This is a genomic window from Bacillus sp. 196mf (assembly GCF_003217275.1).
Classification (GTDB): domain Bacteria; phylum Bacillota; class Bacilli; order Bacillales; family Bacillaceae_G; genus Bacillus_A; species Bacillus_A thuringiensis_S.
Map to the genome: position 1 here is coordinate 1 of NZ_QJTG01000033.1, position 47,215 is coordinate 47,215.

Consider the following 47,215-nt stretch of genomic DNA (forward strand, 5'->3'; position numbering starts at 1 on the left):
ATATAAACGGATACAACGTCAATTTACGTAAGGGACCAGGTAGGGACTATCCTGTCATTCGTCAGTTAAATAAACAAGAAGCGTATATGGTATGGGGTGAAAAGGATGATTGGTTACATCTTGGCGGAGAGCAATGGATTCAATATAATCCAGATTACATCCATTATGAAAAGAAGGGCAGGATAGACGCAGTAAAAGGGAAACGAGTGATATCAAAAGTGAATGATCTCCGTTTTTATGCCAAACCTTCTTGGAAGGGTAAGGATGTAGCGGGTACCGTGGATGCAGGATACGGATTTACAATTGAGGAGAAAATAATAGTGGAGGGTTCACCGCAGTATAAGGTTCATAATTCGAAAGGCCAAGTGTTTTATATGACTGCTAGTGAAGTGTGTGTGACGGTAAGGTGAAAATCTAGCTTGCTTATCGATAAAAACGTTGTTTCTTATAACAGTTTACATCATCAACAAATATTAAAACTTTTCTAACGATATATATTGAATATTGTATATCAGGATGATATTATGTGTATGTCACCTTTGGAACTATATAAACAAATCTAGTTTATATAGTTCTGGGGGATGAATTGTTTTACAGGAAAAGGAGAGTGATTTGTAGATGAAATTGAAGTTTAGTAAACATTTGAAAAAAGTTACAGCGCTTAGTGTAGGGTTATTCGCTCTAGGTACATCTATTTCTAGTACTTACGCAGCTGAAGTGAAGGATATTAATGGCTTTACTATAAAAGAGGGATATCTTTATGGAATCAGTCATGCCAATAAAAATCATGCTTGGATGGGATACGATTCTTATGATTCTCGAGATGGTTCTGATTTTTATGATGATCTTGGAAGAGGTAGAAAGGAAAAGCCAGGGTTAGCGTACAAAATTAAGTCGACTAATGTTTCAGCTACAAAAACAGGAAAACCAATTGATAATCAACGCTATTATTATTTAGAGGAATATAGTCAAAATGACAAGGGAGAGTATAATCCGACAGGTCGATGGCTCTATAATGATATGCCCGGCGCAATTAACCCGGTCCGAACATACTTTTTAAGGAGTAAAAGCCCCCTTAAAGGAGGTCCAGCAAATGAATTGAAAATTTCAAATCGAAATGATTCATATGTAGCTCTTGGACATAACAATGAGTTTGATGGTGGCACGGGATTATATACAGCTGGTGAAACAGATGATCGCCCAGAAAACCTGTATGTGAGAGACTTGGCTCCGCCTATATCAGAACCAGGTCGTCGCGATCGAGCACAACGATTTATTTTAGAATCTGTACAGAATGGTTTTGTAAAAAAATCGGGTCAATTACAAAAAAATGGAAGGGACGAACAACGTTGGGAAGAAAAATTGCATGTTGTTCCTGGGAAAACATATACCCTTAAATTTAAGCGATCGGCAGGAATCTCAGTCTACCTTTATAATTTAGAACGTGGTAGAACTTTTGGACCGCTAAGAGCTGAAGAGCGTACAGTGCAATTCGTAGCAGTTGAAAATGAAGTGACAATTGGAGCTGTAGGAACATCTAGTGAGCGAGGAGATTTTGAGATAGAAGTACAGGATTAAAGGGAAAACGAAACTTGTCTTCTCTACATGGTGTAGAACAAAGGTATTTTTACATAGGAAGGCGTTTCATTCATATATCTTAATAGGAATGAAACGCTTTTTTGTTACGCAAAACCTAAATAGAAAAGAGTATATGTGAGCAAAAGGATCAGTTGATGCTTTAGTTCTTTGAGGATACCTGGAGATAATTAGATAATATCGTTGCACGTATTTGGTTGAATATTTTTTGGGAATAAATACAAGTAGATAGGATGGTGTATTCTTGCTACACTTTCAATATCATTTATTGAAACTAAATAAAACTAATATGTTTATTTATTAACGTGATGAAAAAGACATAAAAAACAAGGAGAGAGGAACATGAAAAAATTTATACCGAAAGTTTTGACGACGGCGGCGTTAATTGGTTTGATTGGAGCGCCGATTGTGGGGAGTCCGTTAACGGCTCATGCGGGTGTACATGATGGAGTAAATGAACAAGCAAAAGCAAAAGAAAAGAAAGAGAAAGAGAAAGAAGAAAAAGAAAAGAGAGAGAAAGAAGAAAAAGAAAAGAGAGAGAAAGAAGAAAAAGAAAAGAGAGAGAAAGAAGAAAAAGAAAAGAAAGATGAAACTCCTGAGGATAAAAAAATAAGGGAATTGGAGAAAGAGAAGGATGATGCAATAAATCTCCAAAAGCAATTAGAAGAAAATGAAAACGTTGAAGGTGCGCGAGCTGCTGAGAAAGAAGCAGAGGAGTATCAATCAGAGATTGATAAAATAAAAGAAGCGCAGAAGAAGGTAGAGAATGAAAAAATAATTGATTTTAGTATAGATAAATTTTCGGCGGATGCCTGGGGAAAAGAAGAGTATAAAAAGTGGCAAAAGGGGTTAACTAAAGATCAAAAGAAAGCTGTTATAGATTATACAGGAAATTATTATGGTCTAATAAATAAATATCTTCGACAAAGCTTTGTTTCGCCAGAAGATAAGAAACAAGTAGATGAAAATAAAAAAGATATAGAAAAAATGGTGAAGTTGATAGATGGTGCTTTGAAGAAGAGCAAGACATCAGAAATTATAAATGTGTATCGGCGACTTGGGAGTGATGCGTTTGGATTTAAAGGTGAAGAGTTTGTAAATGGAAATCAACTTCAACGTGAAAAGGTTCAAGAGTTACTTAATAAAGTATTACAAAAAACTGTAAAAGAAGATGGATATATGAGTACATCGTTAGCCCAAGATTCTTCTGACAATCATATAAAATCTTATCCAATTCTTTTAAAATTAAAGATACCTAAAGGTACAAGTGCTGCATATGTGGGTGGGATATCAAAAATGAAAAGTGAGGAAACTGAACTGTTGGTTGCTAGAGGATATTCATATAAAATAACAGATGGGGAAATTATTACACAGGGGGAAAGAGAATATTTACAATTAGAAGGTGTTTTATTACCTAAATCATAAAATACCTGCTTTGTTTGCGATTTGTTAATGATATATTATTTAATTTTAAGGATGGAGTTTTAGGTTTTGTTGAATTGTATAGAGGTAATTTCTATATAAATTTAATTCTTTTTTGAAATGGTTTTATAAATATTTTCAAGTTCAGAATATAATATCTATCCGTGGTACTAGTTGAGTTTCTGTTGTTTCAAAATACCAAAAATGAGTATGTTTCTTCATTGTGAATAGCGCAGAATAGTAGTTTCAATCGGTTTGTTACCTGATATGAAATTGATTTTTGTATAAATTCAAGTGCTTTTATGACATATTTGTTGAACTTACCCTAGTTGTAAACTTAATGGTAGTTAAAATACAAGTTGTGAAAATATGTTAAATATTTCAAGGGTGATATTAAGATGTCGAAGATATAAGCAGTAGGATTTGTATAGAACAGCATTATATTGACCCACTAACTAGAGGGGCGATTCTCAACAAGAATCCCCTCTTTTTTCTTGTATTTGAGCTTGGTAAAAATTCATGTATTATGCTCTGGATAATTATAGATACTTCAATTAGGGTTTTATTCTCAAAAAAAATTTGTGAAAGTATGAATCTCCAAAAAGTACACAACCTATAACTAAAACAAAATGGGAGAACATACAATGAAAAAAGCTATAGCTCATCAAAATCATAGTAATCCTCAAAAAGCAGCATTCATAATTGAAAAAATGTATACAACTCAAGGGTAGTCCCCAGAAGAAATCGCGAAATTGACAGGCCTGACAATTACAGAAGTGTTAATTCAATTAAAGTTAGTTTAGTTATATTTGCGATACTATTCACTTCCACATTTACTCTCCTAACCTCTACGAAAGTCTGTAGCACCACAGACATCTTTAATATAACCCCATCTCATCAGTTTTTTCTGCAGGTATTTTATCAAATATACCTGATAGAAGCGACTTGCTTATTGAACTTGTGGAGGGTATGGTGGAACGGTCTTCTTCTAGCCAATTATAAAATATACCACCATCAGTGCATACAGTTGTCTTACGTTTTTCAAGAATATGCCTCTCTTTAAAATTATCGATGTAATCATAGACCATCTTTTTGAACGTTCTTGTAAAATAACCAATCGGATTGTTCATCAATGTACCGTTATGCTCAAATTTCTGTGTTTTAGCATACAAAGCAACAGAAGCATTCGCAAGAAGGTTGTGAAATACATCAGTATCCGCTAGTAAATTAAATTTCTTAGCAGCCTTCTTCGCAATGTTTCTGGCATTTTGGAATGATTCATTAATAACTTTTGAATCAAATGCAGTAGCTAATTTCATACGCATAGATTGCGGTACACGGTAATCGACGAAATCTTTATCATTTACATGAGATTGAATATCGTCCGCTTTACGTATATGTATATCTTTTATATTTTGTTTTAAAGAAATAGTATTTGTTTTCTTGGTCGGACACTTTTCAGTCATTTCGGTAGGGGTCTTGTCGGACACTTCTTCCACAATTGGTTGAATAATAATCGCATTGGCAGTTTGACGCATATCTTTTTTCCGTTTCATTGCTATTTGATTCACTATTCCTAAATCCACAAGTTTTTTCATGAGACGTTGTACAGTTTTATATGAAACTCCTATCATGTCAGCAATTGAATTTTTGCATAAGAAACTAACGCCTGCATATTTGCAACTGTGGCGTTTTAAAATATCCAATAATGTAAGCAGCTTAGCTTGTACATCGGCACGTGTAACAGACGTTCGAATGACGTCTCTATATGTTCTAACTACTTTGTTTACTTCTTCTACATCAGTAAATGTGGATAAGTTGTGATAGGATTCTTTTTGAGCTATGACATCAATACGTTTCTTCATAATAGTAGGCTCCTTTGTCTAAACAAAAAAGCAACAGAATGCCAAATGTAAGCAAACTGTTGCTAGGAGCCCTTACGTACTGTAAAATAGTGCGTGAGGGTACAGCAAGTGTTTGCCTAGTTGGTGTAGGCGGACGGTTAATAAGGTGGTGGAACACCTTATTAACACGCTGTGCTCTTTTATTTTTTTAGTTTTTATTTCGATTTTTTCGGTAACAGATTTGGTCACAAATAACCAGAAATATGTTGCTATTTATAAAATTGGATATAGTACGAAATTGCGTAATATAGCTGTTTTATGCGGTTTTAAGAAAATAAGGTTTTGTAAGTTATTTATGACGGGATTAAAACCAGATATTCTTGAACCGATGGTAGATTTAATTAAAGAAGTTGAGCCTGGATATAGCGGTATTTTTGCGGTATCAGAAGTGGAAGCGGCCATGCGTGATACTCGTACGAAGAAAACGAAAACAGTATGTACATTTTGTGGTGTAGGTTGTTCGTTTGAAGTGTGGACGAAGGGGCGTAAAATCCTTAAAGTACAGCCATCTTCAGATGCACCAGTTAACGCAATTTCCACTTGTGTAAAAGGGAAATTTGGTTGGGATTTCGTAAATTCTAAAGAACGAATTACAAAACCTTTAATTCGTAAAAATGGAACGTTTGTTGAATCTACATGGGAAGAAGCACTGAATGTAGTTGCAAATAAATTAGGTACTATTAAAGAAGAGTACGGTAAAGATTCTATCGGATTTATTTCTTCCTCTAAAATTACAAATGAAGATAATTATGTAATTCAAAAATTAGCTCGACAAGTATTTGGAACGAATAATATTGATAACTGCTCACGTTATTGCCAATCACCAGCAACGGATGGTTTGTTCCGTACAATTGGTATGGGCGGTGATGCAGGAACGATTAAAGATATTGCGCAATCTGGTCTTGTTATTATTGTAGGATGTAATCCGACAGAAGGTCATCCTGTTTTAGCTACACGTATTAAACGTGCACATAAATTACACGGACAAAAGTTAATTGTAGCTGATCTTCGTAAAACAGAAATGGCAGAGCGATCAGATGTCTTTATTAGTCCAAAACAAGGAACAGATCAAGTTTGGTTAATGGCTGTTACAAAATATATGATTGATCGAGGTTGGCATGATCAGGAATTTATTAATGAGAATGTAAACTTCTTTGAAGATTTCAAAGAAAGTCTAGAAGAATATACACTTGCATATGCAGAAGAAGTAACAGGTATTTCAAAAGAAACACTTATTCAAATGGCTGAAATGATTCGTGATGCAGATGGTACATGTATCCTTTGGGGTATGGGGGTAACGCAAAATACAGGTGGTTCTGATACTTCCGCTGCAATTTCAAACTTACTTCTTGCAACAGGGAACTATCGTCGTCCAGGAGCAGGTGCATACCCACTTCGAGGTCACAATAACGTACAAGGTGCTTGTGATATGGGTACTTTACCAGGATGGCTTCCAGGATATCAGCACGTTACTAACGAAATGGAACGTGCGAAATTTGAAACTGCTTACGGAGTGAAAATTGATAGTGAACCAGGTCTTAATAATATTGAAATGCTTCACGCAATTGACGAAGGAAAAATGAAAGCAATGTATCTTGTCGGAGAAGATATGGCTCTTGTAGATTCTAATGCAAATCATGTACATGAAGTGTTGTCGAGCCTTGATTTCTTCGTTGTGCAAGATGTTTTCCTTTCTAAAACTGCTCAATATGCAGATGTTGTATTACCAGCAGCGCCATCTCTTGAGAAAGAAGGTACTTTCACAAATACAGAGCGCCGTGTCCAAAGATTATATCAAGTTCTTCCTACGCTAGGAGATGCGAAACCAGACTGGTGGATCGTCCAGGAGGTTGCGAATAAACTAGGGGCAAACTGGAATTATAGCCACCCAAGTGAAATCTTTGCTGAAATGGCAAGTTTATCACCATTATTCTCGCAAGCGAACTATGGAGTGCTTGAAGGATGGAACAGTTTCCATTGGGGAAGTTTTGATGGAACCAATACACCACTTCTGTTCCAAGATGGATTTAACTTCCCAGATAAAAAAGCTCGTTTTGCGATTGCTGACTGGGTACGTCCAGCTGAATTTCCAGCTGAGTTCGACCTTCACATTAACAACGGTCGTATGCTTGAGCATTTCCATGAAGGGAATATGACAAATAAATCAACAGGTATTCAAACGAAAGTACCTGGTGTTTTCGTTGAAGTCTCTCCAGACCTTGCAAAAGAACGTGGCGTAAAAACAGGTTCGTTAGTTCGTCTTGTCTCTCCTTTTGGAGCATTAAAATTACGTGCACTCGTTACAGATCGTGTAAAAGCGAATGAGTTATATTTACCGATGAACTCTACAGATAACGAAACGGCAATTAATTTCTTAACAGGTCCTGCTGTGGATGTACGTACGAATACACCTGCGTATAAACAAACGAAAGTGCGTATGGAAGTGTTAGAAGTTGATGGCGAAAATCCGATGCCAAAAGCGAACCCACGCAATAAAAAACGTCACCCTCAAGCTGGAATTGAGGTACATCGTAAGTGGGCACGTCCAGGGTATGTGCATTTAACGGATAAGTAGGAGGAGAAAACTATGGCTGCACCTATAAAAATGATTCAAAAACAAGAATTAACTGAGGAAGAAATAAAACAGCAAAAATTAGATGATTTAAAGGAGCTTTTAACAAATAATGAAGAAGCTCTAAATCAGATGTTTAATATAGTAGGGGAATTAAATGACATTGGAATGCTAGAAGCTGCAAATTCTATGCTGAAAGCGAAAGAACCAATTGCAAAGATTGTTCTAGGTCAAGTAACTCGTGAGCCTGTTACAAATTTAATTAATAATATGATGGGTGCTGCAGGTGCGTTAACTGAACTTGACCCAGAACTTACGAAAAAGCTTATAGGTAGTTTATTAGTCGGGCTAGAAGAAGGTAATGAACATCTAGAAAGTAATAAAAAAGTAGGGGTATTCGATCTTATGAAAGTATTGAAAGACCCAGATATTAACCGCGCTATCGGGTTTGGGCTTCATTTCTTAAAAGGAATGGGGAAAGGGTTAAAAGACGAATAAACTTCATGAAGTGAACCTTTCCGCCCAAATATTTGTAGGAAATAGTTTGGGCGGAAGGCTCATTTTGGTAAAATATATAATAAAGTAAAATGAGGCTTTTGGGAGGTATAATTGTATGTCAAAAAAAGTACATGAATTTAATGATATGATCCGAAAACTTCGAAAGGAACTTTTCGGAAAAGGACCAGAACGAATTCATACTGTTTTTGCGGAAAATATGGCTATAGCGACTCTTTATGGAAACTTAACACCTACTGAAAAATTTATTTCAAGTACGATGGACGGTGCGGAAATGGTTCATATGGCTAGAACGAAAATGATTCAAGAAGTGTATGCTGCGAATTCCCGTGAACATTTGGAGGAACTTGTTGGAGCAAAATTAGTGAATTTGTTTTCAGATATGAAAGTAGAAGAAGATATTGCAGTTTCGGTATTTGTTTTCGATAAAAATATAACGTGAGAGAAGGATACTGATCGTGAAACCGATACAGGTAGAAAGAGAAATCTTTCGTTATGAACAAGGGGCGTTTAAGCATATAGAGGACAGCATTGTAACAGAGTTTCCTGTCACCATTAAAATGAACGGACAGGAGTTTGTTACAATGGTTAGTACTCCAGAATATATAGAAGATATGGTAATAGGCTTCTTGGCGTCTGAAGGAATCATTCGGAAGTATGAAGATATTGATAGCATATGGATGCAGGAGAAAGAAGGATTTGTACATGTAACAACGACAAAAGTAAATCCGTATTATGAACAAATGCAAAATAAACGATATATTACGTCTTGTTGTGGTATGAGTAGGCAAGGGTTTGTTTTTGCTAATGATGCACTAAGTGCAAAAAAAATGAAGGGTGTCCATGTACAGGTTGCGGCAGAGGATTGTTTTCGGTTAATGAAAGAAATGCAGCAATCTGCGGATACGTTTCATCATACTGGCGGGGTTCATAATGCAGCTTTATGTGATGTGAATGGTATTATTTTAAGCCGAATGGATATTGGTAGGCATAATGCACTAGACAAAATTTACGGTTATTGTTTAAGAAACGATATTTCTATAAAAGATAAAATCATTGTTTTTAGTGGTCGTATTTCTTCGGAAATATTATTGAAAGTTGCAAAAATCGGTTGTGAAATTATACTATCAAAATCAGCTCCAACTGAGTTAGCTTTGCAACTAGCGGAAGATTTAGGTATTACGACAATAGGGTTTATTCGTAATCACTCCTTAAATGTATATACCCATCCAGAACGTGTTTTAAATATAAAATAAAAGTGAGGCAATGAAGATGAAATCAGTTACATTAGACAAGTTGCAACGTCCGTTAAAGGATTTACGTATTTCAGTTACTGATCGCTGTAATTTTCGCTGCCGATATTGTATGCCAGAAGAAATATTTGGTCCTGATTACTCGTTTTTGTCTAATGATAAAATTTTATCTTTTGATGAAATTGAAAGGATAACACGTATTTTTGTTTCTTTAGGTGTAAGAAAGTTACGAATTACGGGCGGAGAACCGTTACTTCGAAGAGGTCTTCCAAAGCTTATTGAGCGCCTTAATAAAATTGATGGTGTAGAAGATATCGGTTTAACAACCAATGGATCGTTACTTAAAAAGTTTGCTCCTGATTTATATAAGGTGGGACTATCACGTGTAACAGTTAGCTTAGATTCCTTGGAAGAAGATCGGTTTTTCTATTTAAATGGTAATAGGAGCAAAGTGCAAAGGGTTCTGGAAGGAATACAGGCTGCTGCTGAAGTTGGTATGAAAATTAAAATAAATATGGTCGTTCAAAAAGGGAAAAATGAACAAGATATTTTGCAGATGGCGCAATACTTTAAAGAAAATAAGCATATTCTTCGGTTTATTGAGTATATGGATGTTGGGAATTATAATGGCTGGGAGTTAGGTGAAGTTATTTCCAAACAAGAAATAGTAGATACGATTCATCAAGTTATGCCGTTAGAACGGATAGAAGCAAATTATTCTGGTGAAGTGGCTACTAGGTATCGTTATATAGGAAGCGATGAGGAAATAGGTATTATTTCATCAGTAACAGATTCTTTTTGCTCATCATGTACGAGAGCTCGTATTTCTGCAGAAGGAAAATTATATACTTGCTTATTTGCTTCTAAAGGAAATGATTTAAGAGAATTGCTTCGTTCTGAACATACAGATGAGGACATTACAGATGTAGTACGCGATATATGGAATAATAGGGAAGATCGTTATTCAGATGAACGCTTAAATCATACAAATAAGAAAGCAATACCTAAAATTGAAATGTCACATATCGGTGGTTAATATATAAAGCTAGCTTCATAGTGAAAAATGGAAAATTTACAAGAGTTGTGGATTTTCTATTTTATAGTAAAAGTGATGATTGATATCTCTGTAAAAGATGTGCAGAGAAATTAAGCAGCATTCAAAAACCTTTATTTGAGGAGGTTTTTTGAAGCTGCTTTTTTATTTGGAGAAAATGGAGGAATGGGTAATGGCATTTCATAAGCCGGAACAAATTGCTGAGCTTGTCATTGAGGCCGGTGTTCAAAAAGTAAGACAGACATTGCCAGCGATGCTTATTCTCGGTTTTTTAGGAGGAGCGTTTATTGCGATAGGTTTTTTACTTAACATTCGAGTTTTAGGGAATTTACCTGAGCGCTGGGGAAGTCTAGTGAATGTTTTAGGAGGAGCAGTATTTCCTGTTGGACTCATGCTCGTAGTATTAGCAGGAGGAGAATTAATTACGGGAAATATGATGTCACTGTCTATGGCGCTTTATGCAAAGAAAATTACATTGATAAGTGTACTGAATAACTGGGTTTGGATTACTCTCATGAATTTTATTGGGGCAATTTTCGTTGCGTATTGCTTTGGGCATCTTGGCGGATTAACAGAGGGAGAGTATTTAAATAAAACGGTAGCGATAGCGGAAGGGAAGTTACATGAATCATTTGGGAGAACTTTAATTTTAGCAATTGGTTGTAATTGGCTCGTTTGTCTTGCTCTTTGGCTCGCTTACGGGACGAGTGATTTTGTCGGAAAAATCATCGGAATTTGGATTCCAATTATGGCATTTGTAGTGATTGGATTTCAGCAAGTAGTAGCAAATATGTTTGTCATTTCCGCTGTTATTTTTGCTGGTCATCTAACGTGGATGGATTTGGCTAAAAATTTTGTTCCTGTTTTTATCGGAAATGTAATTGGAGGAGCTGGGTTTGTTGGTTTTGCTTACTTTGCTTGTTATCAGAAACAACATTCTAATATGAAATAGAGTTCTTGAGAGGAAGGGTATGTAATGGCTGATCGGTATTCACGACAACAGTTGTTCAAACCAATTGGGAGTAAAGGACAAGAAAAAATTCGAAATAAACATGTGTTAATTGTAGGGGCAGGCGCATTAGGAAGTGCAAGTGCCGAAAGTTTCGTACGTGCAGGTGTTGGCAAGTTGACGATTATTGATCGTGACTACGTTGAATGGAGTAATTTACAAAGGCAACAATTGTACTCTGAACAAGATGCGAGAGAGAAAATGCCGAAAGCAATTGCTGCAAAAAATCGGTTAGAACAAATTAATTCGGAAGTACAAATACATGCTTTCGTAATGGATGCAACTTCAGAAAATATGGAAGGTCTATTAAAAAATGTAGATGTAATCATTGATGCAACAGATAATTTTGATATTCGATTTGTAATAAATGATTTATCACAAAAACATAATATTCCTTGGGTATATGGTTCTTGCGTTGGATCGTATGGTATGAGTTATACAATTATTCCGCAAGAGACACCGTGTTTACATTGTATGCTGAAAAATATTCCTGTTACAGGTGTGACATGTGATACCGCTGGAATTATTAGCCCGACTGTTCAAATCGTCGCAGCATATCAAGTGGCAGAAGCACTCAAAATTTTAGTGGAAGATTTCTCAGCAATTAGAAAAACATTTTTCATGTTTGATATATGGAGTAATCAAAATCATTTTATAAAATTAGGGAAAATAAAAACAGACACTTGTCTCTCATGCGGTTTGAATCGAACTTATCCTTATTTATCATACGAAAATCAAACGAAAGCAGCTGTTTTATGCGGAAGAAATACAGTTCAAATTAGAACAGTAGACAATAGGAAATACAATTTTGATGATATAGAAAAAGTATTACAAAAACTGGGGAAAGTAGATCGGAATCCGTATTTACTATCTTGCCAATTCGATGATTACCGCGTGGTTGTTTTTCGAGATGGTCGTGTTTTTATTCATGGTACAAATGATATTTCGAAAGCGAAACAACTATATTATCGCGTATTCGGTTAATAGAGAGGGTGTCAACAATGGAAAGAAGAGTGCCAATTACGGTTGAAGAAGCTGTTCGTAAAGTGATAGGATTTGCTGATAAAGGCTTAAAGGAGCTATTACCAATTGAATTAGCTTATGGACGTATATTAGCAGAGGATTTAGTAGCTGACCATGATGTACCGTCATTTAATCGTTCGCCGTATGACGGATTTGCTATTCGAGCAGAAGATACTAATTTAGCAAGTTATGAAACGCCAATTGTATTTGAAGTAGTGGGTGAAATTGGTGCAGGATCGCTATTCCATGAGAAAGTAGGTCCGTTTCAAGCAGTTCGAATTATGACGGGAGCACAAATTCCGAATGAGTGTGATGCGGTTGTTATGTTAGAGCTGACTCGTCAATATGAGAAGAATGGCAACAATTATATGGAAGTGAAGCGATCATTCAAAACGGGCGACAATATTTCTTTTCAAGGTGAAGATGCTCGTAAAGGAACGGTTCTTGCAAAGAAAGGATCGTACATTAATCCAGGTATTTCAGCTCTTCTTGCTACATTCGGTTATAGTGAAGTGCCAGTTGCGAGAAAGCCTGTAATTGGACTGTTAGCGACTGGGAGTGAATTGCTTGATGTCGATGATTCATTACAGCCAGGGAAAATCCGAAACAGTAATACGTATATGATATTGTCTCAAATTCGAAGAGCGGGCGGCAGAGTAAAATATTTTGGGAGGTTTAGTGATGATTTTAATACGTGTTTTACAGCTGTGAAAGAAGCGCTTGGCCAAGTAGATATGTTAATTACAACGGGCGGTGTATCTGTAGGAGATTATGATTATTTACCAGCTATTTACGAAAAGTTAGGTGCATCTGTTCTTTTTAATAAAGTTGCAATGCGACCAGGAAGTGTTACGACTGTAGCACAATTAAATGGCAAGTTATTATTTGGTTTATCAGGAAATCCATCAGCTTGTTACGTAGGGTTTGAATTATTCGTAAGACCGTGTATTCGGACGTATATGTTTAGTGAAAAAGTACATTTAAAAAGAGAAAAAGCGTTATTAGGAGAAGATTTTCTAAAACCGAATCCATTTACAAGATTTGTACGAGCAAAATTGCAATATGATGAGGGGAAATTAATCGCTTATCCATCAGGGTTTGATAAATCTAGCTCAGTTTCTTCATTGGCAGAATCAAATGCGTTTATCGTATTGCCGGGCGGGACAAGAGGATATAAAAAAGATATGTTTGTTGATGTTCTATTATTAGAAGATAACGAAGGTAGTGAATGGCCTTGGACATTTCATAAAGTGAGAGGTGGTTCTAATGAGACAAGCGCTATTTGAAATTGTAGATAATCCGATTTTAGTTGAAGAAGTAACGAATAAAGTCGCAAGAAGGGAAGCAGGTGCGATTACAACATTCATTGGTACGGTGAGAGAATTAACAAAAGGAAAACGAACGCTACATTTAGAGTATGAAGCATATAAACCGATGGCAGTAAAACAACTTATGAGAATTGGTGAAGAGATTAGTGAAAGATGGCCGGATGCAAAAGTAGCAATTACGCACCGTGTAGGGCGGCTAGAAATAATGGATATTGCGGTAGTCATTGCAGTTTCATCACCGCATCGTAAAGTAGCTTATGAAGCGAATGAGTACGCGATTGAACGTATAAAACGAATTGTTCCAATTTGGAAAAAAGAATTTTGGGAAGATGGAACGATGTGGATTGGAGATCAACTTGAAAACACACCATATCCAGAAGGAAAACCAAAGAAGGAAGAATGAGAAAATGATTACAATTTTATTATTTGCAAATCTGCGTGAGGAAGTTGGATCGGATCGATTAGTAATTTCAGAAAAGCAAGAAATGACAGTGCAGCAATTAAAAGAATGGCTCAAAGTCAGCTATTGTTTACAATCGCTGGATAAAGTGATGGTGGCTGTTAATGAGGAGTTTGTAATGAATGAAGAGATGATAAAGGCTGGAGATATAGTCGCATTAATCCCGCCCGTTAGCGGCGGGTAATAAGCTTTTTCACCAGATGAAGCGCCAAGAAGATGTTGTATATAAATTAGAATAAGAGAAGGGATGAGTTCCATGCTTACTCAAGAACAAATAATGAATGCATTAAAACATGTAGAGGACCCAGAGTTACACAAAAGTGTTGTAGAATTAAATATGGTTAGAAATGTACAAATGAACGGAACAGAGGTTAAACTTGAAGTAGTACTAACAATCCAAGGTTGTCCGTTAAAAGCAAAAATTCAACAAGATATTGAAGAATCACTTCACGCAATTGGTGCTTCTAAAGTGGATGTAACATTTGGTTCTATGACACAAGAAGAACGTGCAGCTTTAACAGAGAAGTTAAAGAAAAATACTAGAACAGAAACTGGTATGCCGAGTATGCTTCGCCCGGAGTCAGGAGTACGTTTTATTACTGTAACGAGCGGAAAAGGCGGAGTTGGAAAATCAACGGTGACAATTAATCTTGCAACTGCACTAGCTCGTATGGGGAAAAAAGTGGGGATATTAGATGCGGATATATATGGTTTTAGTATTCCAGCTATGATGGAAACGAATACGAAACCAACGATGATTGATCAAACGGCAATTCCAGTCATTAGTCACGGTGTTAAAATCATGTCGATGGGATTTTTTACAGAAGGAAATAACCCAGTTATGTGGCGCGGTCCGATGCTAAATAAATGGATTCAAAATTTCCTTGCGAATACGCACTGGGGAGAATTAGATTATTTATTACTTGATTTACCACCAGGTACAGGAGATGTTGCGATTGATGTTGCAGCGATGATTCCGCAAGCGAAAGAAATAATTGTTACAACTCCGCACAATGTAGCTTCATTCGTTGCTTCAAGAGTCGGTGTAATGGCAAAGCATACGAAACACGAGATTTTAGGTATTGTGGAAAACATGGCTTATTATGAAGAACAAGATGGATCGAAAAATTATCTGTTCGGAAAAGGCGGCGGCGAAATGTTAGCAGAACAATTGCAAACAGAAGTGATTGCGCAAATACCTTTTGCAAAACGAGAAGAAAATAACGGTTCATCTGTATATGATGAAGACTCTCTTGTAGGAGAAGTGTTTACATCGTTAGCGGAGGATATTATTTATAAAGGATAGAGGGGGAAGTTTAGTATGGCGTGTAATATAGATCATTCTATTGAAGATGTAATGAATAAGCTCGAAAGTCAAAAGAATTCTTTACCTGAAGGGATCTTTAAAGAGTTAAAGAGTTTTTTACAAGGTAATCATTCGCAGAAATTATTAAATGATATTTTTCACCTTCTAAAAAAGTATGATTTAGTCAGTGAGGAAGAACGAGAGACGAGAAACGCACAATTATTGCACATTTTGAATTAAGTACTTTTTGGCTTTAGAATTTTTTCAGAAGGGGTGAATGTGATGGATATGAAAAAGATGATTGAAACGATAGAAGTAACTAGAGTGACTGACGAGGAATTATCGATTTCGAATTTACATCCAAAGCTTGTGAAGTTGTATAGTCAAAAAGATAGTACAGAGTATACGAAGCTATTAAAATATATTTTATCATTATCCGTGCAGTTGAAGCTGAATCTCGTATTGAAATATTTTGGTGTGCGTCCGATTGTTGCTGCAGACGAGCGTATGCAATTTCAAGAGATATTTAAATGCTTAGCTAAGAAAGATGAGAATGGGGAATGGTTTCTAAATTTGGTTTCTTTATATGTAGGGCTAATTGTAGTTCTTCATTTTGAGGAGAAAGTGATTGAGAGCAGTTTTTTTGATGATATGGTAGTGGGTGAATGTAATGAAATATAAGATTCTGCTCATAACATTTTTCTATTTAAATGCTTTAATTGCGATTTTAGTTGGTTTTGTAAATATGAAGGTAACTAATTAAGAAAAAGGAATGAAACTAGTTTGATAAAAAGAGTTCTTCAGTTGTTTCCGGCGTTTTTTCGTGTTACCATTAAGCGGATTTTTCATAAGGAGAGAAAGCGATGAAATGGATTTATTTTCTTATTATTAACGTTATAGCTTTTAGCCTTATGGGGCTTGATAAACGAAAAGCAAAGAAGAAACAGTGGAGAACGCCAGAAAGTACGCTGTTTTTATCAGCGGCAGCTGGGGGAGCAGTTGGAGCTTGGATTGGTATGTATATGTTTCATCATAAAACTCATAAAAAGAAATTTGTTTTCGGCATACCGTTACTTGTTGTAATAACGGTATGTTTATTATTCGTTGTATGAGAAATGTCGAAAGAAATGCAGATTGATTATTGGTAAAGTGAGCATGTGAGACCGTATAATGGAGAAAAAATGAGAAGAGGAGAAAAAGGAAGATGGGGAGTCAATCAGCAGAGCAAAAAAAAGGGATACTATATGCGGCTGGTGCTTATACGATGTGGGGAATTCTACCGATTTATTGGAAATGGGTTGAGGAAGTTCCAGCAGATGAAATATTAGCACACCGCATCGTTTGGGCGTTTGTTTTTATGTTACTTGTATTAGGTGTTACGAAGAGGTTTCGCCAGTTTATTGGGGAATTTGTGAATCTTTTTAAACGACCTAAATTATTAATGTCATTAACAATAGCTTCAGTCTTGATTAGCGGAAACTGGTTTGTTTACATATGGGCCGTTAATCATAATCATGTTATTGAAGCGAGTCTTGGCTATTATATTAATCCGCTTATTAGTATTTTACTTGGTACAGTCGTTTTAAAGGAAAAGTTAAACTTTTGGCAATATGTTGCAGTTGGTTTAGCAGGAGTAGGGGTTGTCATTTTAACAGTACGTTTCGGATCTATTCCGTGGGTTTCTCTTTCACTTGCCTTTTCATTTGGATTATACGGATTAACGAAAAAACTATTAAATTATGATGCTACAATTGGACTTACGATGGAAACCATGTTAGTGACGCCGTTTGCGATCATTTATCTTGTTATGACAGGAGCACATGGTTTCGGCTCATTTGGATCTATTTCAATGTTATCAACGTTACTTTTAATAGGAGCAGGTACTGTAACGGCATTACCACTATTTTATTTTGCAAAAGGAGCACAACTTATTCCGCTTTATATGGTGGGATTTTTACAATATATTGCGCCAACAATTAGCTTAATTTTAGGTGTATTTGTATTTGGTGAACATTTCACATCCACACATATGATTGCATTTTTCTGTATATGGGTTGCTTTATTTGTATTCTCGGTAGCGAAGACAAAGTTCTTAGTGCAGAAACAACCGAAATTTATAAAAAATAAATCAGCAAAAGTATCATAATGCGTAGTATTTTCTACGCATTTTTCTTTATACTGATACTATATAGGATTTCCATCATAGCTAGTAGGGAGCTGAGAACGTGGAAACAATTTTACATAATGATCCGCTTATGGCCGCTGTAATTTCATGGTTTTTAGCACAATTAACGAAAGTAGTCTTTAAATTAATCAAAACGGGTGAATTTGATTTTGCAAAGTTTTTTGCTTCAGGTGGGATGCCAAGTTCTCATGCTTCAACAGTGACAGCACTTGCTACAGGAGTTGGGGTAGTAGAAGGTGTGGAAAGCTCGATGTTTGCGGTTGCTACTATTTTTGCCATTATTGTTATGTATGATGCTTCAGGAGTAAGGCTTGCAGTAAGTAAACAAGCAAAAATATTGAATGAGTTTTTTCACGGTAGAGAAACAGAATATAAGAAGTTAAATGAACTTGTTGGGCATACACCGTATGAAGTAGTAGTTGGTGCTTTATTAGGGATTATTGTCGGAGTAGGATATTGTTTATGAGCGGAACATTTTATATGTTCTGCTTTTCTTTGTTTTTATACATATTCAGCTACCTTTTTGAATATCGTTATACGGATTTCGAAAGGGTGGGTGAGTAACTTGTTATTATATGAAAAAGTGCATGAAGAAATAGCGAGAAGAACAACTGCACTTCAAACAATGCAACGGCAAGATGGTACGTGGCAGTTTTGTTTTGAAGGAGCGCCACTAACAGATTGTCATATGATTTTTTTATTAAAATTATTAGGTAGAGATAAAGAGATAGAACCGTTTGTAAAAAGATTAGCATCACTTCAAACAAATGAAGGAACATGGAAATTGTATGAAGATGAAATGGGTGGTAATTTATCTGCTACAATTCAATCTTATGCTGCCTTACTTGCATCGGAAAAATATACAAAAGAAGATGCGAATATGAAGCGAGCGGAAATGTTTATAAATGAGCGCGGGGGGGTAGCGCGTGCTCATTTTATGACGAAGTTTTTATTAGCAATTCATGGAGAATATGAATACCCTTCTCTCTTTCATTTGCCAACACCAATTATGTTTCTGCAGAATGATTCCCCTCTCAGTATTTTTGAACTGAGTAGCTCAGCACGTATTCATTTAATTCCGATGATGTTGTGTTTAAATAAAAGATTTCGAGTAGAGAAAAAGTTATTGCCAAATTTAAATCATATTGCAGGCGGGGGCGGAGGATGGTTTCGGGAGGACCGATCTCCGGTTTTTCAAACATTATTAAGTGACGTGAAGAAAATTATAACGTATCCACTTTCTTTGCATCATAAAGGATATGAGGAAGTAGAACGTTTTATGAAAGAGCGTATTGATGAAAATGGAACATTATATAGTTACGCAACTGCCTCGTTTTATATGATTTATGCTTTACTTGCATTAGGACATTCTATTCAATCACCAATTATTCAGAAGGCTATAACGGGAATCACATCTTATATATGGAAGATGGCGAGAGGGAGCCATTTGCAAAACTCTCCGTCAACTATATGGGATACAGCTTTACTCAGTTATGCTTTGCAAGAAGCTCAAGTTCCGAAAGCAAGTAAAGTGATTCAAAATGCATCAGCGTATTTACTAAGAAAACAGCAAACAAAGAAAGTAGATTGGAGTGTACATGCACCGGATCTCTTCCCAGGTGGTTGGGGCTTTTCGGATGTGAATACGACGATTCCAGATATTGATGATACAACTGCTACGTTAAGAGCATTGGCGCGAAGTAGAGGGAACGAAAATGTAGACAATGCTTGGAAGCGAGCGGTTAATTGGGTTAAAGGATTGCAAAATAATGATGGTGGTTGGGGGGCTTTTGAAAAAGGGGTAACGAGCCGTATATTAGCAAATTTACCAATCGAAAATGCAAGTGATATGATTACAGATCCTTCTACACCAGATATTACAGGAAGAGTGTTAGAATTTTTCGGGACGTATACGCAAAATCAATTGCCCGAGAAACAAAAACAAAGTGCGATAAATTGGTTAATGAATGTACAAGAGGAAAATGGATCGTGGTATGGGAAATGGGGAATTTGTTATATATATGGTACGTGGGCAGTGTTGACGGGTTTACGGTCACTCGGAATACCATCTAGCGATCCATCATTGAAACGAGCAGCTTTATGGCTTGAACATATACAGCATGAAGATGGTGGCTGGGGAGAATCTTGCCAAAGTAGTGTGGAAAAAAGATTTGTTACTTTGCCATTTAGTACACCATCCCAAACAGCATGGGCGTTAGATGCCCTCATTTCTTACTATGATAAAGAAACGCCAGTCGTTCGCAAAGGTATTTCATATTTGCTCTCCAACCCTTATGTAAATGAAAAATATCCTACTGGAACAGGCTTGCCAGGTGGGTTTTATATTCGTTATCATAGTTATGCTCATATATATCCGTTGCTTACTTTGGCTCATTATGCAAAAAAATATAGAAAATAAACCGAGAGATGTCTCTCGGTTTATTTTGTTGGGTAGTAGGTCCCTTTTGAAAAGAATAAGGTTGTGATGTACCTTATTTTTCGGTTGATTGGCGTTTTTGACGTGCATCAGCGGCATTTGCACGTGCGTTTGCTTCTAAGTCATTGTGGTCAGCGAGTTCGCGAGAGAACTCAACATCAATGCCATCAGTTGCTTTGCTTTGTTTGAAATTCTTTTTGTTCATTCGACATAATCTCCTTGCACTTTATGCGACGTTGCAAAGTTAGTTTGACACAAATAGACTTTTTTATACAAAGAGGAATTGAAAAGCAAAAAGCCGAAATATACAGTATAAGTAATAGAAATGGGGGATAGGAATGGAGTTTTTATATGGGAAAACAGCTGTTGTAACAGGAGCTGCACAGGGAATTGGAAAAGAGATTGCAAGGGTTTATGCAAAGCTGGGGGCGAAAGTATTAATTAGCGATGTAAATGAAGAGAAGCTACAAAAAACGACACGTGAGTTATCAGATGAAGGATATGAAGTGTGCTCATATCGATGTGATGTAAGTGATCAAAATGAAGCAAAGTCGTTAATTGAATATGCGGTTCAAAAATTTGGTACATTACATATTTTGGTGAATAATGCTGGAATTACAAGAGACGCAATGTTACATAAAATGGAGAAGTCTGCTTGGGAACAAGTATTACAAGTGAACTTAACTGGAGTTTTTTATTGTATGCAACCAGCGCTTCTTTACATGAGACAACAAGGGTATGGACGCATTATTAATATATCTTCAATTAGTAGAGAAGGAAACATAGGTCAAGCAAATTATGCGGCTACAAAGGCAGGAGTTGTCGGTTTAACGAAAACAGCAGCGAAAGAAGTTGGAAGCTTCGGTATTACTTGTAATGCGATTTGTCCGGGTTTTATGGATACAGATATGACAAAAACGATACCAGATAAAGTGAAAGAAAAGATGGTTGGCGCGATTCCAGTTGGTAGAATTGGAACGCCAGAAGATATTGCGAACGCAGCAGCTTTTTTAGCATCAGAATACGCATCTTATATTACAGGTGAAGTATTAAATGTGAGCGGAGGACTGCAAGTTTAAAGGAATACATAATGAAAAGAACCTGACCAGGTAGGTCAGGTTCTTTCTCATTAATTTAAGTTAAGCCAAACGCTCTTTACTTCTGTATAGTTATTTAATGCGTAAGATCCCATTTCACGGCCAAGACCAGATTGTTTAAATCCTCCAAATGGAGATGCTGCATCAAAGACGTTATAACAGTTTACCCATACTGTACCTGCACGTACTTTACTTGCAACATAGTGTGCTGTTTTAACATTTTCTGTCCACACACCAGCCGCTAAGCCGAATTGTGATTTATTTGCACGTTCAATTACTTCATCAATATCGTTAAACGGTATTGCAGAAATAACTGGACCGAAAATTTCTTCTTTTGCGATCGTCATTTCATCATTTACGTCAGCGAATACTGTAGGAGAAACGAAGTAGCCTTGATCGAATGGATTACTTCCTCCGCATAGTACTTCAGCTCCTTCTTCAATCCCTTTTTCAATGTAGCCCATTACACGTTTTTGTTGTTCTTCAGAAACGAGAGGACCAATTGTTGTTTCAGGGTTAAGACCGACACCTTGATTTAGTTTTTTAGAATAGAGGACGAGATCAGCCATGACATTATCATACATTTTCTTCGGAACAAATAAGCGTGACCCAGCAGAGCATACTTGTCCTTGGTTAAACATAACACCAGAAAGTGCACCAGGAATCGCGCGAGATAAATCAGCATCTGGCAAGATGATATTTGGTGATTTACCGCCTAATTCAAGTGTAACGCGTTTTAATGATTCGGATGCTTGTCGCATAATTTGTTTACCGACAGGAGTAGAACCGGTAAATGCAATTTTATCAACGAGTGGATGATTAACGAGAGCTTGTCCAGCTGATTCACCGAATCCAGGTACGATATTAATAACACCTTTCGGGAATCCAGCTTCTTCAATTAATTCAGCTAAGTATAGAGCAGATAGTGGAGTTTGTTCTGCAGGTTTTAAAACGATTGTACATCCTGTAGCAAGCGCTGCTCCCATTTTCCACATTGCCATAAGAAGCGGGAAGTTCCAAGGGATAATTTGACCAACGACACCAACAGCTTCATGGCGTGTATAGTTAAAGTAATCACCGGAAACAGGAATTGTTTGACCAACGATTTTCGTAGCCCATCCAGCGTAATAGCGCATATGCTCAATTGCAAGTGGTATGTCTGCTGCCATTGTTTCACGGATTGGTTTTCCGTTATCTAATGTTTCGAGCTGTGCAAGCTCTTCTTTATGTTCTTCCATTAGATCAGCTAACTTGTACATGAGACGGCTTCGCTCAGCAGTGCTCATACGAGACCAAGGACCTTCGTCAAAAGCCATACGAGCTGCGACTACAGCTTTATGAATATCTTCGCGACCAGCTTCAGAAACGACGGCAAGTGTTTCACCAGTTGCTGGGTTAGGTGTTTTAAATGTTTTACCGGAAGCGCTTTCAATGAAAGATCCATTCACATATAACTTTTTTGTACCTTGAAGAAACTTTTCTACCTTTTCATGAAGATTTACAGCTAGTTGACTCATTGTATAACCCCCTTGAAAATATAATGTAAACGCAGTACGAGACGGCGCTTATTCCGAAATCAAGGATGTGGAAACTAGATGGAAAGCCTCTAATTAAAATCATAATTAATAAATACTGAAAATTCAAATTTCATTTGTGTTACAATTGTAAAAAATATGTAATGTAAGAGAAGCTTCTATATGATTATAAAAAATCCTGCTTGTTTTTGCTTTCTAGTAGGAAAAACTAGAAGAACAATGGTACAATAATACATCGTGAGAGGAGGGGGAAAAATGAAAGATTATCATGATGATCCACGCTTTCGAATAGCCCATAGAGAAGCGTTAATTGGTCTTGGACTTGCTATTATTAATTTTATAATATGGTACGGATTTGCTTATGGGCTTGGTAGTAAAGATCCGAGTGAATATACATATGTATTAGGTTTTCCCGCATGGTTTTTTTATAGCTGTATCGTTGGATTTATCGTTATGGTTATTTTACTTAGTTTAGTTGTTCGTTTTGTATTTCAAGATATTTCACTCGATGAGGAAGAAAAAAGTGAGGAATAATAGATGAATTGGTATGTAATCATTCCAATGATAATTTCGTTTATCGTTGTATTTTTAATTGGTGTATATGCTTCAAGACGCGTGCAAGCAACAGCACATAATAAATTTTTACAAGAATATTTTCTTGGTGGGCGTGAGTTAGGCGGTTTATTATTAGCGATGACAATGATTGCTACGTACGGTAGTGCAAGTAGCTTTATTGGTGGTCCCGGTATTGCTTACAATATGGGGCTTGGATGGGTACTATTATCTGCGATTCAAGTTGTAACAGGATATATCGTTTTAACGGTTATCGGTAAAAAGTTTGCAATTATTGCTAGGAAGATGGAAGCAATTACTCTTATCGATTATTTAAAAGGAAGATACAATAATAAAGCAGTTGTTATACTCTCTGCGTTATGTATTATTATCTTTTTATTTTCAGCGACAGTAGCCCAGTGGGTCGGCGGTGGACGATTAATCGAGTCACTAACGGGTCTATCGTATACAACAGCACTATTTTTATTTACTTTTTCTGTACTTGTGTACGTATTAATTGGTGGATTTCGTGCAGTCGCGCTATCAGATACATTATTAGGAATCATTATGTTAGTTGGAACGACAATCATTTTAATTGCTACTGTCATTGCTGGTGGTGGAATTGAAAAGATTATGCAGGAACTTGTTCAAATTAATCCAAATTTAATTACACCATTCGGAGCAGATGGCAGTTTAACGAAATCATATGTTACATCATTTTGGATTTTAATTGGAATTGGCGTTGTAGGTTTACCGCAAATTAGTGTGCGTGCCATGTCTTATAAAAATTCAAAAGCTATGCACCAAGCTTTAATAATTGGAACAGTTGTCGTTGGTACAATTATGATTGGTATGCATTTAACAGGTGTATTTGCAAGAGTAGTACTTCCAGGTATAACGGTACCAGATAAAGTAATGCCGCTACTCGCGATGGAAGTGTTGCCACCTTGGTTAGCTGGAGTTTTCTTAGCTGCACCAATGGCGGCGATTATGTCTACAGTAAACTCTTTATTATTACTTGTAAGCTCGTCAATTATTAAAGATATATACGTAAATTACATAAATAAAGATGCAGCAGACAGTACGATAAAAAAAGGAAGTTTGTGGATTACTGGTATTGTAGGGCTACTCGTTTATGCAGCGGCGATTAAACCACCAGATTTTTTAATATGGCTAAATTTATTTTCTTTCGGTGGATTAGAAGCAGCATTCATTTGGCCAATCGTATTAGGGTTATATTGGAGAAAAGGAAATGCTACAGGAGCGCTTGCTTCCATTTTCGTTGGAGTAGGTTCATATATGTGTATTCATCTTTTCTATCCAAATCCGTTCGGTATACATACAGTTGTCTTCCCAATTTGTTTTGCGTTTATCGCTTATGTTATTGGAAGTATGAGTGCTGTAAAAAAAACAGTATAGGTTAGCTGAAGAACGTAGTCCTTATAAGACTGCGTTTTTTCGTATGAATTTGTTCTTTTTTATTCTGTATATCCACGTTTATTCATAAATTAATAACAACTGAGGGGATGGAGTTGAGGTCGATGAAAAAAGTGTTATTTTTAGGAGACCCAGGCATTGATGACTCTTTAGCAATTATGTATGGATTGTTGCATCCTGATATTGATATTGTTGGAGTAGTAACGGGATATGGAAATGTAACACAAGAAAAGGCGACAAGTAATGCCGCATATTTATTACAAATGGCAGGACGGGAAGATATACCTGTTATTAATGGTGCGAAAATTCCTTTATCCGGAGATGTTACAACGTATTATCCAGAAATTCATGGGGCAGACGGTTTAGGGCCAATTAAACCTCCAAAAACTTTTTCGCCAAATATAAAGCCTTTTTGTGCATTTTTTGATCTTCTTGAAAAATATAAAGGGGAATTAATAATAGTCGATGCTGGTAGATCAACAACACTAGCGACGGCATTTATTTTAGAAAAGCCGATGATGAAGTATGTGAAAGAATATTATATAATGGGCGGTGCTTTCTTAATGCCTGGCAATGTAACACCAGTCGCAGAGGCGAATTTTCATGGTGATCCGATTGCGTCGCAATTAGTTATGCAAAATGCTAAAAATGTGACATTAGTACCACTTAACGTTACATCTGAAGCAATTATTACGCCGGAAATGGTAAAATATATTACGAAACACTCTAAAACGAGTTTTAATAAGTTAATCGAGCCGATATTTACGTATTATTATAAAGCTTATAGAAAGTTAAATCCGAAAATAAAAGGAAGCCCAGTACATGACGTCGTTACAATGATGGTTGCGGCAAATCCATCTCTTTTAGACTATGTATATCGTCGTGTCGATGTAGATACAGCTGGAATTGCAAAAGGAGAGAGTATTGCTGATTTTCGGCCTCAACCTGATGCAAAAGCATTAAAAAATTGGGTGCGAATTGGTTGGTCGTTACATTATAAAAAGTTTCTTGAGGATTTTGTGAAATTTATGACGTAGACATAATAGGAGCATACAAGTTAAAATAATGGAGATGGTTATTTAAATGACCATCTCCATTATTTTGTTTTTTAAATGATAAATAGAGAAGAGTTACACAATAGGAGAGGAATTTTACTTGAAAAAAACTATAGTATGCGCAGTAATTGTGGGTATTTTTGTTTTGCTAATATCGGGTAACTTTTTAGTGAAAAAAGTGTGGAGTTCAAATAATGATGATGCACAGTATATTGCATCTTTTATTGAAGAACATAAAGATGAAAAAAATAGTGCGCTTCTAGTAAAGAGAAATGATAAAGTTGTTTATTCTGTAAACCCAAATGTTGTATTGCCAGTTGCAAGTACGATGAAATTAATTGTGGCGCTTGAATATACGAAACAAGTTACTGAAGGGAAAATTGATTCGTCTAGTTTCGTGTCGATTAACGATGTGAATCGCTATTATGTGCCGAATACAGATGGTGGTGCACAAGATAGATGGCAAAAGTATTTGGAGAAGACGGGCAAGATAACTGAAGGAGCGGTTTCTTTAGAAGAAGTGGCAAAAGGAATGGTTAAGTTTAGTTCGAATGCAAATGCTGAATACTTAATGGAATTGTTAGGATTAGACAACATCAATCGAAATTTACAAAGTTTATCACTTCCTGCACATCAACCACTATTTCCAATCGTTTCATCTTTGTATATCCCGGGATATTTGCATAAAGAATTACATGTTCCAAAATATAAAATAGAGAAAAAGTTAAAAGAAATGTCTCAAGAGCAATATCGTGAATATTCGATGATTATTCATGAACGCTTAAAGAAGAAGGGAACATTATTACAGAAGGAAATTCCGCTTTATTTAGAGGAACGTTACGACAAAATTTGGTCAGATAGATTACCAGCAGCTTCTGCAAATGATTATATGGTATTACTTCAAAAGGCAAACCATAAAGGTGGCTTGACAGAAGCTGAAGAAAAAGTGTGGGCAAATATCGTTGAAACAGACATGAGTGCCAAGAAATACCGTAAAACATTTAGACATGCTGGGCAAAAGAATGGTTACACACCATGGACGGTTACAAAAGCAGTTTACGCTATGGATAAACATGGAAACTGTACAGAGATTGTGTTTTTGGCGAATAATTTAAATGAAGACGATAGTGCAGAAATACGGAAACATTTAGCAAACTTACATTTCCAAGTGTTGCAAAGTGATAAGTATGATGCGACTTTTATTAAATAAACTCGGTGCAGAGAGCACCGAGTTTATTTTTATGTACAGGCACTTTTTTTCTATCAACGGGTATGATGGGTAGTAATACTTAGGTGAGAGGGGAAAAGGTGATGAAACAGAGTAAGGAAGAGTTTATAAAGAGTGAAGGCGCTGATTTCCCTGGAAAAACATATGTGGATTGTGTATTACAACATGTATTTGATTTTCAACGAAATTACTTATTGAAAGATATGTTTCAAGTGCATAAAGCACATATTACGATGCTGACTGAAGAAAGTTTAATGAAAATAGAAGAAGCTAAAGTTATATTAAACGCACTTAGAAAAGTAGAGCGAATACCAAAAGATAAATTGGTATATACAGAGCGGCATGAAGACCTCTTTTTTTTAATCGAACATTTAATTTCTCAAGAAGCGAAATGCGATTTTGTAAGTAATATGCATATTGGTAGAAGTAGAAATGATATGGGTGTAACGATGTATCGCATGAGTTTAAGGCGGTATATATTACGATTAATGGAACATTATTTGCTATTGCAAGAAAGTGTACTGCAACTTGCTGATGATCATAAGGAAACGATCATGCCAGCTTATACACATACACAACCGGCACAGCCAACAACATTTGGTCATTATACTTTAGCAATTTATGATACGATGCAAAGAGATTTAGAACGAATGAAAAAAACGTACCAGCTTTTAAATCAGTCTCCAATGGGGGCGGCTGCACTCTCTACAACAAGTTTCCCGATTAAACGAGAACGAGTTGCTCATCTACTTGGATTTACAACTGTAATTGAGAACTCATATGATGCTGTTGCCGGAGCGGATTATTTATTAGAAGTTAGCTCGCTACTTATGGTAATGATGACGAATACGAGTAGATGGATTCATGACTTTTTGTTGTTAGCAACGAAAGAATATGACGGTATTACTGTTGCAAAGCCATATGTACAAATTAGTAGTATTATGCCGCAAAAACGAAATCCGGTTTCAATTGAACACGCTCGTGCAATTACGAGTAGTGCTTTAGGAGAAGCATTTACAGTATTTCAAATGATTCATAATACACCATTTGGTGATATTGTTGATACGGAAGATGACTTGCAGCCATATTTATATAAAGGGATTGAAAAGGCGATTCGTGTTTTTTGTATGATGAATGCAGTGATCCTAACGATGAAAGTAGAAGAAGAAACGTTAAAAAGTCGTTCCTATAAACATGCAATAACGATAACGGATTTCGCTGATGTTTTAACGAAAAATTATGAAATTCCATTTCGGCATGCTCATCATGCAGCAAGTGCTATTGCAAATATGTCATTGGAGCAGAAAAAAGAACTACATGAATTACACTTCAAAGAGATAAATATGTACTTGCAAGAACATTTTAAAATAAATTTATTAGAAAAAGAGTGGAAAGAAATTATATCGCCAGAAGCTTTTATTCAAAAAAGAAATGTATACGGTGGACCGAGTAAAAAAGAAATGAAGCGTATGATTAAAAATCGAAAAGAGTCCTTTCGAAAAGAAGAAGATGTATTTGAAAAGGAAAAACAGAGAATTTTACAAGCTGAAAATGCCTTGAATACATTAGCTTTGAATATTATTGAATCGTAAAAGAGGGATTTAATGAATTAATCGCCAATACTTAATTAAAATATAAATAGAGAGAAGAGATTGTCGATGATTCAATTACATGTATATGAAGAGATTTTTCATTTTAAAGAAGATGTTACACCATTTCTAGAAAAGAATGAGCAGGAAAACAATCTCATATTAGGTGTATTACAAATGGTTCAAGAACCGATATTTATGGGGGTAGCGAAACAAGGAGAAGACATTGCGGTTGTATTTCTGCAAACAGAAGAGAAGAAACAAATCATTGTTGCAACTTCTGAAATTTCGGGAGTAGCTATTGAGGAACTTGCAAAAGAGTTAACGAAAGTATATCCGGATATTCCTGGATTGATCGGTAATAAGAAAATTGTACAGAAATTAGCGGAAGAGATTGCGGTATTAGAAAATAAGAAAATGAATGTTGCAATGGAGCAAGGTGTGTATGAGCTGAACAGAGTAAAGAAGAAGTGTAATGCGAACGGACTTTTCCGGGCGGTAAATAATGATGAATTACCATTAATAGAACAGTGGATATATCAATTTTGTGAAGACGTAAAGCTTCCTACTACGAAAGAAGAAGCAAAACAAACTGCGCATACATTAATAACTACAAATCGACTGTTTGGTTTGGAAGTAGATAGGAAACTTGTTTCTGTAGCTGCAAAAACGAGACCAACTAAAAATAATATAACAGTTAATTTCGTATACACGCCGAAAGAAGCAAGGAAAAAGGGATACGCATCTAATTGTGTAGCGGCACTTAGTCAACGTATGTTAGATGAAGGGTACAAGACGACTACGTTATATACTGATTTAGCGAATCCGATATCGAATAAAATTTATCAAGAAATTGGTTATGAGCAAATTGCGGAGTCTGTGCTTATATTTTTAGAGAAGTAAAACAAAAAGGTGTGCAATTTTAGCACACCTTTTTGTTATTCATCAATTCTAATAATCTCGCCTTGAGGGAAGTCCTCAGTTTCTAGTAAGTTACGAATAGCTTTCGCAACATATTCAGGTGGTAATAGTTTTCCTTCTTCTTTTAATGCAATGAAGCGGTCCAAATTTATGAAATCTTCTTTATTTGTTTCACGAATTTGTGATTGCATATTAGTATCAACAACACCAGGTGCAAAAGCGACGATTTTTACTGGATATTCTTTTTCTACTTCTTCAGTTGCTACGCACTGTGTAAACATATTTACACCAGCTTTCGTTGTACAATAAGCGCCCCAGCCAAAGTAAGGGTTTTTTCCTGCACCAGATGAAATGTTAATAACGCGTTTATCTACTTTCCAGTCTTTCGTATGTTTCATAAATGTAGATGTAAGAATCATAGGTGCAAGTAAATTAATGTGAACGTTCGTAATGAATTGTTCACTTTCAGCTTTTTCAATTGGCTTCATAGGTGCAACTGTACCCGCATTATTAATTAAATGAATAGAGGATACATTGTCTTTTTTAATAGATGAAATGATCTCTTTAAAGTTAGTTTCTAAGTTATGTACATCTTGAAGATCTAGGGAATGAAAAATGCAATTGCTGTTATATTGCTCTGCAAGTTTTGTAAGCTCTTTATTTTCTCTTCTAGAAATAGAGATGACAGTTGTATTTTTTTCTAATAATTGCGTAGCGATTGACTCACCTAAACCTTGTGAAGTTCCTGTTATGATAACGTAGCGCATAGTTTTATAAACCCCTCTCATATGTGCGGAATTTTGTTGGACAACGTACATTGTATAGTTTGTCTACATTTTATAGTATAGAGCACTTTTTACTATAATTGAAATGAGATGATTGTGTGCCTTTTATAAATAGGTTTACGACAACAGTACCTGGTGCCGTCACGTTTACTGGGAATACGCTGGGACTTAGCCCTACATCACCTGCACCAGGTAATATTTTTGGTACACTTGCTGTGTTTACGACAGTAAATACAGCATTGCAAGTACCAGGGTTCCCAGCAGGGACAACAGATGAATGGCAATTGAATTCTTCAAGTGCAATTTTAAATCTTCCAGCGGGAAGCAGTGTATTATATGCAGAATTAGTTTGGGCTGGTACTTTCCGGACTGATACGGAAGATGTGTTACCATTTTTAAATGATAACATTACATTTACAACGCCAGCAGGGACGTTTTCTGTTACGCCAGATCCTGCTACCGCGCAGCAAGGTTCAGTAGGAAATCAATTTTATTATGCTCGCTCTGCCAATGTAACCAATCTTGTTAGTGCAGGTGGAGCAGGCACATATACAACGGGTGCTGTGCCAGCTGCAAGAACTTCAGCCGACCCAACAATCAGTCGTTCAGCTGGATGGACGCTTGAGGTTGTGTATCAAAATGCAAGTTTACCACTTCGAAATTTGTCAGTATATGCAGGTCAAGAAATTATCGATGCTTCATCCCCGCCAGTTGATGCTACAATTTCAGGTTTTGCTACGCCGGCAACAGGAGCTGTTACAGGAAGAGTGCTCGTAACTGCTCAAGAAGGTGATTCTAACATTATTGGAGATCAACTTCGCTTTGGGCCGAATGCAAATGCTACAGTTGCATTATTCGGACCGAGAAATCCTGCGAATAATTTCTTTCAGTCACAAATTTGTAATGATAGTGGAAATTTAGATACGAGCGGCACGTTTGGAGATTTGAATCAGCCGTTAGGGGTAGCTTTGGCCGTCCGAAGACAAGGGTGGGATATTACGAATGTAGATGCCTCCTCATCTTTAGTAAACAGTCAAACATCAGCAACGGTTCGATTTGTTACAAATGGAGATGGATACGCAGCAGCTGGTTTTGGTGTTCAAATTGATGCAACAGGTCCAATTATTAATCCTGTTAAATCAGTTAATAGAACAGTCGCGGGGGTAGGGGATACTCTCACTTATACAATTACGGTCCCAAATACAGGAACAGGAAGTGCAGAAAACGTTGTATTACGTGATAGTATTCCGAACGGAACGACGTTTGTTGCAGGTAGTGTTACGGTAGGGGGAGTAACACAGCCGAATGCAAACCCTGCTAATGGAATTAATTTAGGTACAATCCCAAATAACACGCAAAGAATTGTTACATTTCAAGTTCGAATAACATCATTCCCGAATCCCAATCCTATTTTAAATCGTGCAATGGTGTCATATCAATTCCGTCCCTTCGTTGGTAGTCCTCCTATTACAAGTACGTCTTCTTCAAACACAGTACAAACGACAGTGAACCAAGCAACTATTAGTATGCAAAAATCTGTAGATTTACAGACGGCAACACTTAATGATGTATTAACGTACACAGTTAATGTCACAAATAATGGAAACGTCACTGCGAACAATGTTATTTTTGTTGATAGTATCCCTGCTGGAACAACATTTGTCGCAAATAGCGTTACGGTAAATGGAGTAGCGCGTCCAGGAGCGAATCCAGCAAGTAGTATTAATCTTGGAAGTATTAATGCATCGCAAACGACTGTAGTGCGCTTTCAAGTTCGAGTAACATCGAACCCTCTTGTCAATCCAATTCCAAACCGTGCGAGTGTAACATTTAACTTTACTCCAGTGCCTGGTCAACAACCAGTTTCAGGGCAAGCGACAAGTAATACTGTAGTTACGACAATTAATATAGCTGATATAACAACGAGAAAAACAGTGGATAAAGCTTTTGCAACGGTTAACGACGTTCTTACGTACACGGTAACAATTCAAAATACAGGAAATGTACTTGCAACGAACGTTATTTTTCAAGATCCGATCCCAATTGGAACGACATTTATCGCAAATAGTGTGACTGTGGATGGGGTTTCACAACCTGGGGTAAATCCAGCGACTGGGTTTACAGTAGCTAATATATCTCCTGGCGGAAGTAGGACTGTTACATTTCAAGTACGAGTAACATCTACACCATCGGGAGGTACGATTGCGAATCGCGGAAATGTATCTGCTAATTTCGTCGTTATTCCGAATCAGCCACCGATAACAATTAATAGACAAACGAATACAGTTGTGACACAAGTTAATACAGGCGGTTTAAATGTAATAAAAGAAGTAAATACAACGCAAGCGGCGGTAGGGGATACTTTAACGTACACAATTGCCGTCCAAAATACAGGGAATGTTCCGTTAACAAATGTATTTTTCCAAGACCCTATTTCTTCTGCTGTTTCATTTGTTGCAAATTCTGTAACAATTAATGGAGTACAGCAAAGTGGACTAAATCCGAATACAGGATTCTCTCTTCCGAATATTCCTGCGGCTCAAACGGTTGTAGTCACATTTGACGTAGTAATTGTACAGAATCCAGAAAATGAAGATATTTTAAATCAAGCAAATGTAACAGCAAGCTTTCAAGTGAATCCGAATGAACCACCAGTAACAATCAATGTACCGAGTAATGTTGTGAATACGACAGTACAATCAGGAAACTTTGAAGTTGTGAAAGCAGTCAATACGGATGTTGCAACAGTAGGGGATATTTTAGTATATACAATAGAAGTCATAAATGCAGGTAGTGTACCAGCTACGAATGTATTTTTCCAAGATTCAATTCCCCAAGGGACATTATTTATTGAAAATAGTGTAGTTGTGAATGGTGTTTTACAAGAAGGGGCAGATCCAGAACTTGGATTCCCATTAAATAATTTGCCTACTGGCGCCAGTGTTATTGTTACATTTGAAGTATTAATTGATGAAATTCCCCAAGGAAATAATGTTGTAAATAATGCGAATGTAACTGGAGATTTCCTTGTAAATCCAACAGAGCCGCCGATTACTGTAACAGTACCAAGTAATACTGTTATGACGATCGTGAATTCTTCAGGGTTAAATGTAATGAAAAGTGTAAGTGCTACTGAAGCCGGTGTAGGAGATACGTTAACGTATACAGTTCGTATACAAAATAGTGGAACGGTGACAGCGACAAATGTATCATTCCTTGATCCGATTCCAGTTGGAACCACTTTTGTAGCGAATAGTGTAACAATAAACGGGACACCTCAACCAGGTTTAAACCCGACAACTGGATTTCCACTTGCTAATATTCCAGTAGGAGGAATGGTGACGGTCACTTTTCAAGTGACAATCACGAGTGTACCACCAAATAGAGTTCTTCCGAATAATGCGAATGTCACTGCTGATTTCCAAGTAAGTCCTCTCCAGCCACCAATTACAATTGTAACGATTAGTAATATTGTTGTGACGCGAGTGAATGTAGGATCACTTAATGTGATGAAGAGTGGAAATACACTACAAGCCGGTGTAGGAGATACGTTAACGTATACGATTCTTATTCAAAATACAGGAACTGTTCCTGCAACGAATATTGTTTTTCAAGATCCAATTCCGTCTGGTACTGCCTTTGTAGCAAATAGTGTGACGATAAATGGAGTCGTACAGCAAGGCGCGGATCCTATGCTAGGTTTCCCGGTACCAAATATTCCGGTCGGGCAAACGGCTACGATTACGTTTCCCGGTACCAAATATTCCGGTCGGGCAAACGGCTACGATTACGTTTCAAGTTACAGTGACGAGTGTTCCGAGCGGTGGAAATATAAGAAACCAATCGAACGTTACTGCAAGTTTTCTTATAAATCCAGCAAACCCTCCAATAACGACTGTTACAAATAGTAATTTTGTAGTGACGCAAGTAAACACAGCACAGTTAAATATACAAAAATCTTCATCTGTACAACAAGCAGCACTTGGAGAAACTTACACGTATTCTGTTGTCATTCGAAATAACGGTACAGTAACAGCAACGAATGTCTCTTTCCTTGATCCAATTGCTTTAGAAACAACTTTTGTAGCAAATAGTGTAACGATAAATGGAACGCTACAACCTGGATTTGACCCAAATGTTGGTTTCCCGCTTCCTAATATTGCAGCTGGAACATCATTGACAGTAACGTTCCAAGTTACGGTAGTTGCACCGTCTACACGTGGAGCAGTATTAAATACAGCATCTGCTACAGCCACTTTCTTATTAAATCCTTTACAGCCACCTGTAACAACAACGAATTCAAGTAATACAACGGTAGTTACAATACCGTTACCTCCTCCTGGTGAAGTAACTGCAACAAAAACAGTTGATGTTGCAACTGGGGCCGTTGGGGATGTATTAACGTATACTGTGCTCATTTCAAACGTAGGAATTATCCCTGTTACAGATGTGTTCTTCCAAGATGTCATACCAGAAGGAACGACGTTTGTTGACAATAGTGTAACGATAGGTGGAGTGCAGCAACTTGGTTTAAATCCAGAAATAGGATTTACAGTTACTCCATTATTAATCGCTGGTGGAAGTATTGAGGTCACATTCCAAGTGACGATTACAGAAATTCCAGATAATGAAGTCATATTAAATGATGCAGATGTTACATTTACTTCACAACCAAATCCGCAGGAACCACCGATTACGGAAACGATATTAACAAATTTAGTCGTTACGACAATTAATATAGCGTTTATTTTTCCATTGAAACTAGTAGATAAAGAAGTAGCGACGGTAGGAGAAATATTAACGTATGATGTATTGATTTTTAATTTCGGAACAGTGCCAGCGACGAATGTTCAATTTATCGATACTACTTCCGCGGGTGTAGCATTTGTACCAGGAAGTATGAGCATAAACGGGGTACCAGCACCAGGACTAGATCCTTTCATTGGTTTTACAGTTCCAGATATACCTGTCGATGATTTTGTACTTGTCACATATCAGGAAGTGGTTACAAGCATACCAGAAGGTGGAACGATTGTTAATTTTGTAGACGTTACAGCTACATTTGCTGTAAGTGAAACAGAACCCCCTATTACGGAAACAACGACAAGTAATACGACATTAACAGAAATCAATGAGCCTGGTTTGAATGTTTTAAAATCAGTGAGTCAGCCGGTTGTTGCAGTAGGCGATACAATCGCATATACAACAGTAGTTCAAAATACAGGAACAGTGCCAGCAACGAATGTTCAATATAGTGATGTATTACCTTCCTCTATAGCATTCGTGCCGAACAGTGTAACGATAGATGGTGTGTTACAACCTGGATTCAATCCGAATAACGGATTCCCGCTTCCAGATATAAATCCAGGTGAAAGTGTAGAAGTCATCTTCCAAGTAACCGTTGTTAGTGCGCCATCAAACGGAACAATTGCCAATACGGCAAATGTAACTGGAAGTTTTGTATTAGTGCCAGGAGAACCACCAGTTATAGTAACAGAGCCGAGCAATACAACACTTACAACTGTAAATAGAGGGCAATTTAATGTTATTAAACAAGTAAATAGGGTTGCTACTCTCGTTGGAGATATATTAACGTATACGGTTCAAATAACAAATACAGGAACAGTAACAGCTAATGCTGTTCAGTTTGTTGATACCATTTCAGCAGGAGCGTCATTTGTACCAAATAGTGTAACGATAAATGGAGCCCCGCAACCAAACTTAAATCCGATTACTGGATTTGGAGTTGGAGATATCCCAGTTGGTGAAACAGTTATAGTGACGTTTCAAGCGACAGTTACAAACATCCCGTCATCAGGAACAATTACGAACGTTGCAAATATAACAGGAAGCTTTACTTTAGTGCCAGGAGAACCACCAGTTGTAGTAACAGAGCCGAGTAATACGACGATAACTAGAGTGAATAGAGGACGATTCAGCGTTATAAAATCTGTAAATAAAGAAGCGACACGATTAGGAGATACGTTAACGTATAGTGTGCAAGTTACAAATACGGGAACGGTAACAGCAACGAATGTTCAGTTTATCGATGTTCCATCACCTAGTTTAGAATTCGTTCCTGGAAGTGTACAAATAAATGGGATTCCGCAAGTAGGTTTAGATCCATTTGTAGGCTTTGCATTGCCTGATCTTGCAGTAGGGGATAGTGTATTAATTACATTTGAAGTAAATGTAATCGCAGTTCCGCCTTCTAGTAGCATTATGAATACAGCAAGAGTAACGGGTGATTTCGAATTGATTCCAGGAGAACCTCCGTCTACAATTACAAATTCAAGTAATACGACGGTTACGCCGGTAAATAGAGGCAGCTTAGATATGCTAAAAGAAGTAGACCATTCAGTTGTTGGTGTAGGAGAAACGGTAACGTATACTGTTCGTATATTAAATACTGGTACTGCTGATGCAATGAATGTTCAATTTATCGATGTGCTATCTCAGGAAGCTGATTTCGTTCCAAATAGTGTAACGATAAATGGGGTTCCGCAACCGGGGTTAAATCCGCAGATTGGATTTACGATACCTGATATACCAGTTGGTGAGACGGCACTTGTAACATATGAAGCTACGATTACAAGTTTTCCGGATGGTGGTACAGTAGTGAACGTTGCTGGGGCGTTAGCAGAATATATTTTAGTACCAGGGGAGCCGCCAGTTACAGTGATGGATACAAGCAATACAGTTATAGTGACGGTAAATACTGCAATCTTATTTGTTGCAAAAGGAGCAAACTTTGAAGTAGCAATGATAGGGGATGTTGTCACTTACGGAATCGCTGTTATAAATGATAGTACAGTTCCTGTGACCAATATTGTGTTAACAGATATCATTGATCCGAATACGCTATTTATAAATGGTACGGTAACGGTAAATGATGTACCTCTTCCATTTGCTAATCCGAATACTGGTATTCCGTTAGGTGATTTTCAGCCAAATGATGCAGCAATTATTAATTTCCAAGTTGTAATAATAGGAGGGCAAGTAAATAATTTAGTTACAAATACCGCTACAGCGAATGGGCTTGCAACTGTAAATCCGAATGAGCCGCCAGTAGTAGTTGAAGGTGATAGTAATACAGTTGTTATCCCGTTTATTCCTCAAAATGTCTCAACGACAGTCGTAAAAACGGCAGATTTACAGGTAGCAACAATTGGAGATGTCATTACGTTTACGACAGTCATCACAAATACGGGTGATACTGTAATGCAAAATATTCGTTTTCAAGATATGTTAGATAGTAGTGTTCGATTTGTTCCTGGAAGTGTAACGGTTGATAATACGCCAGTGCCGAATGTAAGCCCGGCAGTAGGGTTTCTTATCGGAAGTTTAAATCCTGGTGAAGCAAGGACAGTTTCGTTCCAAGTAGCAGTACAGAGCGCGCCAAATGGTTCAGGAAATTATATAAATCAAGCGAGTATTCGTTTTGAACATCAAGTAGGCACAGTATTGCCACCTGTTACACAAATAGTAGAAAGTAACATAGTTGTCATTCCATTTGTTCCAACGATTGAACAAATTTGCGAAACAAACTTTAATTGCTTAGATAAGATTCCATTTCAATGTTCTCCGTGTAATCATTTGCATGGACATAAAAAATAAAAACAGAAAGAGCATCCAATTATTTTTCAGGATGCTCTTTCTGTTTTAATCATATAGATTCATTTTCGGGCGAGGTGAAAAATTCGTCGATTTTGTCGGAGAGTAGTAATGGAATGGCTCCTTTTATAACAGAAATGTCCCAGTCCCACCATGCGAGATTCTCTAGTTTGTCAATCGTTTCTTGTGGGAAACGATATCGAACAAATTTTGCAGGATTACCAGCTACAATTGCATACGGGGGTACGTCTTTTGTAACAACGCTCCTGGCGCCGATAATGGCCCCGTTACCAATTGTAACGCCAGATAAAATACAGGATTGATAACCAATCCATACATCATTGCCGACTACGATATCACCTTTTGAAGAAGGGTGACCAGTAATATGTGCTCCTTCATCAAAAAGTGCATTAAATGGATAAGTCGTTATCCAGTCTGCGCGATGTTCACCGCCAAGTATGAAAACGACTTCTTCTGCTAATGAACAAAACTTACCTATTTTTAATTTTGTTTCATCGTTCCAAGAAAAAATGGTTGGCCCTACTTTACTATAAGTATAATCACCAATATCATATTTATTATATTCAGGTTTTTGATTTAAATATAACATGCTTCTTCAGCCTCCTTTCTCAATTAAGCGATACGTATGGAATATTATATGCAAGATGTAGTAATGTGAACTCTATTAATAGGTGAAATGAACAAAAGGGAGTGGGATGTATGCGATACGAAATGGGTTTATATAATAAACCGTTTCAGTCAATTCAATCAGGGAAAAAAGTATATGAAGTACGCCTATACGATAAAAAACGTCAACTAATAAACAAAGACGATGAAATCGTATTTACGAATCTTACGACAACAGAAATGATGACGGTAAAAGTAACGGAAATAAAGCGATACGAGAGCTTTAAATCTATGTATGAACAAATTGATAAAAAATTATTGGATTGTGAAAATGATAGTTTAGAGGAAATGTTAGAAAGTACATACAAAATATATACGAAAGAACAAGAAAAAGAGTGGGGAACAGTTGCGATTCGTATTGAGGTAATAAAATGATAAGAAATCGCGGGGCGGCTATTATTGTACAGGAAGGGAAAATCGCTCTTATAAAACGTATTCGAGAAGAGGAAATATATTATGTTTTTCCTGGCGGAGGGATTGAGGAAGGTGAAACGCCTGAAGAGGCAACGAAAAGAGAGATATACGAAGAATTAGGGCTACATATAAAAGTGAAGCACCTTATTGCAAAGGTAAAGGAAATGAATATTATTATGGTGCCTATATTACAGGTGGAGTGTTCGGAAGTGGAACAGCTGAGGAATTTCAGCGGGAAGGTAAAGGAAGTTATATTCCGTTATGGCTACCGATAAACGAGTTGGAAAAAGTGAATATAAAACCTTATGAAGTGGTCGGAAATATATTTAATCATTATAAAATATAACGTCTGACAACATACAAAAAAAACCATTGACATAGGCTTCTGATTTAAGTATTGTATTCGAGTATGTTTATAATCAGGAGGTTTATATGAGCAATCAAACTACTACACATCATGTGAAAATGACAACAGCGGATCCATCTGGAATTGGTCTATTTGGATTAGCGATGGTAACACTTGTAGCATCATCTCAAAAGTTAGGCTTAACAGATGGCGTTTCACTTGTATTACCATGGGCAATCTTTTTAGGAGGATTTGCACAAATCTTTGCTTGCATTCACGATGCAAAGCATAACAATACATTCGGTACGACAGCATTTGGTGCGTACGGCCTATTTTGGTTAGGTGTTGGAATGACTTGGTTAATTCAACTTGGAGTATTTGGCGAAAAATTAGCACAAGTTGCAGATTCAAAACAGCTTGGTGTAGCCTTTATCGGATATTTGATTTTCACAATCTTTATGACGATTGGTGCAATGGAAACACATAAAGTATTATTTATGATCTTCGTCCTTATTGATTTCTTATTTATTGGTCTTTCATTAAGTACTTTAGGTGTTATGCCGCACGCAATGCATAATTTAGCAGCATATTCTGAACTTCTTATTTCATTATTATCTTTCTATGGTTCAGCAGCAGCAGTGTTAAACACACACTTCGGAAAAGTTGTTTTACCAGTAGGGAAGCCTTTTGGTATTTTTAAAAAGTAATAAAAAAGCACAGATGATTGTATAGTCATCTGTGCTTTTTTTTATTTATTCCTCTATTTGTGGGCTGTCTGAAAAATCCTGATTGGTGAGGGCTCATTAAAGTTTCACTTTATTTGAAATAAGTAATGTGAAATGTAAATAAAAGTAGAAAAAAATCAATTGAAATTGATTATCATTATTAATATAATGAGAATGAGAATCATTTATTGTTAGAGGGGGGATGCCAAAGTGGCAAAAATTTTAATAGCTTATGCAAGTATGTCAGGAAATACAGAGAGTATTGCTGATTTAATTAAAGTTAGTTTAGATGCTTTTAATCATGAAGTAGTATTGCAAGAGATGGAAGGCATGGATGCTGAAGAATTATTAGCTTATGATGGAATCATTTTAGGATCTTATACGTGGGGCGATGGTGAATTACCATTTGAAGCGGAAGATTTTCATGAGGACTTAGAAAATATAGATTTAGCTGGGAAAAAGGTAGCGGTATTCGGATCAGGTGATACGGCGTATGAACTGTTTTGTGAAGCGGTAACGATATTTGAAGAACGCCTTGTAGAACGAGGTGCAGAGCTTGTACAAGAAGGGCTGAAAATTGAATTAGCTCCAGAAGATCAAGAGGATGTTGAAAAATGCAGTAATTTTGCAATTGCATTTGCTGAGAAGTTCTAAGAATGGGAGTGTCAACGTGGAGACGATGTTAAGTGCAACTGCTATTACAAAGTTAAGAGATGGAAAACTGTTGTTAGCTACTACATATAATGGCTTATTTGTTGAACAAGACGGAGAATGGAAACGAATTTTAAATGGTTTTCAAAAACGAATTAGGGATTTACATAGCGAAGATAATGTAGTTTATGGTGTAGGTGACGAAGGGATTTTTATTCGTAGTATGAATGGTGGAGAGAACTGGACAATTCAGCGTTTTCCAACAAAAGCAACAAGTTGGAATGTATGTAGCAATGTACAAGGAACTGTTGTTGCTCATGGAGAAAAAACGCTGTATCTTTCTAATAATTTCGGTTCGACATGGGAGACTATTCATCCGTTTCTTGAGTATGGCAGTGCGGCGCCGTCTATTCGATCATTATTTTTATATAAACATTACTTATTTATTGGTACGAAAATACATGCTAAGTATGGTGGTGTTTGGCTCTTTGATTTGAAGACACGTAAATTAAAGAGGATTAAAATTACGATGAATCAAATGATTTCTGCGTTGACTTTACACAATTCTTATTTAGTAGCGGCAAGTGGATCGTGCAAGGGAGTTAGCGGGAATATTTCTTATTGTAAAATAGATGACAGTATTGCGAGTGAAAAAATATATTGGCATACATGTCAAAGTGAGCAGAAAGCAAGTAGTTATTTAGACTTAAGTGTAGACCAACATGTCTTATATACAACTTCAACACAAAATAAGGCGGGTATTAGTAGTGTGTGCCGTGTACTTCTTGACGAAGGTATTGTTACAGTATGTGATTCAGTTAAAGGGCACGGATGGCGCATTGTTAATCAAAAAGATGGTTATGTAGTAGCTGGATCAGGTGAATTAAAAGCAATGCAGTGGGAACAAAAAATAATTTAAGAAAAAACTTTACTTTTATTATATTGATATGATATAGTATGTTTAAACCATTTTACTTTTAATAATATAGAGATTTAAATGAGCTGTAACTTCCGAGGAGGATAGCAATGTTAAATCTCCTCAGGGGTTGCAGTTTTTTAATATCTGGCTTATTATTGTAAGGTGGTTGAAAATGAATATGTACATATAGGTACATTGTAGGAGGATTTTTTTCATGCAAAACGGTAAAGTAAAATGGTTTAACTCAGAAAAAGGTTTCGGTTTCATCGAAGTTGAAGGCGGAGAAGACGTATTCGTTCATTTCTCAGCTATCCAAGGCGAAGGCTTCAAAACTTTAGAAGAAGGTCAAGAAGTTACTTTCGAAGTAGAACAAGGTAACCGTGGACCTCAAGCTACTAACGTAAACAAGAAGTAATTTTTGAAAAAAGAAGGGCTCGCCCTTCTTTTTTTTTGCATTTTTATAGATATCCTCCTACTTACATATCATAACAAGACTGAATTTTCATTTATTTATTCGTAGTATTTTTGTATAAAGTACATGAATAAATAAATACTGAAAATAAAGTGTTTGTGTGAAAAGGAATTTAGAAAGAGGTAAATAAATTGAAAAACGCTACACATTTCATTGTGTTTGATATTGAGAGGAATTTCAGACCGTATAAATCAGAAGATCCGTCAGAAATAGTTGATATCGGAGCTGTAAAAATAGAAATAGGTACAATGAAGATAATTGAAGAATTTTCGGAGTTAGTAAAACCAAGTGCACGATTAACTCGTCATACAACAAAATTAACCGGTATTACGAAGAAAGATTTAATGGATGTAGAAAAATTCCCTCAAATTATAGAGAAATTTATTCAGTTCATCGGAGAAGATTCTATATTTGTTTCATGGGGAAAAGAAGATTATCGATTTCTATCTCATGATTGTACATTACATGGTGTTGAATGCCCCATTATAGAAAAAGAAAGTAGAATTGATTTGCAAAAATTTGTTTTCCAAGCATATGAGGAATTGTTTGAACATACGCCAAGTTTACAATTTGCGATAGAACAGCTCGCTTTAACGTGGGAAGGGAAACAGCACCGTGCTTTAGCAGATGCCGAAAATACAGCAAATATACTTCTTAAAGTGTATAGCGAGAGAGATATTAATAAGCGATACAAAAGACATGGTGAACTTGAACTTGTAAAGAACGGGAAACTAACGGAAAAAGCGAAAAAAAAGATGCGAAAATGGGTGTTTAAAGAACTAAAGAAAAATACAGAACGCCCTTTTGAATGGAGTACATTTGAAAGTAGTGACACGTGGGAAAGTATAACGGAAAGATATTATATAAGTGAAAATACAGTAGAACTCCTGAAAAAACATTTTCGTACGGCAGTGAGAAAAGCGGAACGACAGATTAGGTATTTGGCTGAGATGGAGGAGAATGTAGAGGTTAAATGATATTCTCCTCTATTTCTAGCTACATAAATTAAAATTCATCGTATTAAATAGCGATTAATTTGTTGCTGTAATTGAGCAGTCATTATTGCTTTGAAATTTAGGGCGTTAGTTAGAATGTTAATCTGTTGAGGAGTAGTTAATTTTTCAAATCCTTTTGCATGTGCAAAGAAATGTTGTAGGAATTTTTTCTTCTCTTCAGTTAACCTTTTATGATTTCCTATTGGAAGACCTGCGCATTTATATAAAAATTGTTTAGTATTACTTTTTAACTTTAAATCACTAATCCAATTCATAGTTTTTTCAGTGGTATGGCTGTTTATGTAGTTTTTTGGAACGGTTACTTTATAATTGTAATCCCGTAAATCATTTTTAGTAAAACCTGTCTGCTTTAAAATTTGTAATAGAGGGAAATGATTTTCCTCAAGTTTATTTAAAATAAATTGTCTATTGGTTTTATTAGAATCGCCTTTGTTATGAAGTCTACGAAGTATTTTGAGGTATTGTGAAGGTTTTTCTGTAAAATCTTCAATAATACAGGGGATTTGTTTTATATGTGGATTATTAGTTATGAAATTGTAACAATCGTATTTTCCAACTAAAATGTATTCATCTTTTAGAGGATGCTTTTCGACTGGTAAGAGTAAATCAAATATATCAAGATATTCAATAGTACTGTTCATTTTTTTAGAATAAGATTTTGTAATGTGTGGATTATACAATAGATTTATTTTTTCAATAGGAATCATGCTAATTTCAGTTAAAGAATGAGGACTATGGTAAATGATCATATGTATTTACCTCCTTAAATCAAATATATAGCGTTAGAAAGTTGTCTTATGATAGCAATAGGAAAATACGTGATTAATGTGAAAGATCCTACCTCTTTTATAGAGGTAGGATCTTTTGCAGTTGTTCTATTCAATTCCTTCTGGACTATAGCTATACTGCTGCTTATTCTCAATCCGCTCAATCACATCCTGCAGCTCATCTGGCTTCAGAAACTCAATCGGAGAGAAGCCCTTCTCAAATGTAAGTGTATCAGCCTCAATCATTAATACGTATCGATCATTTACCTTTGCAATATGTATTTGATCCCCGAAATCAGCAAGCAAAGCCTTCACAGAGATATGATCTGCTTTTAGTTTTAATTCCACTTCAGGAGCATGCTCGACGATTTGGGCAGTTGCTTCCATTACTTCTTCGGTTGAAAATTGTTCCATAATTTCGCGTTTCGGACTGGCAGCCCATACTTCCATCGCTTGGTCGAATTGTTCGCGTTCTTCCGTACCTTCTTCAAATACATCTTCAATTTGGTCGTATACCATGTCCATTACTTGTGTTTTCATAATTTCAGGCATAGAGCGTTCATATTCGACGAATTTTAAGAAGTCTTCAAAGTAGCGGGCATGTGATGCTTGGTGTATTTTTAGTTCGCCTACTTCAACCATACCTTCTTCAGGCATGTATGGGTATTGGATAGATTTCATATTCTTTGTTGTGATGGCCATTTCAACGTTACGAATCAGTGTTGATTCATCAGAAATAGAAGCAACCTTTGGTTCGAAGTCGCATTTCATTACGAATACAAATGGATCATCAAAGTATTTGCGTAGTTTTGCCTGAGCAATTAAAAATACACCACCGCGTACAGCGCTTGTGTCAAGATATGTATAAACGAGAGGTTCACTCATATCTTTAAAGTTGTCCTTTGTTTCTGCAAAGCGAATACGATTAAAAAGGTTGTAATGAGGGTTTGAATCAAGTTCGTGCCCTTCCTCTACAATAAAGCGACCAATTTTTGTTGGGGCTTGTTCTGTTTTTGCATGACGTTCTACTTTTCGCTTCGATATTTTTAATAACTCACCATTCAAAAATTCTTTTAAGGAGCTATCTTCATATTCTTCAGCGTCTAAAGTTTGAAAATGTTTGTAGCGTTTATCAACTGCTTCACCTTTTCCTTCTACTTGTACAACATAAAAGGAAAGATAATTTATTTCAAAATCCATATTTATCACCTTGTTTCATTTCATTAACTCTTATCAGTATAGAGATGGAAAAAACTTTCGTCAATTTATATAAGGAAGGGGGAGCCCCTTCCTTATATAATTTTTATTTTCTCGATTAAAATCCGTCTTCTAATGCTGCGAATGGAATGTTTAGTCTGTTTTCTACTGTACGTAAACGTTGGTTTAAGCGGTTTAGTCTACGTGTATGGCGCTCAACTGTATTTTCTAGTTGACGTACTCTTTGTTCAAGCTCATTTACGCGTCTTTCTAATTGACGATTTCCAGTGCCAGGAAAAGAGATTGGAAGTTGGAATTGTCTATTTTGGTCATATGGATTCGTTTGCTCTGCCTGATCTATATAAGATTGATATTGTGCTTGTAAGTCATACTGTGGTTGTTGGTACGCATATTGATTATATGGATCATATGGATTGTAGGGATACATAATAACATCCTCCATTTCTTTAAAATAGGTTGAATTCACCATAATGTATGTGCAAAAGCGGAGCGGTGGCACGGCAAATACCTATTTATGTTGACGGGATTTTTCTTTATCCCGCATTAACGGGCAGTAAGACCCCACTGATTAAAGTTTCACTTTATAAAAAATAGCTTGAGGGTTTTTGATTTGTATTTCTTTTGCTTGATGGTATATACTGGATAAAAGAGAGAGTTTACATAAAAGTTACAATTCTATCAAACTCAAACTTTTATGTAAATATGTATAGACATTTATAAAAGAAAAGAGTAATTTATATAGAGTGAAAAATAACTTGTAACATTTTATAAACATATTGTAAAATGATTGTAACAAAACATACATAAAAATGAAATAAATACATAATAGTGATGTTGGGGAAAGGGAGAGAGTATATTGTTCCGTAAAGTAAAGGGTATATTAGTTGGGGTGTTATGTGTAGCTGTAGTGAGTGGCTGTGGTGCAAAAGTAAGTGATGTTGCATTGGTAAGTGATATTGGTGGGCACACTGTAGAGGCTAAAGCAGAAGTGCAAGATACTATTAGTTTAGTTGATGGTCGAACTGGTACTGAAGTGAAAAAATTAGATTTATCTGGTTTAGGCTATTTTGAAGATGAAGCGAAATTTAAAAAGTCTGTAACAAAGGTTGTTGGTGAGGTTGGAAAAAGCGTCGACAAAAAAATGGTTCCTTCACGTATAGCACCTGATGGAAGTTGGCAAGAAGGAAAACCTTCTTATGAATTAATGGAAAAAGAATTAGTAGATAAATTGTTAAACGTTGGTATGTGGGATGCTACGTATCAGTTGCCGATTGTGGAGAAAAAACCAGTCGCAACATTAAGTGATGCGCAAGGAAATGGTACGGTAATTGGTAGATATGAAACGAACTTAGGTGGTTCAACAGGTGGCCGTATTGAGAATATTCGTTTGTCAGCAGCGAGCATAAATGGAGTTGTGTTAGCAAAAGGAGATCGTTTCTCTTTTAATTCATTAATCGGTGATACGACACCAGATAAAGGATATCAATTAGGGAAAGAAATAGTTGATGGTAAATTAGTAGATGGATATGGCGGTGGTGTTTGTCAAACATCTTCAACTTTATACAATGCAGCAGATCAAGCTGGCCTGAAAATGGTGGAGAGAACTACACATTCTAAAACGGTAGGTTATGTTCCACAAGGAAGAGATGCTACAATTGCATATCCATATTTAGATTTAGTATTTGAAAATACGAATGATGCACCTGTGAGGCTTTATATGGGCATTCAGGGTGGAAAGCTAGTTGCTGAAGTACATAAAATGAGATAAGAGTTAAAAAGCCACCTTTTCTAAAAGTTAGAATGAAGTGCACCCCAATTGTTAGACACAGTCTAACAATTGGAGGTGCATTTTTTATGGCTAAATTTTCTTCAAAAGAAAAAACCCAAGCGGTGAAACGATATTTAGATGGTACAGAAAGTGGAAAAATAATTGCTAAATCTATAGGAGTTAACCCTAGCGTACTTCGTGAGTGGATTAGACGATATGAGTCTTCAGGTGAAAAGGCCTTTGAAAAGTGCTATACATTCTACCCAGCCCAGTATAAACTAGATGTACTTTATTATATGAATGAACACGGGACATCTATCAGAGAAACAGCAGCACTTTTCAATATACCGTCTT

At 36.4% G+C, this 47,215-nt stretch carries 42 protein-coding genes and 3 pseudogenes; 37 read left to right on the top strand and 8 right to left on the bottom strand.

The features are described from left to right. The 3 genes from ATL10_RS31415 to ATL10_RS26630 all read left to right on the top strand — a co-directional run. Positions 1 to 410, top strand: a 410-nt coding sequence (locus tag ATL10_RS31415) for an SH3 domain-containing protein (RefSeq protein WP_181419347.1), incomplete at its 5' end; no start/stop codon positions are given. Positions 411 to 618: 208 nt separating this feature from the next. Further along, positions 619 to 1,578 carry a hypothetical protein gene (locus ATL10_RS26625; protein ID WP_110497837.1) on the top strand — a complete coding sequence of 320 codons (960 nt, stop codon included), beginning with the start codon at positions 619 to 621 and terminating at the stop codon, positions 1,576 to 1,578. A gap of 360 nt (positions 1,579 to 1,938) precedes the next feature. Further along, complete coding sequence (locus ATL10_RS26630; RefSeq protein ID WP_110497839.1) at positions 1,939 to 3,021, top strand: ADP-ribosyltransferase; 1,083 nt, start codon at positions 1,939 to 1,941, stop codon at positions 3,019 to 3,021. Between the two features lie 875 nt (positions 3,022 to 3,896). On the opposite strand, the gene ATL10_RS26635 is transcribed toward ATL10_RS26630, so the two are convergent. After that, complete coding sequence (locus ATL10_RS26635) at positions 3,897 to 4,883, bottom strand: Fic family protein (RefSeq protein ID WP_110497841.1); 987 nt, start codon at positions 4,881 to 4,883, stop codon at positions 3,897 to 3,899. A 331-nt stretch (positions 4,884 to 5,214) separates the two neighbouring features. Between ATL10_RS26635 and fdhF the strand changes: the two are divergent. The 17 genes and pseudogenes from fdhF to ATL10_RS26725 form a co-directional block, all read left to right on the top strand. Next, positions 5,215 to 7,497 (top strand): annotated as a pseudogene (gene fdhF, locus ATL10_RS26640) (formate dehydrogenase subunit alpha); the annotation flags it as partial. 12 nt (positions 7,498 to 7,509) lie between these two features. Beyond that, complete coding sequence (locus tag ATL10_RS26645) at positions 7,510 to 7,992, top strand: helical membrane plugin domain-containing protein (RefSeq protein WP_000729897.1); 483 nt, start codon at positions 7,510 to 7,512, stop codon at positions 7,990 to 7,992. Positions 7,993 to 8,107: 115 nt separating this feature from the next. After that, positions 8,108 to 8,452 carry a Na-translocating system protein MpsC family protein gene (locus tag ATL10_RS26650; RefSeq protein ID WP_000039582.1) on the top strand — a complete coding sequence of 115 codons (345 nt, stop codon included), beginning with the start codon at positions 8,108 to 8,110 and terminating at the stop codon, positions 8,450 to 8,452. Positions 8,453 to 8,468: 16 nt separating this feature from the next. Continuing rightward, positions 8,469 to 9,266, top strand: coding sequence for a formate dehydrogenase accessory sulfurtransferase FdhD (fdhD, locus tag ATL10_RS26655; RefSeq protein WP_063548306.1), 798 nt, complete (start codon positions 8,469 to 8,471; stop codon positions 9,264 to 9,266). 16 nt (positions 9,267 to 9,282) lie between these two features. Then, a complete protein-coding gene (moaA, locus tag ATL10_RS26660; RefSeq protein WP_090977416.1) occupies positions 9,283 to 10,299 on the top strand; it encodes a GTP 3',8-cyclase MoaA in 1,017 nt (338 codons plus the stop codon). Between the two features lie 190 nt (positions 10,300 to 10,489). After that, positions 10,490 to 11,269, top strand: a complete 780-nt coding sequence (locus ATL10_RS26670; RefSeq protein ID WP_000863998.1) for a formate channel — start codon at positions 10,490 to 10,492, stop codon at positions 11,267 to 11,269. A 24-nt stretch (positions 11,270 to 11,293) separates the two neighbouring features. Then, a complete protein-coding gene (locus ATL10_RS26675) occupies positions 11,294 to 12,310 on the top strand; it encodes a molybdopterin-synthase adenylyltransferase MoeB (RefSeq protein WP_000785264.1) in 1,017 nt (338 codons plus the stop codon). A gap of 17 nt (positions 12,311 to 12,327) precedes the next feature. Beyond that, the gene (locus ATL10_RS26680) at positions 12,328 to 13,635 is read left to right on the top strand and encodes a molybdopterin molybdotransferase MoeA (protein ID WP_090977418.1); all 1,308 of its coding nucleotides are present in this window, start codon (positions 12,328 to 12,330) and stop codon (positions 13,633 to 13,635) included. Continuing rightward, complete coding sequence (gene moaE, locus ATL10_RS26685) at positions 13,616 to 14,080, top strand: molybdopterin synthase catalytic subunit MoaE (RefSeq protein WP_001248111.1); 465 nt, start codon at positions 13,616 to 13,618, stop codon at positions 14,078 to 14,080. The genes ATL10_RS26680 and moaE overlap by 20 nt, the downstream gene beginning before the upstream one ends. Positions 14,081 to 14,084: 4 nt before the next feature. Further along, on the top strand, positions 14,085 to 14,321 hold the full coding sequence (moaD, locus tag ATL10_RS26690; RefSeq protein WP_000628502.1) for a molybdopterin converting factor subunit 1: 237 nt from the start codon (positions 14,085 to 14,087) through the stop codon (positions 14,319 to 14,321). Between the two features lie 72 nt (positions 14,322 to 14,393). Continuing rightward, positions 14,394 to 15,443, top strand: coding sequence for a P-loop NTPase (locus ATL10_RS26695; RefSeq protein WP_090977420.1), 1,050 nt, complete (start codon positions 14,394 to 14,396; stop codon positions 15,441 to 15,443). A 15-nt stretch (positions 15,444 to 15,458) separates the two neighbouring features. Continuing rightward, entirely contained in the window at positions 15,459 to 15,683 is a 225-nt protein-coding gene (locus tag ATL10_RS26700; RefSeq protein ID WP_000752378.1) for a hypothetical protein, read from the top strand. Positions 15,684 to 15,725: 42 nt separating this feature from the next. Then, complete coding sequence (locus tag ATL10_RS26705; protein ID WP_000367304.1) at positions 15,726 to 16,124, top strand: hypothetical protein; 399 nt, start codon at positions 15,726 to 15,728, stop codon at positions 16,122 to 16,124. A 182-nt stretch (positions 16,125 to 16,306) separates the two neighbouring features. Beyond that, the gene (locus tag ATL10_RS26710; RefSeq protein ID WP_000871349.1) at positions 16,307 to 16,555 is read left to right on the top strand and encodes a DUF1294 domain-containing protein; all 249 of its coding nucleotides are present in this window, start codon (positions 16,307 to 16,309) and stop codon (positions 16,553 to 16,555) included. A 92-nt stretch (positions 16,556 to 16,647) separates the two neighbouring features. Further along, on the top strand, positions 16,648 to 17,589 hold the full coding sequence (gene rarD / locus ATL10_RS26715; protein ID WP_090977424.1) for an EamA family transporter RarD: 942 nt from the start codon (positions 16,648 to 16,650) through the stop codon (positions 17,587 to 17,589). 79 nt (positions 17,590 to 17,668) lie between these two features. Continuing rightward, a complete protein-coding gene (locus ATL10_RS26720; protein ID WP_090977426.1) occupies positions 17,669 to 18,094 on the top strand; it encodes a divergent PAP2 family protein in 426 nt (141 codons plus the stop codon). 99 nt (positions 18,095 to 18,193) lie between these two features. After that, positions 18,194 to 20,047 carry a terpene cyclase/mutase family protein gene (locus ATL10_RS26725; protein WP_025117933.1) on the top strand — a complete coding sequence of 618 codons (1,854 nt, stop codon included), beginning with the start codon at positions 18,194 to 18,196 and terminating at the stop codon, positions 20,045 to 20,047. A 73-nt stretch (positions 20,048 to 20,120) separates the two neighbouring features. Here ATL10_RS26725 and ATL10_RS26730 read toward each other — a convergent pair whose 3' ends face one another. Next, positions 20,121 to 20,270: a YfhD family protein gene (locus ATL10_RS26730; RefSeq protein ID WP_001035815.1), complete on the bottom strand. Its 150-nt coding sequence runs from the start codon at positions 20,268 to 20,270 to the stop codon at positions 20,121 to 20,123. A gap of 133 nt (positions 20,271 to 20,403) precedes the next feature. Between ATL10_RS26730 and fabG the strand changes: the two genes are divergently transcribed. Then, positions 20,404 to 21,144, top strand: coding sequence for a 3-oxoacyl-ACP reductase FabG (fabG, locus tag ATL10_RS26735; protein ID WP_090977427.1), 741 nt, complete (start codon positions 20,404 to 20,406; stop codon positions 21,142 to 21,144). A 50-nt stretch (positions 21,145 to 21,194) separates the two neighbouring features. On the opposite strand, the gene dhaS is transcribed toward fabG, so the two are convergent. Next, positions 21,195 to 22,679 carry an aldehyde dehydrogenase DhaS gene (dhaS, locus tag ATL10_RS26740; RefSeq protein WP_000080279.1) on the bottom strand — a complete coding sequence of 495 codons (1,485 nt, stop codon included), beginning with the start codon at positions 22,677 to 22,679 and terminating at the stop codon, positions 21,195 to 21,197. 273 nt (positions 22,680 to 22,952) lie between these two features. Between dhaS and ATL10_RS26745 the strand changes: the two genes are divergently transcribed. The 6 genes from ATL10_RS26745 (at position 22,953) to ATL10_RS26770 (ending at position 29,461) form a co-directional block, all read left to right on the top strand. Next, positions 22,953 to 23,231 (top strand): YhdT family protein, encoded by a 279-nt coding sequence (locus ATL10_RS26745; protein ID WP_000656237.1) that lies wholly within the window; start codon positions 22,953 to 22,955, stop codon positions 23,229 to 23,231. 3 nt (positions 23,232 to 23,234) lie between these two features. Further along, complete coding sequence (gene panF / locus ATL10_RS26750; protein ID WP_001104824.1) at positions 23,235 to 24,668, top strand: sodium/pantothenate symporter; 1,434 nt, start codon at positions 23,235 to 23,237, stop codon at positions 24,666 to 24,668. Positions 24,669 to 24,790: 122 nt separating this feature from the next. Next, the gene (locus ATL10_RS26755) at positions 24,791 to 25,723 is read left to right on the top strand and encodes a nucleoside hydrolase (protein WP_000756465.1); all 933 of its coding nucleotides are present in this window, start codon (positions 24,791 to 24,793) and stop codon (positions 25,721 to 25,723) included. A gap of 118 nt (positions 25,724 to 25,841) precedes the next feature. Next, positions 25,842 to 26,951, top strand: a complete 1,110-nt coding sequence (locus tag ATL10_RS26760; protein ID WP_110497843.1) for a serine hydrolase — start codon at positions 25,842 to 25,844, stop codon at positions 26,949 to 26,951. 101 nt (positions 26,952 to 27,052) lie between these two features. Next, the gene (argH, locus tag ATL10_RS26765; protein WP_065229177.1) at positions 27,053 to 28,561 is read left to right on the top strand and encodes an argininosuccinate lyase; all 1,509 of its coding nucleotides are present in this window, start codon (positions 27,053 to 27,055) and stop codon (positions 28,559 to 28,561) included. A 66-nt stretch (positions 28,562 to 28,627) separates the two neighbouring features. Then, positions 28,628 to 29,461, top strand: coding sequence for a GNAT family N-acetyltransferase (locus tag ATL10_RS26770; RefSeq protein ID WP_097924252.1), 834 nt, complete (start codon positions 28,628 to 28,630; stop codon positions 29,459 to 29,461). A gap of 35 nt (positions 29,462 to 29,496) precedes the next feature. Here the strand turns inward: ATL10_RS26770 and ATL10_RS26775 are convergent, their stop codons facing one another. Then, a complete protein-coding gene (locus tag ATL10_RS26775) occupies positions 29,497 to 30,246 on the bottom strand; it encodes a (S)-benzoin forming benzil reductase (protein ID WP_090977434.1) in 750 nt (249 codons plus the stop codon). 116 nt (positions 30,247 to 30,362) lie between these two features. Between ATL10_RS26775 and ATL10_RS26780 the strand changes: the two are divergent. Continuing rightward, positions 30,363 to 37,881 (top strand): annotated as a pseudogene (locus ATL10_RS26780) (DUF7507 domain-containing protein). A 49-nt stretch (positions 37,882 to 37,930) separates the two neighbouring features. Here the strand turns inward: ATL10_RS26780 and ATL10_RS26785 are convergent. Then, the gene (locus tag ATL10_RS26785) at positions 37,931 to 38,488 is read right to left on the bottom strand and encodes a CatB-related O-acetyltransferase (RefSeq protein ID WP_000966308.1); all 558 of its coding nucleotides are present in this window, start codon (positions 38,486 to 38,488) and stop codon (positions 37,931 to 37,933) included. A gap of 110 nt (positions 38,489 to 38,598) precedes the next feature. Here ATL10_RS26785 and ATL10_RS26790 point away from each other — a divergent pair, with 110 nt between their 5' ends. The 7 genes and pseudogenes from ATL10_RS26790 (at position 38,599) to ATL10_RS26820 (ending at position 43,069) form a co-directional block, all read left to right on the top strand. After that, positions 38,599 to 38,940, top strand: coding sequence for an ASCH domain-containing protein (locus tag ATL10_RS26790; protein ID WP_001268359.1), 342 nt, complete (start codon positions 38,599 to 38,601; stop codon positions 38,938 to 38,940). Further along, positions 38,937 to 39,325, top strand: a pseudogene (locus tag ATL10_RS26795) (NUDIX hydrolase). The gene ATL10_RS26790 and the pseudogene ATL10_RS26795 overlap by 4 nt, the downstream one beginning before the upstream one ends. 86 nt (positions 39,326 to 39,411) lie before the next feature. Beyond that, positions 39,412 to 40,032 (top strand): acetate uptake transporter, encoded by a 621-nt coding sequence (locus ATL10_RS26800; RefSeq protein ID WP_000070945.1) that lies wholly within the window; start codon positions 39,412 to 39,414, stop codon positions 40,030 to 40,032. A gap of 228 nt (positions 40,033 to 40,260) precedes the next feature. Then, complete coding sequence (locus tag ATL10_RS26805) at positions 40,261 to 40,704, top strand: flavodoxin (RefSeq protein ID WP_090977438.1); 444 nt, start codon at positions 40,261 to 40,263, stop codon at positions 40,702 to 40,704. Between the two features lie 16 nt (positions 40,705 to 40,720). Next, positions 40,721 to 41,620 (top strand): WD40/YVTN/BNR-like repeat-containing protein, encoded by a 900-nt coding sequence (locus ATL10_RS26810; protein WP_000449497.1) that lies wholly within the window; start codon positions 40,721 to 40,723, stop codon positions 41,618 to 41,620. Positions 41,621 to 41,834: 214 nt separating this feature from the next. After that, positions 41,835 to 42,035, top strand: a complete 201-nt coding sequence (gene cspB / locus ATL10_RS26815; protein WP_001179150.1) for a cold shock-like protein CspB — start codon at positions 41,835 to 41,837, stop codon at positions 42,033 to 42,035. Positions 42,036 to 42,223: 188 nt separating this feature from the next. After that, complete coding sequence (locus ATL10_RS26820) at positions 42,224 to 43,069, top strand: exonuclease (protein WP_090977440.1); 846 nt, start codon at positions 42,224 to 42,226, stop codon at positions 43,067 to 43,069. Positions 43,070 to 43,104: 35 nt separating this feature from the next. Here the strand turns inward: ATL10_RS26820 and ATL10_RS26825 are convergent, their stop codons facing one another. From ATL10_RS26825 to ATL10_RS26835, 3 genes are all read right to left on the bottom strand, one after another. After that, a complete protein-coding gene (locus ATL10_RS26825) occupies positions 43,105 to 43,857 on the bottom strand; it encodes a hypothetical protein (RefSeq protein WP_000587909.1) in 753 nt (250 codons plus the stop codon). Between the two features lie 126 nt (positions 43,858 to 43,983). Continuing rightward, the gene (locus tag ATL10_RS26830) at positions 43,984 to 45,075 is read right to left on the bottom strand and encodes a DUF3900 domain-containing protein (protein ID WP_000345036.1); all 1,092 of its coding nucleotides are present in this window, start codon (positions 45,073 to 45,075) and stop codon (positions 43,984 to 43,986) included. Positions 45,076 to 45,190: 115 nt separating this feature from the next. Next, positions 45,191 to 45,520, bottom strand: a complete 330-nt coding sequence (locus tag ATL10_RS26835; RefSeq protein ID WP_000283711.1) for a hypothetical protein — start codon at positions 45,518 to 45,520, stop codon at positions 45,191 to 45,193. A 429-nt stretch (positions 45,521 to 45,949) separates the two neighbouring features. Here ATL10_RS26835 and ATL10_RS26840 point away from each other — a divergent pair, with 429 nt between their 5' ends. After that, positions 45,950 to 46,861, top strand: a complete 912-nt coding sequence (locus tag ATL10_RS26840) for a VanW family protein (RefSeq protein WP_110497845.1) — start codon at positions 45,950 to 45,952, stop codon at positions 46,859 to 46,861. An 86-nt stretch (positions 46,862 to 46,947) separates the two neighbouring features. After that, on the top strand, positions 46,948 to 47,215 hold a 268-nt coding region (locus tag ATL10_RS26845; protein WP_142670013.1), incomplete at its 3' end, for a transposase.

Coding starts and splice junctions, on each gene's coding strand:
- ATL10_RS26825 (WP_000587909.1), bottom strand. CDS start 43,857: ATGATCATTTACCATAGTCCTCATTCTTTAACTGAAATTAGCATGATT.
- ATL10_RS26710 (WP_000871349.1), top strand. CDS start 16,307: ATGAAATGGATTTATTTTCTTATTATTAACGTTATAGCTTTTAGCCTT.
- ATL10_RS26790 (WP_001268359.1), top strand. CDS start 38,599: ATGCGATACGAAATGGGTTTATATAATAAACCGTTTCAGTCAATTCAA.
- ATL10_RS26830 (WP_000345036.1), bottom strand. CDS start 45,075: ATGGATTTTGAAATAAATTATCTTTCCTTTTATGTTGTACAAGTAGAA.
- ATL10_RS26800 (WP_000070945.1), top strand. CDS start 39,412: ATGAGCAATCAAACTACTACACATCATGTGAAAATGACAACAGCGGAT.
- panF (WP_001104824.1), top strand. CDS start 23,235: ATGAATTGGTATGTAATCATTCCAATGATAATTTCGTTTATCGTTGTA.
- ATL10_RS26700 (WP_000752378.1), top strand. CDS start 15,459: ATGGCGTGTAATATAGATCATTCTATTGAAGATGTAATGAATAAGCTC.
- fabG (WP_090977427.1), top strand. CDS start 20,404: ATGGAGTTTTTATATGGGAAAACAGCTGTTGTAACAGGAGCTGCACAG.
- ATL10_RS26630 (WP_110497839.1), top strand. CDS start 1,939: ATGAAAAAATTTATACCGAAAGTTTTGACGACGGCGGCGTTAATTGGT.
- ATL10_RS26670 (WP_000863998.1), top strand. CDS start 10,490: ATGGCATTTCATAAGCCGGAACAAATTGCTGAGCTTGTCATTGAGGCC.
- ATL10_RS26785 (WP_000966308.1), bottom strand. CDS start 38,488: ATGTTATATTTAAATCAAAAACCTGAATATAATAAATATGATATTGGT.
- ATL10_RS26745 (WP_000656237.1), top strand. CDS start 22,953: ATGAAAGATTATCATGATGATCCACGCTTTCGAATAGCCCATAGAGAA.
- argH (WP_065229177.1), top strand. CDS start 27,053: ATGAAACAGAGTAAGGAAGAGTTTATAAAGAGTGAAGGCGCTGATTTC.
- ATL10_RS26695 (WP_090977420.1), top strand. CDS start 14,394: ATGCTTACTCAAGAACAAATAATGAATGCATTAAAACATGTAGAGGAC.
- moaE (WP_001248111.1), top strand. CDS start 13,616: ATGAGACAAGCGCTATTTGAAATTGTAGATAATCCGATTTTAGTTGAA.
- ATL10_RS26730 (WP_001035815.1), bottom strand. CDS start 20,270: ATGAACAAAAAGAATTTCAAACAAAGCAAAGCAACTGATGGCATTGAT.
- ATL10_RS26635 (WP_110497841.1), bottom strand. CDS start 4,883: ATGAAGAAACGTATTGATGTCATAGCTCAAAAAGAATCCTATCACAAC.
- ATL10_RS26625 (WP_110497837.1), top strand. CDS start 619: ATGAAATTGAAGTTTAGTAAACATTTGAAAAAAGTTACAGCGCTTAGT.
- ATL10_RS26755 (WP_000756465.1), top strand. CDS start 24,791: ATGAAAAAAGTGTTATTTTTAGGAGACCCAGGCATTGATGACTCTTTA.
- ATL10_RS26650 (WP_000039582.1), top strand. CDS start 8,108: ATGTCAAAAAAAGTACATGAATTTAATGATATGATCCGAAAACTTCGA.
- ATL10_RS26680 (WP_090977418.1), top strand. CDS start 12,328: ATGGAAAGAAGAGTGCCAATTACGGTTGAAGAAGCTGTTCGTAAAGTG.
- ATL10_RS26705 (WP_000367304.1), top strand. CDS start 15,726: ATGGATATGAAAAAGATGATTGAAACGATAGAAGTAACTAGAGTGACT.
- rarD (WP_090977424.1), top strand. CDS start 16,648: ATGGGGAGTCAATCAGCAGAGCAAAAAAAAGGGATACTATATGCGGCT.
- ATL10_RS26675 (WP_000785264.1), top strand. CDS start 11,294: ATGGCTGATCGGTATTCACGACAACAGTTGTTCAAACCAATTGGGAGT.
- ATL10_RS26770 (WP_097924252.1), top strand. CDS start 28,628: ATGATTCAATTACATGTATATGAAGAGATTTTTCATTTTAAAGAAGAT.
- dhaS (WP_000080279.1), bottom strand. CDS start 22,679: ATGAGTCAACTAGCTGTAAATCTTCATGAAAAGGTAGAAAAGTTTCTT.
- cspB (WP_001179150.1), top strand. CDS start 41,835: ATGCAAAACGGTAAAGTAAAATGGTTTAACTCAGAAAAAGGTTTCGGT.
- moaA (WP_090977416.1), top strand. CDS start 9,283: ATGAAATCAGTTACATTAGACAAGTTGCAACGTCCGTTAAAGGATTTA.
- ATL10_RS26645 (WP_000729897.1), top strand. CDS start 7,510: ATGGCTGCACCTATAAAAATGATTCAAAAACAAGAATTAACTGAGGAA.
- ATL10_RS26775 (WP_090977434.1), bottom strand. CDS start 30,246: ATGCGCTACGTTATCATAACAGGAACTTCACAAGGTTTAGGTGAGTCA.
- ATL10_RS26835 (WP_000283711.1), bottom strand. CDS start 45,520: ATGTATCCCTACAATCCATATGATCCATATAATCAATATGCGTACCAA.
- moaD (WP_000628502.1), top strand. CDS start 14,085: ATGATTACAATTTTATTATTTGCAAATCTGCGTGAGGAAGTTGGATCG.